41 protein-coding genes and 2 riboswitches are annotated in these 57,671 nt (G+C 61.4%); of the genes, 7 read left to right on the top strand and 34 right to left on the bottom strand.

Features of this window, described 5'->3' with window-relative positions; all coding sequences use genetic code 11:
* Positions 1-37: 37 nt before the first annotated feature.
* Entirely contained in the window at positions 38-3,232 is a 3,195-nt protein-coding gene (locus ACRCJM_RS00205) for a hypothetical protein (protein ID WP_431463355.1), read from the top strand.
* 130 nt (positions 3,233-3,362) lie between these two features.
* On the opposite strand, the gene tuf is transcribed toward ACRCJM_RS00205, so the two are convergent.
* The 5 genes from tuf to ACRCJM_RS00180 form a co-directional block, all read right to left on the bottom strand.
* The gene (gene tuf / locus ACRCJM_RS00200) at positions 3,363-4,553 is read right to left on the bottom strand and encodes an elongation factor Tu (RefSeq protein ID WP_237204773.1); all 1,191 of its coding nucleotides are present in this window, start codon (positions 4,551-4,553) and stop codon (positions 3,363-3,365) included.
* 194 nt (positions 4,554-4,747) lie between these two features.
* On the bottom strand, positions 4,748-6,862 hold the full coding sequence (gene fusA / locus ACRCJM_RS00195; RefSeq protein ID WP_431463354.1) for an elongation factor G: 2,115 nt from the start codon (positions 6,860-6,862) through the stop codon (positions 4,748-4,750).
* Positions 6,863-6,936: 74 nt separating this feature from the next.
* Positions 6,937-7,407: a 30S ribosomal protein S7 gene (rpsG, locus tag ACRCJM_RS00190; RefSeq protein WP_135012878.1), complete on the bottom strand. Its 471-nt coding sequence runs from the start codon at positions 7,405-7,407 to the stop codon at positions 6,937-6,939.
* Complete coding sequence (gene rpsL / locus ACRCJM_RS00185; RefSeq protein ID WP_083090707.1) at positions 7,407-7,781, bottom strand: 30S ribosomal protein S12; 375 nt, start codon at positions 7,779-7,781, stop codon at positions 7,407-7,409. The genes rpsG and rpsL overlap by 1 nt, the downstream gene beginning before the upstream one ends.
* A 451-nt stretch (positions 7,782-8,232) precedes the next feature.
* Entirely contained in the window at positions 8,233-10,323 is a 2,091-nt protein-coding gene (locus tag ACRCJM_RS00180) for a neutral/alkaline non-lysosomal ceramidase N-terminal domain-containing protein (RefSeq protein ID WP_431463353.1), read from the bottom strand.
* A 153-nt stretch (positions 10,324-10,476) separates the two neighbouring features.
* Between ACRCJM_RS00180 and ACRCJM_RS00175 the strand changes: the two genes are divergently transcribed.
* On the top strand, positions 10,477-11,382 hold the full coding sequence (locus ACRCJM_RS00175; protein ID WP_431463352.1) for a shikimate dehydrogenase: 906 nt from the start codon (positions 10,477-10,479) through the stop codon (positions 11,380-11,382).
* 133 nt (positions 11,383-11,515) lie between these two features.
* Here ACRCJM_RS00175 and ACRCJM_RS00170 read toward each other — a convergent pair whose 3' ends face one another.
* The 19 genes from ACRCJM_RS00170 to modA all read right to left on the bottom strand — a co-directional run bounded on the left by ACRCJM_RS00170 (position 11,516) and on the right by modA (position 40,728).
* Entirely contained in the window at positions 11,516-15,406 is a 3,891-nt protein-coding gene (locus ACRCJM_RS00170) for a DNA-directed RNA polymerase subunit beta' (protein WP_431463351.1), read from the bottom strand.
* A 56-nt stretch (positions 15,407-15,462) separates the two neighbouring features.
* Positions 15,463-18,963, bottom strand: coding sequence for a DNA-directed RNA polymerase subunit beta (locus ACRCJM_RS00165; RefSeq protein WP_237185973.1), 3,501 nt, complete (start codon positions 18,961-18,963; stop codon positions 15,463-15,465).
* A gap of 282 nt (positions 18,964-19,245) precedes the next feature.
* The gene (locus ACRCJM_RS00160; protein WP_272878449.1) at positions 19,246-20,763 is read right to left on the bottom strand and encodes an L-serine ammonia-lyase; all 1,518 of its coding nucleotides are present in this window, start codon (positions 20,761-20,763) and stop codon (positions 19,246-19,248) included.
* 127 nt (positions 20,764-20,890) lie between these two features.
* Positions 20,891-22,009: a glycine cleavage system aminomethyltransferase GcvT gene (gcvT, locus tag ACRCJM_RS00155; protein WP_431463350.1), complete on the bottom strand. Its 1,119-nt coding sequence runs from the start codon at positions 22,007-22,009 to the stop codon at positions 20,891-20,893.
* A 21-nt stretch (positions 22,010-22,030) separates the two neighbouring features.
* On the bottom strand, positions 22,031-24,874 hold the full coding sequence (gene gcvP / locus ACRCJM_RS00150; RefSeq protein WP_431463349.1) for an aminomethyl-transferring glycine dehydrogenase: 2,844 nt from the start codon (positions 24,872-24,874) through the stop codon (positions 22,031-22,033).
* 56 nt (positions 24,875-24,930) lie between these two features.
* Positions 24,931-25,043: riboswitch (glycine riboswitch) on the bottom strand.
* Positions 25,044-25,157: riboswitch (glycine riboswitch) on the bottom strand.
* A 184-nt stretch (positions 25,158-25,341) separates the two neighbouring features.
* Positions 25,342-25,770, bottom strand: coding sequence for a hypothetical protein (locus tag ACRCJM_RS00145; RefSeq protein ID WP_431463348.1), 429 nt, complete (start codon positions 25,768-25,770; stop codon positions 25,342-25,344).
* Positions 25,755-26,174, bottom strand: coding sequence for a hypothetical protein (locus ACRCJM_RS00140; protein WP_431463347.1), 420 nt, complete (start codon positions 26,172-26,174; stop codon positions 25,755-25,757). Before ACRCJM_RS00140 ends, ACRCJM_RS00145 begins: the two co-directional genes overlap by 16 nt.
* 162 nt (positions 26,175-26,336) lie before the next feature.
* Positions 26,337-27,557 carry an MFS transporter gene (locus ACRCJM_RS00135; protein WP_431463346.1) on the bottom strand — a complete coding sequence of 407 codons (1,221 nt, stop codon included), beginning with the start codon at positions 27,555-27,557 and terminating at the stop codon, positions 26,337-26,339.
* 156 nt (positions 27,558-27,713) lie between these two features.
* Positions 27,714-28,502 (bottom strand): respiratory nitrate reductase subunit gamma, encoded by a 789-nt coding sequence (gene narI, locus ACRCJM_RS00130; RefSeq protein WP_237185969.1) that lies wholly within the window; start codon positions 28,500-28,502, stop codon positions 27,714-27,716.
* Positions 28,499-29,287 carry a nitrate reductase molybdenum cofactor assembly chaperone gene (gene narJ / locus ACRCJM_RS00125; protein ID WP_237204765.1) on the bottom strand — a complete coding sequence of 263 codons (789 nt, stop codon included), beginning with the start codon at positions 29,285-29,287 and terminating at the stop codon, positions 28,499-28,501. Before narJ ends, narI begins: the two co-directional genes overlap by 4 nt.
* 2 nt (positions 29,288-29,289) lie before the next feature.
* Positions 29,290-30,924, bottom strand: a complete 1,635-nt coding sequence (gene narH, locus ACRCJM_RS00120) for a nitrate reductase subunit beta (RefSeq protein WP_237185967.1) — start codon at positions 30,922-30,924, stop codon at positions 29,290-29,292.
* Positions 30,924-34,646 (bottom strand): nitrate reductase subunit alpha, encoded by a 3,723-nt coding sequence (locus ACRCJM_RS00115; RefSeq protein ID WP_431463345.1) that lies wholly within the window; start codon positions 34,644-34,646, stop codon positions 30,924-30,926. The genes narH and ACRCJM_RS00115 overlap by 1 nt, the downstream gene beginning before the upstream one ends.
* A 119-nt stretch (positions 34,647-34,765) precedes the next feature.
* A complete protein-coding gene (locus tag ACRCJM_RS00110) occupies positions 34,766-35,986 on the bottom strand; it encodes a ThiF family adenylyltransferase (protein ID WP_431463344.1) in 1,221 nt (406 codons plus the stop codon).
* A gap of 169 nt (positions 35,987-36,155) precedes the next feature.
* Entirely contained in the window at positions 36,156-36,662 is a 507-nt protein-coding gene (locus ACRCJM_RS00105) for a molybdenum cofactor biosynthesis protein MoaE (RefSeq protein ID WP_431463343.1), read from the bottom strand.
* Positions 36,652-37,155, bottom strand: coding sequence for a MogA/MoaB family molybdenum cofactor biosynthesis protein (locus tag ACRCJM_RS00100; RefSeq protein ID WP_431463342.1), 504 nt, complete (start codon positions 37,153-37,155; stop codon positions 36,652-36,654). Before ACRCJM_RS00100 ends, ACRCJM_RS00105 begins: the two co-directional genes overlap by 11 nt.
* Positions 37,152-37,643 (bottom strand): cyclic pyranopterin monophosphate synthase MoaC, encoded by a 492-nt coding sequence (gene moaC, locus ACRCJM_RS00095; protein ID WP_237206198.1) that lies wholly within the window; start codon positions 37,641-37,643, stop codon positions 37,152-37,154. The genes ACRCJM_RS00100 and moaC overlap by 4 nt, the downstream gene beginning before the upstream one ends.
* 80 nt (positions 37,644-37,723) lie before the next feature.
* Complete coding sequence (locus ACRCJM_RS00090) at positions 37,724-39,085, bottom strand: molybdopterin molybdotransferase MoeA (RefSeq protein ID WP_431463341.1); 1,362 nt, start codon at positions 39,083-39,085, stop codon at positions 37,724-37,726.
* The gene (locus tag ACRCJM_RS00085; protein ID WP_431463340.1) at positions 39,082-39,951 is read right to left on the bottom strand and encodes an ABC transporter permease; all 870 of its coding nucleotides are present in this window, start codon (positions 39,949-39,951) and stop codon (positions 39,082-39,084) included. The genes ACRCJM_RS00090 and ACRCJM_RS00085 overlap by 4 nt, the downstream gene beginning before the upstream one ends.
* A 9-nt stretch (positions 39,952-39,960) precedes the next feature.
* Positions 39,961-40,728 carry a molybdate ABC transporter substrate-binding protein gene (gene modA, locus ACRCJM_RS00080; RefSeq protein WP_431463339.1) on the bottom strand — a complete coding sequence of 256 codons (768 nt, stop codon included), beginning with the start codon at positions 40,726-40,728 and terminating at the stop codon, positions 39,961-39,963.
* Between the two features lie 144 nt (positions 40,729-40,872).
* Here modA and moaA point away from each other — a divergent pair, with 144 nt between their 5' ends.
* The 5 genes from moaA to ACRCJM_RS00055 all read left to right on the top strand — a co-directional run bounded on the left by moaA (position 40,873) and on the right by ACRCJM_RS00055 (position 45,318).
* Positions 40,873-42,006, top strand: a complete 1,134-nt coding sequence (moaA, locus tag ACRCJM_RS00075; protein WP_431463338.1) for a GTP 3',8-cyclase MoaA — start codon at positions 40,873-40,875, stop codon at positions 42,004-42,006.
* Between the two features lie 17 nt (positions 42,007-42,023).
* A complete protein-coding gene (locus tag ACRCJM_RS00070) occupies positions 42,024-42,305 on the top strand; it encodes a MoaD/ThiS family protein (RefSeq protein ID WP_431463337.1) in 282 nt (93 codons plus the stop codon).
* A 12-nt stretch (positions 42,306-42,317) separates the two neighbouring features.
* Complete coding sequence (gene mobA, locus ACRCJM_RS00065) at positions 42,318-42,932, top strand: molybdenum cofactor guanylyltransferase (protein WP_431463336.1); 615 nt, start codon at positions 42,318-42,320, stop codon at positions 42,930-42,932.
* 11 nt (positions 42,933-42,943) lie between these two features.
* Positions 42,944-44,173, top strand: coding sequence for a molybdopterin molybdotransferase MoeA (locus ACRCJM_RS00060; protein ID WP_431463335.1), 1,230 nt, complete (start codon positions 42,944-42,946; stop codon positions 44,171-44,173).
* Between the two features lie 134 nt (positions 44,174-44,307).
* Entirely contained in the window at positions 44,308-45,318 is a 1,011-nt protein-coding gene (locus ACRCJM_RS00055; protein WP_431463334.1) for a LacI family DNA-binding transcriptional regulator, read from the top strand.
* Between the two features lies 1 nt (position 45,319).
* Here ACRCJM_RS00055 and ACRCJM_RS00050 read toward each other — a convergent pair whose 3' ends face one another.
* The 10 genes from ACRCJM_RS00050 to ACRCJM_RS00005 form a co-directional block, all read right to left on the bottom strand.
* A complete protein-coding gene (locus tag ACRCJM_RS00050; protein ID WP_431463333.1) occupies positions 45,320-47,428 on the bottom strand; it encodes a S8 family serine peptidase in 2,109 nt (702 codons plus the stop codon).
* 159 nt (positions 47,429-47,587) lie between these two features.
* Positions 47,588-48,232 carry an N-acetyltransferase family protein gene (locus tag ACRCJM_RS00045; protein WP_431463332.1) on the bottom strand — a complete coding sequence of 215 codons (645 nt, stop codon included), beginning with the start codon at positions 48,230-48,232 and terminating at the stop codon, positions 47,588-47,590.
* A 342-nt stretch (positions 48,233-48,574) separates the two neighbouring features.
* Positions 48,575-50,560 (bottom strand): sucrose-specific PTS transporter subunit IIBC, encoded by a 1,986-nt coding sequence (locus ACRCJM_RS00040; RefSeq protein WP_431463331.1) that lies wholly within the window; start codon positions 50,558-50,560, stop codon positions 48,575-48,577.
* A gap of 197 nt (positions 50,561-50,757) precedes the next feature.
* A complete protein-coding gene (locus ACRCJM_RS00035; RefSeq protein ID WP_237237195.1) occupies positions 50,758-51,324 on the bottom strand; it encodes a PTS sugar transporter subunit IIA in 567 nt (188 codons plus the stop codon).
* 164 nt (positions 51,325-51,488) lie between these two features.
* Positions 51,489-52,970, bottom strand: coding sequence for a glycoside hydrolase family 32 protein (locus ACRCJM_RS00030; RefSeq protein WP_431463330.1), 1,482 nt, complete (start codon positions 52,968-52,970; stop codon positions 51,489-51,491).
* A gap of 150 nt (positions 52,971-53,120) precedes the next feature.
* Positions 53,121-54,143 (bottom strand): endonuclease/exonuclease/phosphatase family protein, encoded by a 1,023-nt coding sequence (locus tag ACRCJM_RS00025; RefSeq protein ID WP_431463329.1) that lies wholly within the window; start codon positions 54,141-54,143, stop codon positions 53,121-53,123.
* Positions 54,144-54,275: 132 nt separating this feature from the next.
* A complete protein-coding gene (gene rplL, locus ACRCJM_RS00020) occupies positions 54,276-54,653 on the bottom strand; it encodes a 50S ribosomal protein L7/L12 (RefSeq protein ID WP_135012413.1) in 378 nt (125 codons plus the stop codon).
* Between the two features lie 120 nt (positions 54,654-54,773).
* Positions 54,774-55,283, bottom strand: coding sequence for a 50S ribosomal protein L10 (rplJ, locus tag ACRCJM_RS00015; RefSeq protein ID WP_237185947.1), 510 nt, complete (start codon positions 55,281-55,283; stop codon positions 54,774-54,776).
* 322 nt (positions 55,284-55,605) lie between these two features.
* Positions 55,606-56,673, bottom strand: coding sequence for an ABC transporter ATP-binding protein (locus ACRCJM_RS00010; RefSeq protein WP_431463328.1), 1,068 nt, complete (start codon positions 56,671-56,673; stop codon positions 55,606-55,608).
* A 153-nt stretch (positions 56,674-56,826) separates the two neighbouring features.
* The coding region (locus ACRCJM_RS00005) for a hypothetical protein (protein WP_431463327.1) at positions 56,827-57,671 on the bottom strand (845 nt) is incomplete at its 5' end.

The following is a 57,671-nucleotide window of genomic DNA, read 5'->3' as shown; positions in this document are numbered from 1 at the left end:
ACCGAGCAATAGTGCGCGCCCTCACTAGGATAAAACTATGAGCACACACCCAGATTTCCGGCCCCAATCTCACCGACGTTCTACTGAGAATATCCTGCTCAATATCGGTCTATACCTGGGCAGTCTTCTGATTATCAGCGCCGCCGGGCTGCTGGCCACCTCTCTAGCCACAGCGCCGCAACAGGCCTTTTTGCTGTCTGCTCTTGCAGCCCTCTTCTATACAGCGGGGCTGGGCACCTTTCGTTGGGTTCCCAAGCTGCGGCTGGCGTCCTACGCTTTTACTGGTACGGCCCTAGCTCTTATCCCCCTGTGCGGGTTCGCTTTCTACACCCTCATCTGGCCGGAATCAGGGCCCCTACTCTGGCTACTGGTTTCCTGCATCGGCACCCTTGCTGCCTGCGGCGCTCTAGCCCTAATGCAGGCCCGGGTGATGAGCTACCTGGCCCTAGCCTTTTTAGTCTCTGACATCCTGGCCATGTCAAAGAACCTGCAAGTCGCGCTGATCTGGTATTTCGTTGCTCTCCTCGTCCTTGCAACCGCGCTTACTCTCTGGCTGCGGGCCTTCCAGGACCGCATGCCTACTCAACTTGCCGCGGGTTTTCTCGATGCTTCTCGTATCTTCGTTCCGGCAACTGTAGGCGCCGCCCTTTTCTACACCAGCCTGGCGCCCTGGGAAATCAGCATCATTGCGGCATTGGCGACCCTTTATGCGGGAGCCCAGCTCAGGCAGCCACCCACCTGGCTCTACTACCTCCAGGCCCGTATCTATTCCTTGCTAGCGGTAGCTGCCCTAGCCCTGTGGCTTCACGAGCGCAGCGTCATCTCGTTCCCTTTCTCTATTCCTGTTGCCCTTTTCCTGGTGGCAAGTGCGCTCGTACTAGCTTGGGCCCGCCCTCCCCTACCCTGGCGGACGGACGTCGATGCTTGGGTTACATGGGCACTCGCCCAGCCTTTCCTTGCGTCTGCCCTCGCATGGCTCATAGACCAGATGCAGGCAGTTCCCACCTTTATTGATACCGCTCCCGCACCACCGCTGGTTTCTTTCACGCAGGAGAATCTTTCGAGCACTGTGCTCCTGGGCCTCCTCAGCCTCGCCACCTGCGCTTCCCTCGGCCTTTTGGCCTACCGCACCCGGCTCAGTCAGTATCTTCCCCTAGGTGCCTTAGCTCTGGCGTGGGTAGGATTTTTCGTTCTACCACCGGTTCCCCTAGCGGTTACCCTGATCCTGCTTGGGGCTTTCTGCCTGCCAGCAGCGAGCAGCATCGCTCAAGAAATCGACGGCAGCAAAGCTACCCGCTTGCGCCCCGTCCGCTGGACTCAGTTCGCCACGCTCACGCTCACTGCTGTCGCGGTTCTTGCTCTAGGGTTCGTAGCAGGTAGCCCCCGTTACCTTGGGCTAGTCCTTCTGACGGCAGGAGCGTCCACTAGCTATCTCCTAGCCGAACTTCTCCTACGTTCCCGGGTAACAAAACCTGCTGCGCCCCACAGGCGTCTTCCTGTCTCCCAGACCTTCCCCTTTTTTGCTCTCCTCACGGGCCTCCTCGGAACAACGGCAGCTATTACGATGCGCCCCTCAGTATCGTTGACCTTCATGGCTCATACCGAACCGATAGGGTACGGCATTCATAGCCTTGGGCTCGGGGTTTATACCGGGCTGACCCTCTGCGCTGCCCTTCTCACCCTGAGCAGAGCTCTGGCTACCCGCACAATACAGGGCAGGGCTGCGGATCCCCTCATTTCCCCCTACAGTAAGGACGGCCCAGCCCAGCTACGCTCCCCTGGCACCCTTGAACCGATAGGGCTTTTGACCACGTTCTATGTGGTTGTGCCCCTGGCTCTCATCATGCTGTGCACAGGTCCGCTACCGGCTGAGTACAATCTTCTCACCCTGGCAGTTGCAGCGGCAGGCGTCCTTGCTGTCCTCCCCCTGCTTAATCATTCAGCACGTTCTCATGCTCTGGTTACTTTGAGGATCTACTTGGTGGGCGCAGCTGTCGTCCTAATGAGTTTTTCTTCCTTCACCGGTCGTAGCCTGTTGTTGCTCCTCCTTAGCTTTACCGCCGCCCTTGCCCTGAGCTCCATACTCTTGCTCTTTCATAGAACGCCGTCTCAGAGCCCGGTGGAGTACATCCTGGGTCTTTGTTTGAGCTGGGGTTCTGCCGCAATGGCCCTATTCCTTATTGATACCGCTTGGAACCCCAGCACGGCTCTTGGCGCCCTCATACTCCTGGCGCTTGCTCTCACCTGGCTACGAGTACCACGCACCCAGGGCGTCCTTGCTGCCCAGTCAGCCCTTATCTCGATTGCTTTCATCACGGGCCTAGCTACCCTGCTATGGGGGCTCACCAGCCTCAGCAACGTCGCTGTTCTGACCTGGATTACGGTGAGCGTTCTAGTAACTACAACCCTGTTGGCAGCTCTAGCCCCGGCAGCACAAGCTGCCCGTCCTCCTGTTCCGGGTCGTGTGCCTCTGCGCGTACGCCCTGCTGACCCGCTAGGACGGTGGGGCTACCAGCACAATCGGGCCATGTCACTGACCGGTCTGATTATCGCTCACTTCACCGGGGTCTACCCCTACTTCTCCGATGAAAGCTTCCCGCTCTCGCTGGTTCTTATTCTGCTTTTCACCCTATCCTGGTTCCTGCTGGTCTCCCCTGCCACCCGGCCCGCAATCCTGCTTCTAGGGCTCAATAGCCTGCTCCTGAAGACCCTGCTCTATCACGATATGGATAACGGGGTGTTCTACTTCTTCCAGGCCCTCGCCCTCAGCTGTGCGCTTTTGGCCCTGGTAAGCCGCCCTGATGTGCTGCCGCTATGGATGCGTGCCCAGCCTGCTGGCGTCCCGCGTCAGAGCAATCGCCCTACCCGTCTTTTCTGGTTAGCCTTTAGCGTCCAGGTCTTCTATAGCCTGCTCATTCTCCCTTTCAACTATCCCTATCTAACCCCCTACGATACGATTTTGCTGCTTGCTGCCACCGGCACGCTTCTCGGGGCCTCCGCCATGGTAGGGAAAAAGTTGGCTCCTCCCCTCACGGCTCTACTGCTGACCTACCAGGTGCTCTACGTCTTAGACGGTTTAAATGCCTGGTCACTCCTCTTCCTGGGATTTGTTCTCATGGGGCTCGTTATCTGGCGGCTCCTTGCCCGGGCAGACGAACCGGCAATGCAGCCTCAAGCCCAGAAGCAGGGCAATCGTGAGACCCCGGTTATCCCCTGGGCTAAGCATCAATAGACACACTGCTCATCAGGGCCTCATCAAGAAACAAAAAGAGGCTGGCCCCGCAGATTGCTCTGCGGGGCCAGCCTCTATCGCCCTCCGCTAGCTAGTAGCTAGCAGGAGTTCAGATCGAAAAGTAAGGAACTTACTTGATGATCTTGGTAACGCGACCTGAACCAACGGTGCGGCCACCTTCGCGGATTGCGAAGCCGAGGCCCTCTTCCATTGCGATTTCCTGGATGAGCTCAACGGTCATCTCAGTGTTGTCGCCGGGCATAACCATTTCGGTGCCCTCGGGAAGGGTGATAACACCGGTAACGTCGGTGGTGCGGAAGTAGAACTGGGGGCGGTAGTTCGAGTAGAAGGGGTTGTGGCGGCCGCCTTCATCCTTGGAAAGGATGTAGACGTTAGCCTCGAACTGGGTGTGGGGGGTGATTGAGCCGGGCTCAACAACAACCTGGCCACGCTCTACGTCGTCGCGCTTCAGACCGCGAAGCAGCAGACCACAGTTCTCGCCTGCCCATGCCTCGTCGAGCTGCTTGTGGAACATCTCGATACCGGTAACGGTGGTCTTCTGGATGGGGCGGATACCAACGATCTCAACTTCGGAGTTGATCTTCAGGGTACCGCGCTCGGCGCGACCGGTAACAACGGTACCGCGACCGGTGATGGTGAAGACGTCTTCGATGGGCATGAGGAAGGGCTTGTCCTTCTCACGAACGGGGTCCGGAATGAAGTTGTCAACCTCGTCCATGAGCTCTTCAACCTTAGCAACCCACTCGGGGTCACCTTCGAGAGCCTTCAGAGCGGAAACGCGAACAACGGGAGCGTTGTCACCGTCGAACTCCTGTGAGGAGAGCAGTTCGCGAACTTCCATTTCAACGAGGTCGAGCAGTTCCTCGTCCTCAACCATGTCTGACTTGTTCAGAGCAACGAGCAGGGTGGGAACGCCAACCTGGCGAGCCAGCAGAACGTGCTCGCGGGTCTGAGCCATGGGGCCGTCGGTAGCAGCAACAACGAGGATTGCGCCGTCCATCTGAGCAGCACCGGTGATCATGTTCTTGACGTAGTCAGCGTGACCGGGGGCGTCAACGTGTGCGTAGTGACGCTTCTCGGTCTGGTACTCGATGTGAGCAATGTTGATGGTAATACCGCGCTGGCGCTCTTCAGGAGCGGAGTCGATCATACCGAAGTCGCGCTGCTCGTTCAGGTCAGGGTACTTGTCAGCCAGAACCTTGGAGATTGCAGCGGTCAGGGTGGTCTTACCGTGGTCAACGTGACCGATGGTACCGACGTTTACGTGAGGCTTGGAGCGCTCGAACTTAGCCTTAGCCAAGAGTATTCCTCCTATAGAGAAGATTTGAGAACCTGCACTCGGGTTTCACACCGGCGCACTCCGCCGTAAAAGGCGGTCTAGCTACCACAATAGCGGATAAGGCCGGTGGGGCGAAACCCGAAGACGGGTTCAATTACAAGGTTTTTTTGAAAAGCGGTGCGGCTCACACGGGGTGAGCCGCACCCGGGTGAGAATTACTCGCCGCGGCTCTTCTGGATGATTTCATCAGCGACGTTCTTGGGAACCTCAGCGTAGCTGTCGAACTCCATGGAGAAGACTGCACGACCCTGGGTCTTTGAACGGAGGTCACCGATGTAACCGAACATTTCTGACAGCGGTACAAGAGCGTGAACGATCTTGACGCCTGCTGCATCTTCCATGGACTGGATCTGACCACGACGTGAGTTCAGGTCACCGATAACGTCGCCCATGTAGTCCTCGGGGGTACGTACTTCAACAGCCATCAGGGGCTCCAGCAGAACGGGAGCAGCGCGACGTGCGCCTTCCTTGAAGACCATTGAACCAGCGATCTTGAACGCCATTTCTGACGAGTCAACATCGTGGTAAGCACCGTCGATCAGGGTTGCCTTGACACCAACAACGGGGTAGCCAGCGAGGATACCGAGCTGCATTGCGTCCTGGATACCGGCGTCAACGGAGGGGATGTATTCACGGGGAACACGACCACCGGTGACGACGTTGTCGAACTCGTAGAGCTCTTCAGCATCGAGGGCGATGGGTTCGAAGGAAACCTGAACCTTCGCGAACTGACCGGAACCACCGGTCTGCTTCTTGTGGGTGTAGTCGACCTTCTCGACCTTCTTGGTGATGGTTTCGCGGTAAGCAACCTGGGGCTTACCAACGTTAGCCTCAACCTTGAATTCGCGCTTCATACGGTCAACGATGATGTCGAGGTGGAGCTCGCCCATGCCGCCGATTTCGGTCTGGCCGGTTTCTTCGTTGAGTGAAACGGTGAAGGTGGGGTCTTCAGCAGACAGCTTCTGGATAGCGGTTGACATCTTCTCCTGGTCACCCTTGGTCTTGGGCTCGATAGCCACGAAGATCACGGGGGCGGGGAAGGTCATGGATTCCAGAACTACGGGGTTAGCAATGTCGCAGAGGGTGTCACCGGTGGTGGTGTCCTTCAGACCGATTGCTGCGTAGATGTGACCTGCCTGGATCTCTTCAACAGGGTTCTCCTTGTTGGAGTGCATCTGGAAGAGCTTACCGATACGTTCCTTCTTACTCTTAGTGGCGTTGAGGACCTGCTGGCCCTGTTCTGCCTTACCGGAGTAAACGCGGATGTAGGTCAGCTGACCGTAGAAGGGGTGAGCTGCAACCTTGAAGGCCAGAGCTGCGAAGGGCTCGTCAGCTGAGGGCTTGCGGGTTACTTCAACCTCTTCGTCTGAGGGCAGGTGGCCAATCATCGGGGGGACATCCAGCGGTGAGGGCAGGTAGTCGAGAACTGCGTCGAGCATGGGCTGTACGCCGCGGTTCTTGAATGCTGAGCCACAGAAGACGGGGTAGGCTTCGTTAGCAACGGTCAGGGCGCGGACGCCCGCCTTGATTTCCTCGATGGTCAGTTCGCCCTCTTCGAGGTACTTTTCCATGAGTTCTTCGGAAGCTTCAGCAACGTTTTCAACGAGCTCGGCACGGTACTGCTCTGCCTTTTCCTGCAGGTCAGCGGGGATTTCCTGGATTTCGTAGGAAGCGCCCATGGTAACGTCACCCTTGGCATCGCCGGGCCAGACGTAGGCCTGCATGGTGAGCAGGTCAACGACGCCGATGAAGTCGTTTTCAGCGCCGATGGGCAGCTGCATAACGAGGGGCTTAGCGCCGAGACGCTTGACGATGGTGTCTACGGTGAAGTAGAAGTCTGCACCCAGCTTGTCCATCTTGTTGACGAAGCAGATACGGGGAACTTCGTACTTGTCAGCCTGGCGCCAAACGGTTTCAGACTGAGGCTCAACGCCTTCCTTGCCGTCGAACACTGCAACAGCGCCGTCGAGGACGCGCAGTGAACGCTCAACTTCAACGGTGAAGTCAACGTGGCCGGGGGTGTCGATGATGTTGATCTGGTTGTTCTTCCAGAAGCAGGTGGTTGCCGCGGAGGTAATGGTAATACCGCGTTCCTGTTCCTGAGCCATCCAGTCCATGGTTGAAGCACCGTCGTGGGTCTCACCGATCTTGTGGTTGATACCGGTGTAGAAGAGGATGCGTTCGGTGGTGGTGGTCTTACCGGCGTCGATGTGCGCCATAATACCGATGTTGCGGACCTTATTCAGGTCGGTAAGCACGTCTAGTGCCACTTTGTTCTCCCTTGTGAGAAACTCCGAAAGCCTGCCGCTATGTACTTGTGCAATAACGGCAGGCTACGAAGAAATTACCAGCGGTAGTGTGCGAAGGCCTTGTTGGACTCGGCCATCTTGTGAGTGTCTTCGCGACGCTTCACAGCGGCACCGAGACCGTTGGATGCATCCAGGATCTCGTTCATGAGACGCTCGGTCATGGTCTTCTCGCGGCGGAGCTTTGAGAAGCCAACGAGCCAGCGCAGAGCCAGAGCGGTTGCGCGGCCTGCACGAACCTCGACGGGGACCTGGTAGGTCGCGCCGCCGACGCGGCGTGAGCGAACCTCGAGTGAAGGCTTGACGTTGTCCATTGCCTTCTTGAGGGTTACTACGGGGTCTGCGCCGGTCTTCTGAGCAACGCCTTCGAGTGCACCGTAGACGATACGCTCAGCGGTTGACTTCTTGCCGTCCAGCAGAACCTTGTTGATGAGCTGGGTAACCAGCGGTGAGCCGTAAACAGGATCGTTTACGAGGGGACGCTTAGGAGCGGGACCCTTACGAGGCATTACTTCTTCTCCTTCTTTGCGCCGTAGCGTGAACGAGCCTGACCGCGGCCCTTAACGCCCTGGGTATCCAGTGCGCCACGTACAATCTTGTAACGAACACCGGGGAGGTCCTTCACACGACCACCGCGAACGAGCACGATGGAGTGTTCCTGAAGGTTGTGGCCCTCACCGGGGATGTATGCGGTAACCTCGACGCCGCCGTTGAGCTTAACACGTGCGACCTTACGCAGTGCTGAGTTCGGCTTCTTCGGGGTGGTGGTGTATACACGGGTGCATACGCCACGCTTCATGGGGTTGCCCTTAAGTGCGGGCGCCTTGGTCTTTACGACCTTGGGTGCACGGCCCTTACGGACCAACTGCTGAATTGTAGGCACTTGTTCTCCGTTTGGTATCGGCGGCCCCGTTAGGGGCTACCGGTTTACTTGCCTTCTGTCACTTGGGATAAGTGCAAAAGAAAATCTTTATGACTTAGCAGGAGCCCAGACACAACAAAAAATGGCATTTAGGCCTCAAGATCGCTGTTCGGACTAGATGCCCGGGCGAACAAGGCCAAAGGACGGTGTCCATTCTGCCATTGGTTCTTATGTACTGCTCAGAACGTGTCTGTGCGGGCAGTAGATACTACTGCTAAGTACTCCAGGTACTACTCTAGCTGGTTAGAAAGGCTTAATCTACCCCCTGTGTGCTCTGGGGGCAGCTTTAAGCCCTTTAATCGGGGTGATGTCTGGCACTTAAGGCTTTTAAAAGAGTAAGGACGCCGGCGCTCCCCTCCCCTGCCAGGGGAAAGGGGGTGCCGGCGTCCGCATCCTGAAGGAACCTGCCCGCCTAGCTGACGGTGAAGTTCTGGGTTGCCCCGGTGAAGGGGGTGATAGTGCCGACCCCGTTCTTGGAATCCCCGTGGTAGAGAATCCGGTAGGTGCCGGGAACCGCATCGGCAGGAATCTTCCATTCGATGGTCACGCGGGACTGGGCCGCCAGGTGCCGCTTCCAGCGGAAGCGGGTAGCCGGGTCGTTATCGCCGGCGACGGTCACCCACTGGTTACCCTCTAGACGCTGAACTTCAAGGTAACTTGAATTGAGCTGCTGGTCATTGTTGGGGTGGGCACCCACAAAGAGAGCGCTGACGGTTGCGCCCCGGGCAGTGTTGGCGGGCTGGGTGAGCACCTTACCGTAGTAGTGGCCAGCGCCGGGCAGGTCGTACCATACCTTGCCCACAGCGCTCTTCATGGGGGTGCGTACGGAAGGCTTATCGCCCAGCGGCAGCTCCGTGCCATCACGGAGGGAAGTCGCCACGGTGTTGAGGGTCTGGCGGAAGGCCCCCATGGTGTTGATGCCAAAGACAGTAGCCCCACCCTCGTACTGCTGAGAAAGATATTCCTGCGGGGTGCTCACGTAGTGACTGTAGGCGTTGGTGTAGCCCTGCACGATAATCTGCGACTCGTCAACGCCCAGCAGGGCTGCCATATCCTGGCGGTACTGTACGCCCACGGTCCCGTTGTGTTCACCGGGCATACCCAGTAGGTAGTAGTTGCCAAAGCGCATCACCTGTACAGGTAGCTTCTGCTGCACCTTCTCGTGGACGGCAAGCAGGTTGGCCTTAGGGTACTGGCAGGAGGTTAGATCAGCGGACGAGCTGTAGGCCAGCCAGTTGAAGTCGCTCCAGACCTTGTTCGCGTTAGCCCCTTCATTGAAGCCTGCCGCACCGGGGCCGTCCTCCACGCTGCCGGCGGCGAAGGGGGCACCCAGCGAGGCGTTACAGGTAGAGCCCGCGTAGCCGGTGCCCGTCCACCGGGCGTCCACCTGCACCTTGGAGAAATCCACATAGGTGATGCGGGAGTCCAGGCCCTGCCCCACCGGGGTACCCGCGCTTGCCAGCTGGGTGCGGACGGCGTCCGCCTGCTTGGTTCCCTGAATCTCAAGGTTGGTGAACATGTCGTTGGTGGGGCCCATGCCCGGTTGCAGCATGGTGTTAGGCGAGACGTCACCGGTGTTGCTGTTGGCAAAGGCCGCGATGAAGGCATCGTCCTCGGAACCCGCGTTGAGGTTGACCCCGTGATCGACAGTTTCGAGCAGGTACTGGGCATAGCCCTTGTTATCTGAAGAGACCAGGGTGTTCTGGTTGGTCAGAGAAGTGGGGTGAATAGCGAACCAGTTCAGGACGGCGCGGGTCACCCCGTCGTGCTCAAAACGGAAGGTGGTGCTGGTGGGGTCTACCCCGTTAATAAGTTCGTCGGTAAGGTTGGCCGGGTCTTGTTCCAGAGCTACCGCCGAGCGGTTGACGCCCACACCGGTGAGCTGGCTGCTGGAGACCGTCACGTTACCGGGAGCCAGGTCGGCCAGTGCCTCGCGGATAGCCTGCATAGACCCGTTGACCTGGTTGTTGAAGGTGGGTTCGTTGAAGCCCAGGGTTGCCAGGTTGTAGAGCACGTCCTTGCTCACGCCGCCGGGGGTAGCGTGGCTGTGGGAGGCTGTAATCATAATGTTCGCTTCGGTGAACTCGGGGCCGAGCTCAGCCTGAATACGGTTCACCAGTTCAGCGCGGATGCTGTTCCAGGCGCTCAGAGCATCGAGTACCACAATCAGGTTGCGGGAGCCGCTAGCAGGGTCAATGACCACGAAGGCGCGGGCGTACTGGCGGGTATGAATACCCGAGCCCTTCTGGGCATCGGTACCGTAGCCCACGAAGGCTACCTCGGCGACCTCACCGGTGATATCGGCAACGCCCGCCCCTACCAGGTAGGGGTTATCAGCGGTGGGCTGGGTGGAACTCACCAGCTGGGCCAGATTCTGGGCGTTGACGCCCGCCGGTGTCAGCTCAACGTCGGCCTGGGACGGGATCAGATAGGCTCCAGCCGCTAACGATAGGGCAGCCCCAAAGACGCCGAGCTTGACCCCTACATGTCGTGATAGTTTCATTCAACCCTCAAAGTGTGCGAAAGGTGAGCAGCTGAGGCCGCTCAAGTGTGCTCAAATAACCCTACCGACCGGAGCCTCTTCCAGCTAGCTGGGTTTGCCCCGCGATTCGTGGTAGAACGGAAGAACTTTAACCCCACGAAAAGGACAGCACGAGTGAGCACCCCCAACGAGTCTTACCTGGTCGGCCTGCTAGGTAGCGGTATCACGGCCTCTCTTACTCCGCCCCTGCACGAGTTCGCAGCAGACCGGGCAGGTGTGCGCTATCTCTACCGCCCTATCGACCTTGATGCTCTGGGCCCCGGGGCGCGAGCAGCCGGTGTGCTGCCCGTTAGAGATCTGCTGCACTGGGGGTTTGACTTTGGCTTTAACGCTTTCAATATCACCTTCCCCTACAAGCAGGCTGTTCTGGAGTACCTCGATGAGGTGTCGGACGCCGCAGCCCGGCTGGGGGCTGTCAATACGGTGGTAGCGCGGGAGGGAAGGCTCATCGGGTACAACACCGATGTGAGTGGCTTTGCTTCTGCCCTAACCCAGGGGCTGGCCCCAGCCCCCGAGGACCTGGCAACCGTCACCCAGCTAGGTGTCGGCGGGGCGGGCTCTGCCACCGCAGATGCCCTGCTGAGTTTAGGAACTAGAACGCTCAATCTATTTGATGTCGATATTGAAAGATCTTCCGCCAAGGCCCAGCAGTTGGCCGCACTCTACCCGGGTGCAACCGTCCGCGCCGTCACCGAAGCCGAACTTACTGAAGCCCTTGCCGCCTCAACCGGCCTGGTCAACGCCACTCCCATCGGCATGCACCACCGCCCCGGCACTCCCCTACCCCTGGACTATCTGCACCCACAACTCTGGGTCTTCGACGTCATCTACCTACCCCAGAACACCCCGCTCATACAGAAAGCCCGTTCTATAGGGTGCAGGGTACTACCCGGCGGGATTATGGCAGTGGGACAGGCAGCCGATGCCTTTGAACTTATCACCGGGCTGAGCCCAGACAGGGCAGAACTCCTGACCCACTTCGAAAAGCTCCTGGCAGCACAGGGCAACCAGCTCACCTAAGATTTCCCCGCAAACAGGCGCCCGTCCGTCCGCCTATTTCTTCGCGCGGACTCAACATACACCTACAAGCAAGGCCCTCCCCCGCAGATACGCGGGGAAGGGCCTTACCTATACCGGGCTAACGGCGGACGGTTTACTTACCGAACTCGTAGTCATCCAGCGGAATAGCCTGGAACTCGGGGCTGATAGCACCCTCGTTGGTCTCGGCATAGCTGAAATCATTGTAGGGAGTTGCGGCCTGAGCAAACAGAGCCTCGCGAGCCTCGTCGGTGGGCTCAACCTCGATGTCGTTGTACATGGCAAGGCCAGTACCGGCGGGGATGAGCTTACCGATGATGACGTTTTCCTTGAGGCCGACCAGCGGGTCTTCCTTACCTTCCATCGCAGCCTGAGTAAGGACGCGAGTGGTTTCCTGGAAGGACGCGGCAGACAGCCAGGACTCGGTAGCCAGTGACGCCTTGGTAATACCCATCATCTCGGGGCGACCTGAGGCAGGACGCTTACCCTCAGCCAGAGCCGCACGGTTGGCGTTCTGGAAGGCGATGTTCTCAACCAGCTCACCGGGGAGCAGGTTGGTCTCACCGGAGTCGATGACGGTGATACGACGCAGCATCTGGCGAACGATAACCTCAACGTGCTTGTCGTGGATGCCTACACCCTGGGAGCGGTAAACGCCCTGGACCTCGTCCACCAGGTGCTTCTGAGCCTCACGGGGACCGCGGATACGCAGGATCTCCTTGGGGTCAACAGCACCGGAGACCAGCTGGGTACCGACGGTGATGTGGTCACCTTCAGCAACTTCCAGGCGGGCACGACGCAGCACGGGGTAGGCTACCGGGTCATCGCCGTTATCGGGGGTGACAACGACCTTGAGGGACTTGTCGGTGTCCTCGATGGTAACGCGACCGGTGACCTCTGAAATCGGGGCAACACCCTTGGGGGTGCGGGCCTCGAAGAGTTCCTGAATACGGGGCAGACCCTGGGTAATATCGTCAGCCGATGCGACACCACCGGTGTGGAAGGTACGCATGGTCAGCTGGGTACCGGGTTCACCAATGGACTGAGCCGCGATAATACCGACGGCCTCACCGATGTCGACCAGGTTGCCTGAGGCCATGGAACGGCCGTAGCAGAGGGCACAAACGCCAACTGCTGACTCACAGGTCAGTACGGAGCGGACGCGAACCTCTTCGATACCGGCCTTGAACAGGTCGTCAATGACGATATCTGAAACGTCGGCGCCAGCAGCAGCCAGAACGGTACCGTCTTCAGCCACAACGTCAACAGCAAGAGCGCGGCCGTGAATTGAGGACTCGACGTTCTCGTGCAGGGAAACCTTGCCAGAGGCGTCCTTCTCAATCAGGGGCAGGGTCAGACCGCGGCGGGTGCCACAGTCGTGCTCGCGCACGATGACGTCCTGAGAAACGTCAACCAGACGACGGGTCAGGTAACCGGAGTTTGCGGTACGCAGCGCGGTATCTGCCAGACCCTTACGAGCACCGTGGGTTGCGATGAAGTACTCCAGAACCGACAGGCCTTCACGGTAGGAAGACTTAATCGGGCGGGGCATAATCTCACCCTTGGTGTTGGACACCAGACCACGGATACCTGCAATCTGACGAACCTGCATCCAGTTACCGCGTGCACCGGAGGTGACCATGCGGTTAATGGTGGTGTTCTTCTCAGCCAGGTTTTCCTTCATGGCCTCGGCGACCTCGTCGGTTGCCTTGGTCCAAATGTCGATCAGTTCGGTACGGCGTTCGACGTCGTCGATCAGACCCATGGCGAACTGGGATTCGATGTTGGCTGCCTGCTCCTCGTAGCCTTCCATAATGGCGGGCTTGGTGGGGGGCGCTGCGATATCGGAAACCGCAACGGTCACACCTGAGCGTGAAGCGTAGTAGAAGCCGGTGTTCTTGAGCGCGTCAAGGGTCTTGGCTACCACGTGCATGGGGTACTTCTCAGCAAGGTCATTGATGAGGGCACCCAGGGACTTCTTGTCGGCAACGCCGGTGTACCAGGGGTAGTCGGCGGGCAGGGTCTCGTTGAAGATAACCTGACCGACGGTGGTTTCTACCAGGACGGGCTGACCGGGCTCGTAGCCTTCGGGGGCTTCCCAGCCCTCGTAGGGTACGAAGTCGTCCAGCACGATCTTGACCTTGGTGTAGAGCTCAATCTCGTGGCGGTCCATAGCCATAATGGCTTCTGCGTAGGACGAGAACAGGCGGCCTTCGTTCTTCTCACCGTCACGGGCGGTGGTCAGGTGGAAGAGACCGATGATCATGTCCTGGTCAGGGACCGCAACGGGGCGGCCGTCTGAGGGCTTCAGGATGTTGTTGGAGGACAGCATGAGGATGCGGGCCTCGGCCTGAGCCTCGGGTGACAGGGGCAGGTGGACTGCCATCTGGTCGCCGTCGAAGTCAGCGTTGAATGCTGAACAGACCAGGGGGTGCAGCTGGATAGCCTTACCTTCGACCAGCTGGGGTTCGAAGGCCTGAATACCCAGGCGGTGCAGGGTGGGTGCGCGGTTCAGCAGCACGGGGTGCTCGGTGATGATCTCTTCGAGAACGTCCCACACCTGGGGGCGGAAACGCTCAACCATACGCTTAGCAGACTTGATGTTCTGGGCGTGGTTGAGGTCAACCAGGCGCTTCATGACGAAGGGCTTGAAGAGCTCCAGAGCCATCTGCTTGGGCAGACCACACTGGTGCATCTGCAGGGTGGGGCCACCGACGATAACGGAACGACCCGAGTAGTCAACGCGCTTACCCAGCAGGTTCTGGCGGAAACGACCCTGCTTACCCTTGAGCATGTCAGAGAGGGACTTGAGGGGGCGGTTACCGGGACCGGTGACAGGGCGACCGCGACGGCCGTTGTCGAAGAGGGAGTCAACAGCTTCCTGCAGCATGCGCTTTTCGTTGTTGACGATGATCTCGGGGGCACCGAGTTCCAGCAGACGCTTGAGGCGGTTGTTGCGGTTGATGACGCGGCGGTAGAGGTCATTCAGGTCGGAGGTCGCGAAGCGGCCACCGTCGAGCTGCACCATGGGGCGCAGTTCCGGCGGGATGACGGGAACGTAGTCCAGTACCATACCGAGCGGGGAGTTGTCGGTGGTCAGGAAGGCGTTGACAACCTTCAGACGCTTGAGGGCGCGGGTCTTCTTCTGGCCCTTACCGGTCTGGATGATGTCCTTGAGTGCCTCTGCTTCGGCTTCCATGTCGAAGTTCTCAAGACGCTTCTTGATTGCTTCTGCGCCCATGGAGCCTTCGAAGTACATGCCGTACTTGTCGACCATGCCACGGTAGAGGGCCTCATCGCCTTCAAGGTCGGCGACCTTGAGGTTCTTGAAGCGGTCCCAGACGCGCTCGAGCTGCTCGATTTCGCGTTCTGCGTTCTTGCGGACGGACGCCATCTGGCGCTCGGCTGCGTCGCGCAGCTTGCGCTTTTCGGCGGCCTTGCCACCGTCAGCCTCGATCTTGGCGAGTTCCTCTTCGGTTTCGCGAGCGATCAGGTTGATGTCGGCTGCGAGCTGGTCCTGCAGGACCTTCTTGTCGCGGTCGTGGGCGGCCTGCAGGTTGGGCAGGTCCTCGTGGCGTGCTTCTTCGTCCACATGGGTAATCATGTAGGCGGCGAAGTAGATGATCTTTTCCAGGTCCTTGGGAGCCAGGTCAAGCAGGTAGCCCAAGCGTGAGGGCACGCCCTTGAAGTACCAGATGTGGGTCACGGGAGCCGCCAGCTCGATGTGGCCCATGCGCTCGCGGCGCACCTTGGCACGGGTTACCTCTACGCCACAGCGCTCACAGATGATGCCCTTGAAGCGCACGCGCTTGTACTTACCGCAGTAGCATTCCCAGTCGCGGGTAGGGCCGAAGATGCGCTCGTCGAAGAGGCCTTCCTTCTCGGGCTTCAGGGTTCGGTAGTTGATGGTTTCGGGCTTCTTAACCTCGCCGTAGGACCAATCCAGAATGTTCTGGGAGGTCGCTAGGCCAATACGCATCAAACCAAGTGAAGATTCGTTGGACATTTGGTCCTTATCTCTTTCCTAGTGTTTTGAAGTCTTGTTCGAACAGATGGGAGGGTTTAGACCTCTTCGACAGAGCTGGGCTCTGCGTGGGACAGGTCGATGCCCAGGTCATCTGCTGCTCGGAAGCCTTCGTCTTCTACATCGCGCATTTCGATGGTCTTACCGTCGGTTGAGAGAACCTCAACGTTCAGGCAGAGGGACTGCATTTCCTTGATCAAGACCTTGAAGGACTCGGGCACACCGGGTTCGGGGATGTTCTCGCCCTTAACGATGGCTTCGTAGACCTTCACGCGGCCGTGAACGTCGTCAGACTTGACGGTCAGGATTTCCTGCAGGGTGTAGGCGGCACCGTATGCTTCCAGTGCCCACACTTCCATTTCACCGAAGCGCTGGCCACCGAACTGGGCCTTACCGCCCAGGGGCTGCTGGGTGATCATGGAGTAGGGGCCGGTGGAGCGTGCGTGGATCTTGTCGTCGACAAGGTGGTGCAGCTTCAGGATGTACTGGTAGCCAACGGATACCGGCTCGGGGAAGGGCTCGCCGGAGCGGCCATCGAGCAGGCGGGCCTTACCTGAGCGGTTGATCAGGCGGTCGCCGTCGCGGTTGGGGTTAGCGTGGTCCAGCAGCTCGAACAGTTCCTCTTCACCGGCACCGTCGAACACGGGGGTTGCGACGTTGGTGGGGCCGGTTTCCTTTGGGAAGTTGTGGAGCTTATCGAGCCAGGCGGGGTTGCCCTCGATCTTCCAGCCCTGCTTGGCCAGCCAGCCGGTGTGAACTTCGAGTACCTGACCGATGTTCATACGACCGGGAACGCCCAGCGGGTTGAGGATGATGTCGACGGGGGTGCCGTCTTCCATGAAGGGCATGTCCTCGATGGGGAGGATCTTGGTAATAACACCCTTGTTACCGTGGCGGCCTGCCAGCTTATCGCCGACGGTGATCTTGCGCTTCTGGGCAACGTAGACGCGAACCAGCTGGTTGACGCCGCTGGGCAGGTCTTCGTCGTCGGTTTCGCGGTCGAAGATACGGACGCCGATAACGGTACCGGACTCGCCGTGGGGAACCTTGAGTGAGGTGTCACGGACTTCACGGGACTTCTCACCGAAGATGGCGCGCAGCAGGCGCTCTTCGGGGGTCAGTTCGGTTTCACCCTTGGGGGTGACCTTACCGACCAGGATGTCGCCGGCCTCAACCTCGGCACCGATGTGGATGATGCCGCGCTCGTCGAGGGCTGAGAGCACCTCTTCGGAGACGTTGGGGATGTCGCGGGTAATCTCTTCAGCACCCAGCTTGGTGTCGCGGGCGTCGATTTCGTGCTCTTCAATGTGGATTGAGGTGAGCACGTCATCGGAGATCATGCGCTGGGACAGGATGATACCGTCCTCGAAGTTGAAGCCTTCCCATGACATGTAAGCCACGAGCAGGTTCTTACCGAGTGCCAGCTCGCCCTTGTCAGTGGAGGGACCATCGGCAATCAGGCTACGCTCTTCAACGCGGTCGCCCACCTTGACCACAACGCGGTGGTTGTAGCAGTTACCGGGGTTGGAGCGCTGGAACTTGAGGATGGGGTAGGAGGTGGTGGTGCCATCGTCATTACGGACGACAACCAGGTCAGCGGAGACCTCAGAGACCACACCGGCCTTCTTAGCAACGACGGAGTCACCGGAGTCAAGAGCTGCGTAGCGCTCCATACCGGTACCAACGACGGGTGCCTCTGATTCGAGCAGGGGAACGGCCTGACGCTGCATGTTAGCACCCATCAGTGCTCGGTTAGCGTCGTCGTGTTCCAGGTAGGGAATCAGGGCGGTTGCCACAGACACCATCTGGCGGGGGGAGACGTCCATGAACTCAATCTCAGAGGCGTCTACCAGCACAGCTTCGCCAGAACCGTCGCCCGCACGGCAGAGGACCTGCTCTTCGGCGAAGGTCATGTCTGCGTTCAAGGGCGCGTTAGCCTGAGCGATGGTGTTGCCCTTTTCGTCATCGGCGGTGAGGTACTTGACCTCGTCGGTGACCTGACCGTTCTTGACGATACGGTAGGGGGTCTCGATGAAACCGAAGGGGTTGATGCGGGCGTAGGTTGCCAGCGAGCCAATCAGACCGATGTTGGGGCCTTCAGGGGTTTCGATGGGGCACATACGGCCGTAGTGGGAGGGGTGCACGTCTCGCACTTCCATGCCTGCGCGGTCACGGGAGAGACCACCGGGGCCCAGAGCTGAAAGACGACGCTTGTGGGTCAGACCTGCCAGCGGGTTGTTCTGGTCCATGAACTGGGAGAGCTGGGAGGTGCCGAAGAATTCCTTGATGGAGGCAACCACGGGGCGGATGTTGATTAGGGTCTGAGGGGTGATGGCCTCGACGTCCTGGGTGGTCATACGCTCGCGAACGACGCGCTCCATGCGGGACAGACCGGTGCGGATCTGGTTCTCGATCAGTTCGCCCACGGCGCGGATGCGGCGGTTGCCGAAGTGGTCGATGTCGTCAACGTCAACGCGGATGTCGACTTCCTGGCCGTCGCGGATGCCCTTGATGCTGGTGCCACCTGCGTGCAGGGTGACCAGGTAACGAATCATGGCTGCGATGTCGTCCTGGGACAGCACTGATGCTGAGGGGTCGTTGACGGGGGTATCGATACCGAGCTTGCGGTTGACCTTGTAGCGGCCGACCTTTGCCAGATCGTAGCGACGGGGGGTGAAGTACATGTTGTCCAGCAGGTTCTGGGCAGCATCAACCGTCGGGGGTTCGCCCGGGCGCAGCTTGCGGTAGATGTCAAGCAGGGCCTCTTCGCGGGTCTGGACGGTGTCCTTCTCAAGGGTGGCGCGAATGGAGTCAAATTCACCGAATTCAGCCAGAATCTTGGCTTCGCTCCAGCCCAGGGCCTTGAGCAGGGTGGTGACGGACTGCTTACGGCGGCGGTCCAGACGGACGCCTACCTGGTCACGCTTATCGATTTCGAGTTCGAACCAGGCACCGCGGGAGGGGATAATCTTCGCGGTGTAGATGTCCTTATCGGAGGTGCGGTCGGCGGTCTTTTCGAAGTAGGCACCGGGTGAGCGAACCAGCTGGGAAACAACGACACGCTCGGAGCCGTTGATTACGAAGGTGCCGGATTCGGTCATCAGGGGGAAGTCACCCATGAACACGGTCTGCTGCTTGATTTCGCCCGTGTTGTTGTTCATGAATTCGGCCTTGACGTACAGGGGAGCTGCGTAGGTCGCATCGCGATCCTTGCACTCTTCCATGGTGTACTTGGGGTCGGCGAATTCGGGATCGGAGAAGGACAGGGACATGGTGCCCTGGAAGTCTTCGATCGGGGAGATTTCTTCGAAGATGTCGGCAAGACCTGAGGTCTGGCTGACGGAGGTATCGCCGGTTTCTGCTGCTACAGCGGCTTTGGCTGCCCAGCGTTCGTTACCGACGAGCTGATCAAAGCTGTCGAGCTGGAGCGCGAGCAGGTTAGGTACCTGCAGGGGCTCAGCAATTTTTGCGAATGAGATTCGGCGCTGCGAACCTACGCCGTTAGCGGCTTCAGTGTTAGAGGTGCTCGAGGCGACCAAGATTGGATCCTTCCACAGACATGTCTGTTCGTACCCGCTCCCCCACCAGGGGCGGTACGCTCAAGGACCCGTTGAAGAGGCAAACCAGCCTGTCATAGCACCTGTGCCGTGCTGGGATAGTGGCTAGATTGATGTTCGGGGTACTGGGGCGTACTTAAAACCTGTTACAACCTGCCCACCGCTATATGAAGGCACAGAAGATTAGGGAAGCGCAAATATTCATGCTACAGCAAAACATTTGCGCTGTCTATACCCAATCTCTGCGACTTTTGCAAACTCCGGCTAGCACTCCACCACGTTGACGGCCAGACCGCCCATGGAGGTTTCCTTGTAGCGGTGCGACATATCTTCGCCGGTCTGGCGCATGGTTTCGATGACCTGGTCCAGGGAGACCCGGTGCTGGCCGTCCCCGCGCAGGGCCATCTTGGCGGCGGTAACGGCGTTGGAGGCCGCCATAGCGTTGCGCTCAATACAGGGAATCTGCACCAGGCCACCGACGGGGTCGCAGGTCAGGCCGAGGTTGTGCTCCATGGCAATTTCGGCGGCGTTTTCTACCTGCTCGTTGGTACCGCCCATGACCTGGGCAAGGCCGGCTGCCGCCATAGAGGAGGCAGTGCCCACCTCACCCTGGCAGCCCACCTCAGCACCAGAGATGGAGGCCCGTTTCTTGTAGAGGGCCCCGATGGAGGCGGCAGCCAGGAAGAAGTCAACCACGGCGTCATCAATGACCTTTTGGCCGCGGTGGCGCACCGAGGGCACGTAGTTGAGGGCGTAGTGCAGCACGGCCGGGATAATGCCGGACGCCCCGTTGGTGGGGGCGGTGACAATCCGCCCGCCAAAGGCATTTTCTTCATTGACCGCTAGGGCAATGAGGTTGACCCAGTCGATAGCAAACTCGGGGGATTTCTTAGGGTCTTCAGCCAGTAGGTCGCGGTGCCACTGGCCAGCACGGCAGCGCACCTTGAGGGGGCCGGGCAGGTAGCCCATGCGTTCCAGGGAGGAGCCAATACATTCCTTCATGACCTGCCGAATATGAAGGATTCCGGCGCGCACTTCGCTCTCGCTGCGTTCGGTCTTCTCGTTTTCCATCTTGAGCTGGGCGATGGAAAGGCCCGCACTGTTGGCCATGTCCAGCAGCTCTTCGCCCGATCCAAAGGGGTAGGGGGCTTTGGAGAGCCCGGTGGAGCCTGAAGATTCTTCGTGTTCTTCAACGATGAAGCCGCCACCGATAGAGAAGTAGGTGCGCTCCAGCAGCACGCTCTCCCCCGCGTAGGCGGTGACTTTGATGCCGTTGGTGTGGCGGGGCAGCACTGTGAGCGGACGCAGGGTGATATCGGCTTCCTTGTAGGTTAGGACGGGTCCGCTCACCTTGGTTGCCTCGGGGCCGGGGGCGCCGGACTCAAAGGCAGCTGAGGGGTAGCCTGCCAGGGGCAGGGTACCGTCCACCTGGTTGCGGTCCATGAGAGCCTCGGCGGCAGCAATATCGATGGTTTCGGGCACGAAACCAGCCAGCCCCTTAATGGCTGCGCTCATGGTGCCGTGCCCGGCGCCGGTAGCAGCCAGGGAGCCGTAGAGGTCGATGTGAACCCGGGTGACGTCCTTGAGCGTGCCAGCATCAATCAGTTCAGCGATGAACCGGTTGGTGGCTCGCATGGGACCCACGGTGTGGGAGCTAGAAGGGCCAATACCGATGGAGAACATCTCGAAGACGGAAATGTCGTAGTCCAGGGCTTCGGCTTTGGTTTGTGCTTCTGAGTGGGGTGGTTCAGAAAGATAATCGGGGGTGGCTGTTAGCTCCATAGGTGATGCTCCTTTGGGGTGTCAAGGGGTTCCTAGGTCATAAAGAACCCTGTGCTACCAACCGGCTTCCGACCGATCGTGGCGGGGTAACGGTAGCACAGGGTTCTAATCGAGATGCGCTCGTGGCCTACTTCTCGCGCTTGTAGAAGGGCAGCTCGACGATGTCGAAGGGAGCAACCTTACCACGGATATCGACGTTGACGGTCGCACCTGAGGTAGCGTGCTCGGTGGCCAGTAGAGCCATGGCAACGGGGTATCCCAGGGTGGGTGAGGGAATACCCGAGGTAATCTCACCGATCTCGGTGCCATTCTCGTCTACCAGCTTGGAGCCTGCCCGGCCCGGGCGCTTGCCCTGGGCCTTGAGGCCGACCAGGGAGCGAGCCGGGGCCTGCTCGGCAAGCTGAACCAGGGCGTCCTTACCCACGAAGTTGGCGGCCTTCTTGGTCAGAGCAATCTCGACCAGCTTGCCCATGCCCGACTCGAAGGGGGTAATGTCGCGGCCCAGTTCGTGGCCGTAGAGGGGCATGCCGGCTTCAAGGCGCAGGGAGTCGCGAGCCGCGAGACCTGCGGGAATAGCCCCGTGCTTCTCGCCACGCTCGGCTGCCAGAGCCCAGAGCTTGGCGGCGTCCTCGTTAGCGACATAGATTTCGAAGCCGTCCTCACCGGTGTAGCCGGTTCGAGCCAGTAGGGCCTCAATATCGCCGAAGCGGATGGGGGCAGCGGCGTAGTAGCCCATGGAGGTGATGGTCTCGGCGTCGGAGGGGTCCATATCGAGCAGGATAGCCTCTGAGGCAGGGCCCTGAACCGCAACCAGGGAGGTGGCGTCGGTTTCGTTGGTCAGGGTCACGTCAAAGCCCTCGGTGCGGGCGCTCATGGCCTCGTAGTCGGCTGCCACGTTAGCGGCGTTGGGAATGACCAGGAACTCTTCCTCGCCCAGGCGGTAGGTAATCAGGTCGTCGATGACGCCGCCGTCCTCAGCCAAAAGCAGGGAGTACTTGGCCTTACCCACCTTGAGAATCGACATGTTAGAGAGCAGGGCGTAGTCCAGGAAGGCACCGGCGTCGGGGCCGGTGACGCGGAATTCGCCCATGTGGGAGAGGTCGAAGAGACCGGCAGCTGAGCGCACAGCCTTGTGCTCTTCAACGTCGTTGGTGTACTTGAGGGGCATGTCCCAGCCGCCAAAGTCGGTGAAGGCGGCGCCCAGGTCTGCGTGGACCTGGTAGAGGGCAGTTTTCTGGGATGACATAGGGGTTAGACCTTTCTTGCCTTAGGCGCTGTGGACTTCGAGGTCGAAGGCTTCCATGGGCGGGCATTCGCAGACAAAGTTACGGTCGCCGCCTGCTCCGTCGATACGGCTCACGGGGGTGAAGTACTTGTTCAGACGCAGCTCGTGGACGGGGTAGGCTGCCTGGGAGCGGGGGTAGGGGCGGGTCCACTCGTCGGCGGTGACGACCTCGGCGGTGTGCGGGGCGTTGCGGAGGACGGATTCCTCGGCGCTAACCTTGCCGTCGATGACTTCCTGAATTTCAGCGTGGATGTTGGTCATTGCCTCGATGAAGCGGTCCAGCTCAGCCAGGGACTCTGACTCGGTGGGTTCGACCATGAGGGTGCCGGGCACGGGGAAGGCCAGGGTGGGGGCGTGGAAGCCGTAGTCCATGAGGCGCTTGCAGACGTCCTCGGCGGTGATGCCGGACGCTGCGGTCAGCTCGCGCAGATCCAGGATGCACTCGTGGGCTACCAGGCCGGTTTCACCCGCGTAGAGCACGGGGTAGAGAGAGCCCAGCTTCTTGGCAATGTAGTTGGCCGAGAGGATTGCGGTCTCTGAAGAGGCGCGCAGGCCCTCGGCACCGGTCATGGCGATGTACATCCAGGAGATGGGCAGCACGCCGGCTGAGCCGAACATGGCCTGGGAGATGGGCAGGGGTGCATCTGCCAGCTGGCCGTCGGCGTCCGCCTCAAAACCGTTGCCGGGCAGGTACTTCTCCAGGTGAGCGCCAACAGCGACGGGGCCGACGCCGGGGCCGCCACCACCGTGGGGAATGGCGAAAGTCTTGTGCAGGTTCAGGTGGGAGACGTCGCCACCGAACTTGCCGGGCTGGGCCAGGCCCATCTGGGCGTTGAGGTTGGCGCCGTCCACGTAGACCTGGCCACCGGCGTCATGCACCAGCTGGCAGACCTCAACGACCTGCTCCTCGAAGACACCGTGGGTGGAGGGGTAGGTAATCATGATGCCGGCGATGGTGTCGCCGTACTTTTCGATCTTGGCCTTGAGGTCTTCGACGTCGATGGAGCCGTCGGGAGCGGTCGCAACACCGGCAACGGCCAGACCCGCCAGGGCGGCAGAGGCAGCGTTGGTGCCGTGGGCGCTCATGGGAATCAGGACGACGGTGCGCTGGGTGTCGCCGTTGGCCTCGTGGTAGGCGCGGATAGCGCGCAGGCCCGCGTATTCGCCGGACGCACCGGAGTTGGGCTGCAGGGAGATGGCGTCGTAGCCGGTGATTTCAACCAGCCAGGCAGAGAGCTCGTCAATCAGGGCCTTCCAGCCGGCAGCCTGGTCGGCAGGCACGTTGGGGTGGATGGAGGCGAACTCGGGCCAGGAGATGGGTTCCATCTCGGCTGCTGCGTTGAGCTTCATGGTGCAGGAGCCCAGGGGGATCATGGTGCGGTCCAGGGCCAGGTCCTTGTCTGAGAGGGAGCGCAGGTAGCGCATCATGGAGGTCTCAGAGCGGTAGAGGTGGAAGACCGGGTGGGTCATGTAGTCGTCAGTACGCAACAGGGCCTCGGGTAGCTCGTAGGCGTCGGTCTCCCCCAGTTCCCCACCCAGGGCAGCAACCAGGGCTTCGAGTACCTGCTCGGTGTGGGATTCGCCCACCGAGATAGAGATACGGTCGGCGGAGAGGCGGCGGATGTTGATGCCAGCTTCCAGGGCCTTGGCGACCAACTCGTCGGCGCGTCCTTCAGCTTCAAAGGCGACGGTGTCGAAGAAGGTGTCGTGGACCAGCTTCAGGCCGGCTGCGGTACCGGCAGCAGCAATGCGGGAGGCCTTGTCGTGCAGGCTGTTGGCAATGGCGCGCAGGCCCTCAGGGCCGTGGTAGACCGCGTAGGCACCGGCAGCGATAGCCAGCAGGGCCTGGGCGGTACAGATGTTAGAGGTGGCCTTTTCGCGGCGGATGTGCTGCTCGCGGGTCTGCAGGGCCAGGCGGTAGGCGGGCTTGCCGAAAGCGTCCTTGGAGACACCGACCAGGCGGCCGGGCAGGTTGCGTTCCATGCCCTTAGAGACAGCCATGAAGGCAGCGTGGGGGCCGCCGTACCAGAAGGGCAGGCCAAAGCGCTGGGAGGAGCCAACAGCGATGTCGGCACCCTGGTGGCCGGGGGCGGTCAGCAGGGTCTGGGCCAGCAGGTCGGCGATGACGGTGACCAGGGCACCGCGGTCCTTGGCGGCCTTGATGAGCGGCTCGATGTCGCGAACTTCGCCGTCGTGGCCGGGGTTGGAGATAATGACGCCGTAGAGGTCACCTTCGGGCAGGCCGTCAGCAAAGTCGGTAATCACGAAGGGAATGCCCAGGGCTTCGGCGCGGCCGCGGACGACCGAGAGGGTCTGGGGCAGGGCACGGGCATCGAGAGCGAAGAAGCCGTTCTTAACCTTGCGGTTGGCGCGGTGCATCATGACAGCTGCCTCGGCAACAGCGGTTGCCTCATCGAGCAGGGAGGCGTTGGCGATGGGCAGGCCGGTCAGCTCCATGACGGTGTTCTGGAAGTTCAGCAGAGCTTCGAGACGGCCCTGGGAAATTTCGGGCTGGTAGGGGGTGTAGGAGGTGTACCAGCCCGGGTTTTCGAGGATGTTGCGGCGGATGACGGCCGGGGTGATGGCGTCGTAGTAGCCTGCACCAATCATCTGGTGCTTGACCTGGTTCTGGGCGGCGTAGGAGGCAATCTTGTTCTGGGCCTCAAGCTCGGACAGGGGGGCGGGCAGGTTGAGGTCGCCCTCTAGGCGAATATTGGAAGGGATGACCTCGTTGATGAGGGCGCCGAGGCTGTCGTAGCCCAGCACCGAGAGCATGGTTTCTTGGTCGTTTGAACGGGGGCCAAGGTGGCGGTCGATGAATGACATGAAACTCTCCAGGGGTAGAGGGTAAACCTGCCCACAGGGGTGCCCTGTGGTGGTGCCCTCCCCGCTCTGTTAAAACCTGAGAGTTTTGGTTCGCAGCTACCCATCACGCTTGGTAGCGGGCGCGAATTTTGCCCCTTCGGTGGGGGTTTGACGCCCCTCTCCAGAGTTGCCTAACTGAGCGGTACATTTGCCTGAGAGTTTCCCGGGGAGGGTTTGCTCCTTCGGCGCCGGTGCCCGTGGTCCCTCAACCTCGGGTGTGTACGGTCTCTCCCGCACCAGTCGTAACGGCGTTTTAGTTTTATCAACCTTTATTGTGCCATACCTTACACCCAAAGCACCAGATGAGCGAACCTGAACCGCCATCGAAATATAATAAAACCGTTATGCGACTTCCTTCCAAAGGGGCAAGAAGTCGCATAACGGTGTTCCGTTCTTAGCGGGTAGTAAATTAAATTAGAAAATCATGATTATACCGTTGCAAAATTGCTCAAGCTAGTCAGCTCTGTAGCAAATTCATTCCCGTTCGCAGTGAATGAAAGCGATGCACCTTTATCGCGGATAATCTGCATCCAAGTTTCAGTGGTCATTCCGCCAACCAAATCATACTTGTCACGCCCCTCGCTTACATCAGACGACTTATCAATAGCCCCTACCACCAGAGCGCCTTTTCCTTCAAGCATACTTGCCAAAACAACTGCTTTACTGCCCGAACATTCCATTCTATGAAACGTCAGAACTGCAGCTTCATGCGGAGCAGCAGGAACTACAGCGATTTCTTCGAGGCCTAAATTCAGAACTTCGGCACATATCGCCTCCCCTGCCTCAGAGCGTAAATAGCGACTTGCAGCTGCTCCAATTTTGCCACGCTGCCGGAGAGTATCTAAATAGGATGCCACTCTGACCACCACTTTTCGATTCCATGGACTTGAACTAGTTGCTGACTCTCTCCATAAGCTTTATCAGCATCTTGTAGCGAGTCTAACACACGCAAAGATGTAACTTTTCCATCTCTCGAAAAAGGCCTCAAGGGACTCCACTCATGCACATGGTAGTTAGCATGACTTGAACAAGCTCGCAAGACATACGGAGTTTTCTGACCATAACGAGGATGGCGAACAAGCAAACCTACACTAAATTTCCAGACAAGCCCCTGGCAGGAAACGTGGTTATCCAAAATTTCCAGGCCATGTTCATGATCAAGATACACACGAATCGGAGGCTTAGTAGGCTCGCAAGTCGAGCATGTCTCTTGGGGATGATAAAGCTGACCTGGCTTTAATCTCTTGTGCTTATCAGCCATATATTTCCTCATTATTAACTATTTTCAGATCAACCTTATAATTTTACACCAAAGATTACCTGGTTAGCTACATTGAACCCGCTACCCCGCCCCTACCCAAAGGCAGGATAGCGGGGCGCAGGCGTCCGGATATCTCCCTGAACAGAGAGAGCCAAACTGGGCTTAAGCGGCGCGGGCAGGCTTCTTATCTGAGGCCATCCAGAGGGAAACCGCAATGGAGATGACGCAGGTCGCGCCAAGGGCCAGAACGCCCCAGAAGTAGTTGCCGAAAGCGGTGTAGGCAGCGCCCATAATCAGGGGCGGGAAGTAGCCGCCCAGACCACCGGCTGCTGAGACCAGGCCCGATACGGTGCCGGTGTCCTGCGGGCGAACGACCTTGCCCAGCCAGCCGTAAATGGTGCCGGTACCGAAACCCACGAAGAGGGCCATGACCACGTGAATCAGGGTGTTCACAGCGGTGCTCTCGGGTTCGAAGGCGATGCAGACAGCCAGCACGGTCATAGCAACAAAAACGATGAGGGTGGTGAGCTTGCCGCCGAACTTATCGGCTGCGACGCCGCCGAAGGGGCGGGCCAGCACGGCGCAGGCTGCGAACATGGCGGCGAAGGTACCACCAGCAACGGCCTCATAGCCGTAGATGTTCTGCATGTAGGTTGACAGGAAGTTGGAGAAAGCCACGAAGGCGCCGAAGACCACAGCGTAGATGAAGCAGAGCTGCCAGGTCACCAGTTTCTTGGACACCGCCAGAATCTTGGGCAGAACAGGCTCGGGGGTGCGGGCCTTCATGACGGGTGAGTCGCGGATGAAGAGCCAGACAATGACGGCGTAGGTCAGGGCTGCACAGCTCATAATGACGTGGGTGGGAAAGTAGCCGAAGGCAGCCAGCATGCGGGGGTTGAAGAAGGCGGCGCAGGCGGTACCGACCATGCCCATGCCGAAAATACCGGTGGCGAGGCCCTTGCGGTGGGGCTCAAACCAGGCAGCAGCGAAGGGGATGCCCACCGCAAAGATGGAGCCACCGATACCCAGGAAGAAGGCTGCCAGCAGAAGCAGGGAGAAGTTACCCATCTGCCCCACCAGGCCGGTAACGAGCACCATGGACCCGGTAAGGGTCAGCATGATGGTGAACATAATGCGCCCACCGAAGCGGTCGGTCAGGGCACCCACCGGAATACGGGCCAGGGACCCAACGATCACCGGGGTAGCGATCAGCAGGGAGCGCTGCCCCTCGGTCAGGCCGTAGGTTTCGGTGTAGTACTTGGCCAGGGGGCCAATCATGGTCCAGCCCCAGAAGCCAATCATGGAGGCCAGGGCCGCCATAATGACGTACTTGAACTGGCCAGCAAGCTGCGGATCTTTCGCAGCAACAGCCGTAGTAGACATGGTGTTTTCCTTAGTATCAGTCTTTGAGTCAGATAGCCTGTCTCAGTGGGGCGGGGATACCCCTGCAGCCGACTGGCTGGGGCTGGCATGAATTGCGACGAGCCCCCAGGCGAGGAGCAAGAAGGTTAGTCGGCTAAGGGGTATCCCCGCGCCTCTTTAGTGGTGGTGGTGCTGGCGCTCGACCGTGCGGGCGTCCTTATTCACGGAGTCTGCGGTGCCTACCGGCGACCAGCCGCGGGCGTGGTTACGCTTGCCCCGTGAGCGGTAGACGATGTAGGGCCGGAAGATGTAGTGCAGGGGTGCGGTGAAGGCGTGCACCAGGCGGGTGAAGGGCCAGAGGCAGAAGAGAATCATGGCCACAATGACGTGGATGTGGAAGGAAGTAGTAGCGCTGGCCATGGCCTCGACGTTGGGCTGGAAGTAGAAGAGGGAGCGGAACCAGACCGAGACGGTTTCACGGTAGTTGTGGTGTCCCTCGATTTCCATGGCGTTGAAGAGGGTGGCAACTGAGCCAAGGACGATGGCGCTGGTCAGGGCTACATACATCATCTTGTCGTTCCAGGTGGTGGCGCGGAAGACGGTGGCCGAGGTGCGGCGGCGGTAAATCATGGCGAAGAGGCCGATCAGGGTAGCAACCGCCGCAATGGAGCCCAGCACCAGGGCGTTGATGTGGTAGAAGTGCTCGGAGATGCCAACCGCGTCAGTCCAGGACTTGGGGATCACCAGACCCACGATGTGGCCCACGAGCACGACCAGGATGCCGTAGTGGAACATGGGGGAGGCAATCCGCAGCAGCTTGGACTCGTACATCTGGGAGGAGCGGGTAGTCCAGCCGAATTGGTCGGTCTTGTAGCGCCAGAGAGTACCGCCGATAACGATGGCGAGGGTGATGTAGGGGAAGATGCCCCAGAGGAAGAAGTCGAGGGCGTTAACTGTGCCGGTCACAGGGTGGCTCCGTTCTTATGGTCGGCACCGATGGTGGCGCCGGGTGTCTGTTCGTGGGGCAGCAAAAGGGGTAGCAAGCGGGGGTCGCCGGGGGCCAGGGCCAGGCCGACAGCTTCTGCGGGCGGGCCTGCGGTGACCAGTTTTTGCACGTCCGCCTGAGTTTCTGGGGAAACTCCGGGCAAGGTCTGGCAGACCGCCTCAATCAGCTCATAGTAGGGCAGGTTGTCATCGCGCAGGGCCAGGCGAAGAAGTTCCAGGGAGGGCCGGTAGGCCTGAAGCGCTGCCCGCCCGGCCCGGGCGTCCACCAGGGCGGTGAATTCAAGAACCATGGGCAGGTAGTCCGGCAGTTCCCCGTGCAGGGTGGTGACCATGCCGGAGTCGCGGTACATCTGCTTGAAACGAGCCAGGGCCTCGCCGCGGCGGCGGGTGTCCCCCTCGGTCCAGTAGGACAGGTGGAAGGCGTGGCGACGCGACAGGTCGTATTCCTGCACATATTCAGCCTGCATGGCGTCGAGCTCGGTTGCCTCGTACCAGGTCTTAATGCGGGCTACACCGCGCATTAAGTAGTCATTACCGGTTTCTTGGGCAAGCGCGGTGAGTTCGGGCAGCAGGGCACGGGTTTCTTCGCTGGGGTAGCGCATGAGGACGCTGGTGAGCTGGTAGACCACGGCGTCGGTGGGGTGCCCGCTCCCCCAGTCCATGTCGAAGGGGTCGCCCGAGGGCGGGGTGGGTGGTTCCACCTCCGCCGCGTTGCGTTTGAGGAGTTTGGAGAAGAATCCTGCCACGGCTAGACCTTCTTGCTTCCGGAAGTATCGGGGAAGAGGGAGTCGGGGCGGGTTTTGCCGTCCCACATGAAGATATCGACCTTGCCGTCGGCGCGGGCGGCGTTAGCGTAGGAACCTGCGGAGACAGGCACGGGGCGATCGCCGGGGTCGGTGAAGGCTCCGTCGTAGAGCATGCCGGGGCCGCCGTCGGTGTCGAGGGAGCAGCCGATTTCTTCGAGGTTGTGGGCGTCCTCCAGGTGGGCCGGAGGAATGACGTAGCGTTCTTCGTACTTGGAGATAGCCATGAGGCGGTACATCTCGTACATTTCTGCGCCGGTCATGCCGACTTCGTGGGCGATCTCTTCGTTGCCGACGCCGCCGAGGGTGATGTCTCGCATGTAGGCGCGCATGGCGGCTAGCTTTTTGAGCACATTGACCACGATGGTGGTGTCACCTGCGGTGAAGAGCTCGGCAAGGTATTCGACGGGGATACGCAGGGAGTCGATGGCTCCGAAGAGGTTGGCCTGGGACTCTGCGTCGTGGCCCTGTTCCTTGAGCAGGTCGATGATGGGTGAGAGCGGCGGTACGTACCAGACCATGGGCATGGTGCGGTATTCGGGGTGTAGGGGAAGGGCGATCTTCCACTCCTTGGCCAGCTTGTAGACCGGTGACTTTTGGGCTGCGGTGATCCAGGAGTCGGGGATACCCTGCTTGGTTGCCTCACGGATGACCTCGGGGTCAAAGGGGTCAAGCATGATATCGAGCTGGGCCTGGTAGAGCTGCTTTTCATCGGGTACAGAGGCGGCTTCGGTCACGCGGTCGGCGTCGTAGAGGAAGATACCGATGTAGCGCATGCGGCCCACGCAGGTTTCGGCGCAGACGGTGGGAATACCGTGTTCGATGCGGGGGTAGCAGAAGGTACATTTTTCGGCTTTGCCGCTCTTGTGGTTGAAGTAGATCTTCTTGTAGGGGCAGCCGGTGATGCACTGGCGCCAGCCGCGGCACTGGTTCTGGTCGACCAGCACGATGCCGTCCTCTTCGCGCTTGTAGATAGCGCCGGAGGGGCAGGACGCCATGCAGGAGGGGTTGAGGCAGTGCTCGCAGATGCGGGGCAGGTAGAACATGAAGGTGCGTTCGAATTCGAACTTGATCTTCTCTTCTGACTGCTGGCGTACTTTTTCAACCAGGGGATCGAGGTGGCCGGATTCGTGAGCGCCGCCCAGGTTGTCATCCCAGTTGGGGCCCCACTCAATAGAGGTATCTTCACCGGTAATCAGGGATTTGGGACGCGCGGTGGGAAAGTCATCGCCCAGGGGCGCGCTGGTGAGGTTTTCGTAGTCGTAGGTCCAGGGTTCGTAGTAGTCCGAGAGTTCGGGCTGAACCGGGGAGGCAAAGAGGGTAAAGAGCTTCTTGAAGCGGTTACCGCTCTTGAGCTCTAGGCGTCCGCGCTTGTTCAGCACCCAGCCGCCCTTCCACTTTTCCTGGTCCTCGTAGCGGCGGGGATAGCCCTGGCCGGGGCGGGTTTCGACGTTGTTGAACCAGACGTATTCGGTTCCGGCTCGGTTGGTCCAGGCCTGCTTACAGGTGACGGAGCAGGTGTGGCAGCCCAGGCACTTGTCGAGGGCCATGATCATTGAAACTTGTGCCATGACGCGCATTAGTAGGTTACCTCCTGCTTGCGGCGGCGAATTCTTGAAACGATATCTCGCTGGTTACCGGTGGGTCCCAGGTAGTTGAAGGCGTAGGCCTGGTGGGCGTAGCCACCGATTAGGTGGGTGGGTTTGACCATGATGCGGGTGACGGAGTTGTGGATGCCGCCTCGCTTGCCCGAGACCTCTGATTTGGGGATGTTGACCAGGCGTTCCTGGGCGTGGTGCACGTAGACCACACCTTCGGGCATACGGTGGGAGACCACCGCGCGGCCCACGAAGACGCCGTTGGCGTTCTCACACTCGATCCAGTCGTGGTCCTTGACCCCGATTTTGGCGGCGTCCTGAGGGCTCATCCAGGCGTGGGTGCCACCGCGGGAGAGAGTCTGCATGTAGAGGTTGTCGTGGTAGGAGGAGTGGATAGCCCACTTGTTGTGCACCGTCACGTAGCGTACAGCCACCGACAGGTCACCGGTCTCACCAATTTCAGGTTCACCGAAGAGGTTGTGCATATCGAGCGGCGGACGGTAGACCGGCAGCTGCTCGCCCATCTCGCTCATCCAGTCGTGGTCGAGGAAGAAGTGCATACGACCGGTGAGGGTGTGGAAGGGCTTGAGCTGTTCGATGTTGAGGGTGAAGGGGGCGTAGCGGCGTCCGCCGGTCTCTGAGCCTGACCATTCGGGTGAGGTAAAGACGGGGCAGGGCCGGTCCTGGGTATCGCGGAACTTAATACGCTTTTCTTCGTTGCCCTCAGCCAGGTGGTGCATTGTCTTGCCCACGCGCTTCTCCAGGGCCTTGAAGCCCTTGAGGGCTACGGGGCCGTTGGAGGTGCCTGACAGAGCCAGGATGGTGTCGGCCAGCTTAATGTCGGTATCAAGGGCCGGCAGGCCGGCACCCTTACCGGTACCCATCACGCCGTGTTCTTCAGCCAGTTGAGCTAGCTGCTCGTTGACGTCCACGGTCACGAACTTGGTGGTGGTGCCCAGCTTGGAGAGCAGGGGGCCGACCGAGGTGTACATGTCGTAGATGGCCGGGTAGTCGCGCTCCACCACGGTAAAGATGGGCATGTTCTTACCGGGGATACCGGCGATGCCCTGGTTCTTCCAGTCCGGGGCGTGGCCGCCGGGCTGGGCCAGCTGACCGGGGGTGTCGTGCTGCAGGGGCACAGATACCAGGTCGCTGCGCTTGCCCAGGTGCTTGGCTGCCCACTTGGAGAACAGGAAGGCGAGTTCCTTGAAGACCTGGTGGTCGGTCTTGGTTTCCCAGGGCGGGTCGATGGCCGGGGAGAAGGCGTGGATGTAGGGGTGCATGTCGGTGGAGGAAATATCGTGCTTCTCGTACCAGGTGGCGGCAGGGAAGACGATGTCCGACAGCAGGGTTGAGGACGTCATGCGGTAGTCGGTCGTCACCAGCAGGTCCAGCTTGCCTTCGGGGGCGGTCTGGGCCCACTTGACCTCGGCGGGCTTGAAGTCTTCGGCGTCCTTGCCCATCACCGAGTTATGGGTGCCGAGCAGGTGCTTGAGGAAGTATTCCTCGCCCTTGGCGGACGATCCCAGCAGGTTGTTGCGCCACAGCACCAGGGTGCGGGGCCAGTTGACCGGGTTATCGACGTCCTCCACCGAGAAGTCCAGGTCGCCAGAGTTAAGGCGCTGGGCAACGTAGTCTGCCGGGGACTCTGCGGTGCCTGCGGCAACCGCTGCGGCACCGGCGTCCGCCAAATCCAGGGAGTTTTCGGGGAACTGGGGGTAGAAGGGCATCCAGCCCATGCGCACGGAGCGGGCTAGGACGTCCGCAGTGTGAACCCCGCGCAAATCCCCCTTGGCTAGGGGCGATTGCAGGGAGTCGGTGGTACGGCCGTCGGAGCGGAACTGGTCGGTGTGCATGTACCAGAAGGCGGTGCCTGCCTGGGTACGCGGCGGGCGAATCCAGTCCAGGGCGTTGGCCATGTGGGACCAGCCGGTGATGGGGCGAGCCTTTTCCTGGCCGACGTAGTGGGCCCAGCCGCCGCCGTTGCGGCCTTCAGCGCCGCACATCATGAGCAGGGCCAGAATCGCGCGGTAGGTGGTGTCGCCGTGGTACCACTGGCAGATACCGGCACCCATGATAATCATGGTGCGGCCACCCGAATCGATGGAGTTCTGGGCGAACTCGCGGGCGGTGCGAATCACGGCCTCGGCGGGTACGGAGGTAATGGCCTCCTGCCAGGCCGGGGTGTACTGGGTGTCGGCGTCCTCAAACCCGGTGGCCCACTGGCCGGGTAGGCCGGGGCGGCCAATGCCGTACTGAGCCAGCATGAGGTCAAAGACGGTAGTGACGGTCTTACCCTCAACGGTGATGGTGGGTACGCCACGGGTAATAATCTTGCCGCGGCCCGAGGGCTCGTCGAAGGCTGGCATCTGGATCTCGACGGCGCGCTCGGCGCCGGTCGGCAGATCAAGGATGGACAGGGCAGGCTTGACGCCCTGTAGGTCCAGGTTCCATTTGCCTTCGTCCTCAGCGTTGTAGCGGTAGCCCAGGGAGCCGTTGGGCACCACGACCTCGCCGGTTTCGCGGTTGAGCAGGGCGGTCTTGAAGGACGCATCGGGCACCTGCGCATGGTCGGTCAGGTTTGCGGCGGTGAGGAACTTAGCCGGAACCGTCACCCCGTCCTCGCGGGTCTCTAGGGTGACCAGGAAGGGGAAGTCGGTGTAGGTGCTCACGTAGTTCTCGAAGAACTCAACGCGGCGGTCGACAAAGTTCTCCTTGAGGATCACGTGCCCCATAGCCATAGCAAGGGCGGCGTCGGTGCCGGCCTGGGCGGGCAGCCATTCGTCGGCGAACTTGGTGTTATCGGCGTAGTCGGGCGAGACGGAGACAACCTTGGTGCCGCGGTAGCGCACCTCTGCCATCCAGTGGGCATCGGGGGTGCGGGTCACCGGGATGTTGGAACCCCACATCATCAGGTAGGTGGCGTCCCACCAGTCACCTGACTCGCGCACGTCCGTCTGGTCACCGAAGACCTGGGGCGAGGCAACCGGCAGGTCGGCGTACCAGTCGTAGAAGGAGGTCATCACGCCGCCGATGAGCTCAATGTAGCGAGCGCCTGAGGCATGGGAGACCATGGACTTAGCCGGAATAGGTGAGAAGCCGATGTTGCGGTCAGGGCCGTAGGTCTTGATGGTGTGAATCTGCGCGGCGACCACCATTTCGAGGGCTTCGGCCCAGGAGCCGCGCACCAGGCCGCCCTTACCGCGGGCGCTCAGGTAGCGGGAACGCTTTTCGGGGTCAGAGACGATCGAGGCCCAGGCTTCGACGGGGTCGCCCAGGCGGGCGCGGGCTTCGCGGTACATTTCAAGCAGCACGCCGCGGATGTAGGGGTACTTCACGCGGGTTGGTGAGTAGGTGTACCAGGAGAAAGCTGCACCGCGGGGGCAGCCGCGCGGTTCGTATTCGGGGCGGTCGGGGCCAACGGTGGGATAGTCGGTGGCCTGAGCCTCCCAGGTAATCACACCGTCTTTGACGAAGACCTGCCAGGAGCAGGAGCCGGTGCAGTTAACGCCGTGGGTGGAGCGGACGACCTTGTCATGGCTCCAGCGATTGCGGTAGAAAACATCGCCTGCGCGACCGCCTTTGAGGAAGGCTGCGCGGCCGTCGTCGGTTTCGTCCCACTTGGTGAAGAATTTGCCGAATTTGATGAGCTTGTCAGTGAGCGGCCCGTCGGGCCCAGGTGTGTGTGATGCCTGCTGTGTCATGGGCACCAGTCTACCCAATAATTCGCACAATAAATACCGAATAAAAATCTTCGCTAATTAAGCATCAGGTATGCACATATTCAGTGGTGGCAAGGCTTTAAAGCACCCGCTCAGATGCCCTACCCCTGGCTTGTCAGCCAGGAGTCAATGCCACCTTCCACGCTGTAGAGATCGCTGAAACCAGCATCGGTGAGCAGCTTCAGCGCCTTGAGCGAGCGCACCCCCGCCGCACAGTAGAGGGCATAGCGCCCCTGGTGGCTGGGCAGGATCGTGTCAATAGCCGACCCTAGATCCGGATCGGTGGATGCGGCCTCAATCAGCGACAGGGGTAGGTTGAAGCTACCCGGAACAGCCAGCGCTGCGTGCTCGTGGGGCTCTCGCACATCAATGAGGGGAACCCCCTCAAAGTAGGGTGAGCCAGCAATATCAGCCCAGGTAACTTCCATACCGTACTGGTCAGGTTCGGCGGTAGCGGGTTCCCAGTCGGTAGCAGGCGGACGCAGGGGTGCAGGGGCCTGCCCCTTCCCCGCTACCTGCCCACCGGCGTCCGCACCGGAACCCGCCGTGCGGGCACTCTGGCCAGAACCCGAACCAGAAGCGGCACGGGAGGTAGAGGCAAGCAGGGGGATGTATTCCCAGCGGCCGGTCAGACCGGTATAGTAGCCCACCTCGCCCATCAGCGGCTGCCCAATACCGGCCAGCAGCTTAATAACTTCCAGGGCCATTGCGGTTCCAACGACCCCAGCCAGGGCACCGATCACCCCTGCGGTAGCGCAGTTGGGTACCGAACCGGGGGCTGGTTCGAGCGGGTAAAGGTCCTCGTAGACCGGCCCGTGCCCCGCCCAGAAGACGCTCATCTGGGCGTCAAACCCGAGAATGGCACCCCACACATGGGGAATGCCCAGGGCGGCAGCAGCGCGAGAGGCGGTATAGCGGGTAGGGAAATTATCGGAACCATCAACCAGCACGTCCACCCCAGCTAGTAGCTCTGCCGCATTAGCGTCGGTCAGACGCTCCTTGACAGCTTCGACCCTAATCAGGGGGTTGAGTTCGCGCAGGGTTTGGGCGGCTGAGTCAGCCTTGGATGCCCCCACTCGGGCATAGGAGTGGACGACCTGACGGTGCAGGTTAGAGGTTTCTACCGCATCATCGTCGATGATGAGAATACGGCCGACGCCCGCCCCGGCCAGGTAGAGCAGGGCCGGGGACCCCAGGCCGCCTGCCCCGATCACCGCAACCATTGCCGCGCTCAGCTTTTCCTGCCCAGCCTGCCCCATCTCCGGCAGAATCATCTGCCGCCCGTAGAGCTGGTAGGCCAGCGACGTTAGTTCAGAGGTCATGGTAGGTCTTTCTCTAGAGTGGGGCTGAGGCCGGTGGGGCCTCGCGTATCGAGCCCGCTGGCTCGGGGCTGGCGTGAATTGGGGCGAGCGCCCCAGCGCGAGACCCAAGAGGGTCTGCGGGCGAGAACGCGAGGGCCACCTGCCATTTCGTACCTTCGATTCGAAAGCCTTAGCCGGTAGGCGTATCGATTCCCACCCACTGCACGCTGCCGTCGGTGAGTTCTTGTTCTTTCCAGATGGGCACTTCTGCTTTGATGCGGTCGGCTGCTAAGGAGCAGGCAGTGAAGGCTGTGCCGCGGTGGGCTGCCGCTGCCAGTACGGTGAGGGCAGATTCGCCGATGGGGATGGGGCCAACGCGGTGGGCTGCCCACAGGCGCACACCGGGGATCTCTTCTGCCACCGAGTGCAGGACGCGCTCCAGGTAGTCGGTTGCCTGGGGGTGGGCGGTATAGGCCAGGGTCGCTACAGGCTCCCCGTGGTCGTGGTCGCGCACGATGCCGTCGAAGACGACCAGGGCGCCCATGGCTCGGGTCATGGTCGCTTCTTTAGCTCCTGCTAGGAGCGGTTCGAGGGGGTCTTCGGTAATGGAGGCGTGAACGACTGTGGAGTCAACCGGTTCGAGCGGACGCCCGGCGTAGGGGTTGGCTCCTGTGGGGTCTGGGTGGTTAGTGGTCATGGTAGTCCTCTAGCTGGCGGCAGATGTGGGTGACGAGGGGTTCGAGCACGGTGCAGCCGTCCTTGACTCCTCCGGTGGAGCCGGGCAGGGTCATGATGAAGCTGGTGCCGATGACGCCGGCGATTCCGCGGGAGAGGACGGCGGCGGGGGTGTTTTTGAGGCCCTGATTCCAGAAGGCATGCATGATGCCGGGGACTTCTTTGGTGAGGTGGGGGCGCACGGCTTCGACGGTTGTGTCGTCTGAGTTGAGGCCGGTTCCACCGCTGGTCAGGATGAAGGTGGGCAGGTTACCGGCAGCGACTAGCCGGTCGATGTAGGCGGGGACGTCGGCGTCCGCTACGACGACCGCGTCAGGGGTGTCGAAGCCCTGGTCGCGCAGCCAGGTGACCGCTAGGGGGCCGGATTTATCTTCGTAGATACCGCGGGCGGCCCGGGTGGAGGCTACGATGACGAGGCCGGTACGGTTCTTGGGCAGGGTGTAGCTGCTGCTCACTGCTCTACCTTCCAGTCACCGGATTTACCGCCGGTTTTTTCCAGTACCCTGATCCCGGTCAGTACGGCCTGCTTATCAACGGCCTTAATCATGTCGTAGACCGTCAGCGCCGCCCCGGAGACAGCGGTGAGGGCTTCCATTTCCACCCCGGTGACGCCACGGGTTTTAACCAGAGCCTCGATGCGGATACGGTCGGGGTGCCGCTCAAAGTCGATGGTGATTTTGCCCAGGGGCAGGGGGTGGCAGAGAGGGATAATCTCGGGGGTTTTCTTGGCTGCCATAATACCGGCGACGCGGGCCACGGGCAGGGCGTCGCCCTTGGGCAGGTCGGCGTCAAAGATTTTTTCAATGACGTCTGCCCGGGTAACGATATAGCCCTCAGCCACGGCGGTGCGGGTGGTTTCGTTTTTCTCGGTGACATCGACCATGTGGGCGCTGCCGTCGGCGCGCACGTGGGTGAGCTGGTCTGCGGGGGTGGGGGCGGTCATGATTCTTGGCTAGCCTCTCAACACAAAATTAATCAGTATTTACTATACGTGATTTGCAGGCGGGGTAACTTTTGGTGCATCTACAGGGGAATATACCGCACCAGCTCACCGCCGCGATAGGTACGCCCGGGTTCCAGCTCCACCAGGGCATCGGCGCGGGCTGCCTGTAGTAGCAGGTGGGAGCCCGTAGCCGCGCTCGGAGCCAGCAGGGTCAGGACGCTCCCGTCCGGCTGGACCTGCCGGGTCAGCTGAGCCCGCCGGTACTGGGTTTTACCTTCCGGGGCAGCAAGGGGAGCTTCGAGCACCAGCCTGCCACGGGCGTCTTCCCGTTCTTCGCCCACTAGATGAGCCAGGGCTGGCCGCAGCAGCAAGTGGTAGCTGATGAGGGTGCTGACCGGGTTACCCGGCAGGCAGACCACCGGCAGTACCCTGCCAGCAGGAAGACCCAGCAGGGCCAGGCCCTGGGGGCCGCCGGGCTGCTGGGTGGCGTGACCAAACCAGTGCGCAAGCACCCGAACCGTGCTGCCAGCAGCAGTGCCCCGAGCAGCAGGGTCGGCAGCCAGGGCCGCCAGCCCCAGACGAACCACCTCATATTTACCGTGGCTGATACCTCCGCTGGTGACGATCACATCGGGCACCCGCTCTGCGAGCGCCCTGCCTAGGGCCGCAGTAAATTTTTCAACAGAATCACCGATGGGTAGGTGGTCGGTGGTGCAACCGTCCTGCTCGGCAAGGGCGGTGAGCACCGGCCCGTTGGCATCAAATATCTGCCCCGAGGCAGGGGCTGTGCCAGCAGAAGCTACCTCGTCGCCCCCGGTAATGATGAGCAGGTTCAGAGGGCGGTAGACCTCAACTTCCCCAATCCCCTGGGCAGCCAGGGCACCAAGCAGGGCCGGAGTCAGACGGCTACCGGCGTCGGCCAGGAGCTGACCGGCGGCAACGTCCTCCCCCACGCTGCGCACAAAAGTACCGGGAGAAGCCTGCGGTAGCTCAACCTGCCCGCCCTCGCCCACGAAACCGGCGGCGTCCGGCTGCCCTACCAGCGGGCGGCTGCGCTCAACCGGTACCACGGTGGTGTACCCAGCAGGCACGGGAGCGCCGGTCATAACGGGGTAGACCACATCATCAGCCACCGGCAGCCCGCTCACGGGCGCCCCGGCGGGAATATCGGGCCCTACCCGAAAGATACGAGTTTCCCCCTGTGCCGCACTACTGGTCAGGGCGTAGCCGTCCATCTGGGAGTTGGCAAAGGAGGGCTGTGGAATCAAGGCGTAGAGAGGTTCTGCGAGCTGGCGGCCGGCGGCCTGCTGCAGGGGTAACCGCTGACTGGTGGGGGTGACGGTAGCAGCTACCAGTTCACGCACACAGGCAGCATAGGCGCCGGGCGCGATGCTCTCCCCCGCGGGGAGCAGCCGGTCAAGGGTCTCTTGGGCTTGTGTCATGCTCGGCGGTTTCCTTTCAGTCGGCCCAGCCAGAGGGCAAAGGCCCCGGCGGCCAGCAGGCCCAGGTAGAGGGCGATCAGCATGAGCGCCGCCCCCAGGGCAGCATCCATGCGGTTAGAGCTTAAAGCCAGGTCAATAGCCAGCGGAAGAGTGCGGGTCACACCCTCAACATTCCCGGCAAAGGTAACGGTGGCACCGTACTCCCCCAGAGCGCGAGCAAAGGTCAGGACGGCTGCCGTCAGCAGGCCGGGAGCAGCCAGGGGTAAGAGCACACGGGCAGTAACCTCGGTGGGGCTCGCCCCCTCAAGCCGGGCAATCTCGGCGTATTCAGGGGGCAGCGCTCGCAGGGTGGTGACCAGGGTGGCTACAAAGAAGGGCAGGGCCACAAAGGTTTGGGCCAGAACCACGGCCAGCGGGGTGTAGGCCACCGAGAGGCCTGCCGTTTCAAGCCAGGAGCCGAGCAGCCCTCGCCTGCCCCAGAAAAAGAGCAGGGCCAGACCAGAGACCACCGGGGAGAAGATGATGGGGGTGTAGATCAACCCGTAGAGGGTCCAGCTCAGGCGGCGAGCGCGAGACTGCTCGAGAACCGTGGCCAGCACTAGGGCTGTAGGGGTGCCTAGCAGGGCTGATACAGCGGTAGCAGCTAGAGCGGTGAGCACCGAGAGCCGGACGGCAGCCAGGGCAGCTGGTTCTGTCAGCAGCTGGGGCAGACTCCCCCAGGGCGTCCGGACCAGGAGGGAAAGCAGGGGACCCGCGATGAGTGCCAGGGTGAGCAGGGTGGGAAGCACGGCGTGCACGGGGACGGATGTAAAGGAGCTGGCCCGCCCTCGTGGCGGCTGGGTGGGTACGGGGCCGGGTGTGCTCATAGTTCTAGTTTAGGCAGGTTCGAAGCCATAGTCGGCCAGAATCTGAGCTGCCGCCTCAGAGGTGGCCAGCCAGTTCGCAAAGTTCTGGGCGCTTTCCTTACCTTGACCGCTGCTGGTGAGGGCTAGGGGGTAGGCGTTGCGTTCGACCTGGGGCAGGGTGATGACGGTGATATCGTCGGTGGCAGAGATAGCAGTGGCGTCGGTGGAGTAGATGAAGCCGGCATCCACCTGGCCGGTGGCTACCTTGGTGGAAACTGCCGAGACGTTAGCTTCTTCGGTGGAGGTGGCTAGCTCTACATCCTGGCGGCTAAGTTCCTGGTGGGCCAGGCGTCCGCAGGGCACCTGCTCGGCGCAGATAGCGGTCAGGACGCCGGGTGCAGCCAGGTCATCAAGGCTATCAATGGCGGCAGGGTTACCTGGAGCAGTTGCCAGCACCAGGGCGTTGGTGGCAATAGTCTCAGGGGTCGAATCGGCGAGCTCTTCAACCTTTTCAAGAGCCTGGTTCATGGTGGTGCTATCGGCTGTAATGAGCAGGTCGGGGGTAGCGCCTTCGACCATCTGCGTAACCAGCTGGGATGACCCTGCGTAGGTGGCAGTGATAGAGACCTGCGGGTTTTCTTGGCGATAGGCTGCTATGAGCTCATCACCCACAGCCCCCAAGGAGGCCGCAGCAAAGAGCTGAACCTCAGCGTCCTGCCCCTGCGGGGAGGTTGCTGCTCCCCCGCAGGCAGTAAGACCCAATAGAAGGGGGACGAGAAGGGTGCTTAGGCGGCGCATGGGGTCTCCAACGACGGGGTAACAGTGGCTAGCAGAGGGTCTTTGTCTATAGATTAGTGTAGAGCCAGGTGGTGTTCTTCGCCCGGTTTAGCTAGGCTAAATATTACATCTGAAATACCGATTAAGATTTGTGAAAGTGCGGGTATGCCCCAGTCCTCAGCCCCCAACCCCCCGGTGCCCCTGGGTTCTTCTATCCCGGTTGTGACCGGCGGTGCCAGTGCAGCTGCACACCCGGGCGTGCCCACCACCGGACCCCTTGCCGACCGCTGGGGTCGAACCGCTACCGATCTGCGCATCTCTCTGATGGACAAGTGCAACCTGCGCTGTGTCTACTGCATGCCCGCTGAAGGCCTCAACTGGCTTCCCGGAACACAGCTTCTGACCCTCGATGAGGTCACCCGGCTGGTGCGGGTGGGCGTACGAGAACTAGGTATAGAGGAAGTACGCTTTACCGGTGGCGAGCCCCTAGTACGAGCTGACCTCACCGACATCATTGCTGCCGTCCGCGCCGAACACCCCCACCTGCCCATCGCCCTGACCACCAACGGCATCGGACTCGATAAAAAGGTAGATGCCCTGGTTCAGGCCGGGCTCAACCGGGTCAATGTCTCCCTCGATACCATCTGCCCCGAAACGTTCGCTCAGCTCACCCGCAGGGATAAGCTAGCCTCGGTACTCGCAGGAATTGAAGCCGCAGCGGCAGCCGGGCTCACCCCCCTCAAAATCAATGCGGTCCTCATGGCCGGCGTCAATGATGAGCAGGGCCATGAACTCCTCACCTGGGCTTTAGAGGGCGGCTACCAGCTCCGCTTCATCGAACAAATGCCCCTGGACGCCGACCACAACTGGACCCGCGAAGGCACCATCACCGCCGAGCAGATTCGTCAGCGTCTGGCTGACCACTACGACCTGCTGCCCCACGGGCGTCCGCGCGGGGCCTCCCCCGCAGCCCTCTGGGACGTCTATCCACTGGGTCACGCCGGCACAGCAGAGCCCCTGGGCCAGGTAGGCATTATCGCCTCGGTCACCGAGCCCTTCTGCTCAGCATGCACTCGCACCCGCATCACCGCCGACGGCAAGGTGCGCTCCTGCCTCTTCTCCCTGACCGAAACCGACCTCATGGGCGCCCTGCGCGGCGGGGCCAGCGATGCTGAACTGGCCCAGATTTGGCGCGGAGCCATGTGGGCCAAGCCCAAGGCTCACGGCAAGGATACCGTCGGTTTCGACGCCCCCGACTTCACCCAACCTACTCGATCCATGAGCGCCATCGGCGGCTAAGATTCAAGGACTACCCCATGCAGATTAACTTCTTCGCTGCGGCCCGGGCAGCAGCGGGCATATCCAGCCTGACAGTGGAACTCGGCCAACTCCCCACCCCCACTCTTGCAGGTCTCCAGGCCTACCTGGCGCGCGAATTCACCGGGACCACCCCCTCGGGCCAGACCCTAGCCGATATTCTGCCGCGCTGCACCTTCCTCGTCGACGGGGTTGCCGCCAGCGGCGAGCAGCTCGATGACTCGGCGCTCCTGAAGCAGGCTGAGCGCCTGGATGTGCTCCCGCCCTTTGCCGGTGGCTAGGAGGATAACCCGGTGAACACCCCCAGCTACTCGGCCCTGATCCTGGCGGGCGGACGCTCCTCCCGCCTCGGCGGGGTACCCAAGGCCCTGCTCTCCAACGGTGAGCACACCCTGCTCGACGGAGTTCTCGCCGCCTGCACGGGTGCGGAGCGCCGCGTGGTCGTCGGCCCGGCAGAGCTCACCTTGCCCGCAGGCGTCCTACAGACCCGGGAAGAACCGGTCTTTAGCGGGCCAGCAGCCGGTATTTCTGCCGGGCTTGCTGCCTTAGCCACAGCCCAGCCTGACTTTTCGGCATTCTCCCACCACTGGGTACTGGTGCTTTCCTGCGACCTGCCCCGAGCCCGGGCCGCTGTGCCCCTACTTTTGCAGGCGGCAGCGTCCGCACCGGATGAGGTCACCGGCTATTGGGCTGTGGCGGAGGGTATCACTCAGCCCCTGCTGGGCATCTATCGGGCCGCGGCCCTGGCTCCTGCCTTTGCCGGAGATACCGCCAACGCCTCCGTCCGCCGTTTTCTCAGCCCCCTTGAGCCCGCAGGACTAGAGCTACCTGCCGACCTGACCGCCGATGTTGATACCTGGGAGGCTGCCCGCGCCGCAGGCTACACCCAGGCACCGCCCCAGCCCTAAGGAGGACCACCGTGCACCACACCAGCTGGCAACAGGCCAGGCAGCTCCTGCACCAGGCAGGGGCGACCCTTGACCGAACCGATGAAGAGGTGCCCCTCGCTGATGCGGTGGGCAGAACCCTGGCCCGCGACGCCCATGCCCTTCTGCCCGTTCCCCACTACGATTCCTCGGCTATGGACGGCTACGCCACCGCCGGTGCCCCGCCCTGGCAGGTACTGACCCACCCGCCAGCTGCCGACGGCGAGAACGTCCACCGCAAAGCCCTCCCTCTCGCTCCCGGCCAGGCAACCCCCATTCTGACCGGCGGGCTGCTTCCCCTCGGTGCCGAAGCTGTCATCCGCCAGGAACATGCCCTGCGAGAAGACAACACGCTCGGCCCCGACCCCCGCTTTTTTAGTGGCCGGGGCTACCCCGCTCCGGGGGCCGACATCCGCCGCGCCGGTGAAGAGACCCCCGCAGGCAGCAACGTGCTTGCCGCGGGCACCCGTATCACCGCCCGGCACCTCGGCGCCCTCGCCACCCTCGGCCTCGATACCCTAACCGTAACCGCCCGCCCCACCGTGGCTATCGCCTACACCGGCAACGAAATTATTACCGCGGGTCTCCCCGGCCCCGGCCAGGTGCGTGACGCCTACTCCCTGGCCTTCCCCCGCATCATCGAAGATCTCGGGGCGGCAGTCACCAGTACCTGCCGACTACCCGATAGCAAAGCCAAACTCACCGACTGGCTCACCGCAACCCGCGCCGACCTACTCCTCATCACCGGAGGCTCCTCAACCTCCACCGCAGACTGGGTACGCCGCGCCCTCCACGACCTTCAGGCCAGCTACCTCTTCGAATCGGTAGCCATCCGCCCCGGCCACCCGGCCCTAGCCGCCCACCTACCGGCCAGCAGCAACCCGGCAGCACCGCTCGTCCTGGGCCTGCCCGGCAACCCGCTGGCGGCCTACACCGCCCTCTACTCCTATCTCGTCCCCTGGCTCACCGGCACCACCGCAGCCCCCCTAGCCGAGCTGCCCACCGGCGTCCTCACCCATGAGGTACCCGGCTACCGCAAACACGACCTGCGCCTGCTACCTGCCAGCCTCAGCCCCTCACCCCACGGGACAGCCCTCACTCCCCTGCCCAAAACCCAGTCCCACATGCTCACCTCTTTCGCCACAGCGGACGCCCTGGCCCTCATCCCGCCGGCTGGTGCGGCAGCAGGCAGCACCGTCAGCTACCTACCCCTGCCCCGCTAGCCCCGTTGCCCTACCCCTCTCTCAGCGCAGGCGCAAACCGCCCCCGTCACACAGCTCAACACTTCTCTGCGCCTGTTAGACAGGACCTATAATTGAGAACAAACCGAGCCCAACTCAACAGACCGGAGCCCCGCGTGCCCAAACCAAAACTCGGCGATGTCGCTGCGCTCGCAGGCGTCTCCCCCACCACAGTCTCCCGTGTGCTCAACAACCGGGGCTACCTCTCCGAAACCACCCGCGTCAAAGTCTTCGACGCCATGCAGCAGCTCGGCTACCGGCCCAACGCCATCGCCCGATCCCTCCAGGGGCAAAAAAGCCAACTCATCGGCCTAGTCTTCCCCTCCGTTGCCAACCCCTTCTACGGGGAAATGGCCTACCGCATCGAATCCCACCTGGCCGACATCGGTTACAAGACGATTCTCTGCAACAGCAACGACCACCCCGAATCAGAGCAGCGCTACCTCGATATGCTCATAGCCAACCAGGTTGACGGCGTCATCACCGGTGCCCACTCCCAGGTTGTTGCCAACTTTCCCCATCTGGGTGCGCCCCTGATCACCATCGACCGGCAGCACACCGGCCGGGGCCCCAACATCAGCTGCGACAACTTCGACGGAGCCTACCGGGCCACCCGCCTACTCCTTGACGGCGGGGCCACCAATATCCTGCACATCACCTCAACCATCTCCCTCGATAACGCCCGCCAACGCGGCTACCAGCTAGCGGTCACCGAAGCCGGCTACCCCCCGCATATCCTCGAACTGGGCTTCACCACCCCGCAGGCCACCAAACGCGAGCGCATCTTCACCTACCTCGACGAGCACCCGCAGGTTGATGCTGTCTTCGCCTCAAACGATGTCTACGCTGCCATGGTGCTGGGCTATGCCCGCTCTAGCGGCCGGCAGGTGCCCAATGACTTGCAGGTCATCGGCTTTGACGGCACCGAAACCAGCCGGGCCCTCCTGCCCGAGCTAACCACCGTCGTGCAGCCGATCGACGCAATGGCCCAGCGGGCCGTTGCCCAGCTCATGCACGCCATGAATGGCGAAGAAAAAGAGCTCACCGGCAGCGATGTGCTACCGGTGAGCCTTCATGAAGGGTCAAGCACCCGCTCCCTGCTCTGGGAAGAGAGCGCGGTGGCATAAGCTAGCGCACCCGGTGCAGCCCCTCGGACGCGCTCCAGGTCAGGTGAGCACCGGACGAGAACCGCAGGTGCATGCGTCCGTCTGCCCCCAGGTGTTCATCGGTAACCGGGTAGCCCAGACGGGTGACGTAGCCATTTGCTAGCCAGTAGTGGTAGAAAGCCCCAGTACCCGACACGCTGCGGGTACCGTGCACCGGGTGCCAGTAGATGGCAGTCAGGCTGCCGCCCTTGCGGAAGAACTGCACTACCCCACCGCCGCTCAAAGCGATTTCTGATGTGGACGGGAAGCCCAGGCGGTCCGGCCCGCCCATGCTGTACCATTTACCGGCGATTGCTCCTCCACCCACCATGGTGTGGGTTCCTGTCTCTGCACTCCACAGTACGGCGTAGCGGGAACCTGTCACGGGGTTCCAAAAATTCTGGGCGGCTCCGTAAGAATAGGCGTACTCGCTACTGGTGGGGTAGCCCAGGTGGCCCAGTTCCCAGCGGTTCTGGCGGTAGTGCTCGCCAATACCGGTACCCCATTTCACCGCGTGGGTGCCGTAGGTGGCCGTCCAGTACAGGGCGTAACCGCGGTCAAAGTTCTGAATAGCGCCGCCCCCGACCGAGCCAAACTCGTTCTGGGTGGGCTTACCAAAAACAGCTTCACCACCGTTGGCCTGGTAGTAAGAACCGATTCCGCCCATCACCCGGTAGGCAGGTGGGGGCGGGGTTACGGTTGCTACAGCCTGACCGGTGTTCACCAGGCGGTAGCCACTGGCGGGGCTACCGGTAGATTTTAGGGTGTTTCGGATCTGCTCGATGGTGAGGTTAGGGTTGGCCTGCTTCATCAGGGCGATAGTGCCCGCTACCACCGGGACTGCCTGGGAAGTGCCGTAGAGCCCGCCAAAGCTGGCGGTTGTAGCGGTGGTGCGCCCCGCGTTAGAGGTTGAGTTCACCTGCTGCCAGGCGGTACCGCCCGGGGCAAGGATATCGAGGGTCGAGCCCCAGTTGGAGTAGGCGGTCAGGGCGTTATCACCGCCGGTAGCTCCCACGACGATAGCGAAGTAGCAGTTAGAGGGTGTCCAGGCGTTTGCGTTAGCACCCGCGTTCCCGGCGGCAACAGCTACCGGAACGCCCCGGGAGTAGGCTCCCTTAATAGCGGCGTCGAGGGCAGCCGGGCAGGTATCAGACGGCCAGGCCAAGGACGCGTTGACGACGGTTGCCGGGGTCGCATTCCGGGGTGCGCCGGGCACGTTCCCGCCAGAGGCCCAGGCGATCCCGTCGGCTATGTCTGAAGCGTAGCCCCAGCCGTTGATGCCCAGCACTCGTACCGGCTGGATCTTAGCCCGCGGGGCTACGCCAGCTAGCCCACTTCCCTGGGCCGCCGCAGCGGCGATACCGGCTACGTGGGTGCCGTGCCAGTTGGAGGGGGTAGAGCCCGAGAAGGTGCCGATATCGGTGGGGTCGGCGTCGCGTCCGCCCCCGTCGCGGGCATAGGCGTCATCAGAAATAAAGTCATAACCCGCCACCAGGTTAGGGGCTAGGTCGGGGTGATAGGTGATACCGGTATCAACCACAGCGATGGTGGTTCCGGCTCCGTCCGCCCGGTGCCAGGCCGGGGCCACGTTCGCGGCCCTAAAGTTCCAGAGGGTGCCGTAGAGGGGTTCGCTGGTGGCCGTGCTGTGCAGGCTTTGCACAGCCCGCACCAGCTGGTCAGGTTCAGCAGCAAGGACGCCCGGGTCAGCTTCCAGCGCCTCAATAGCGCTCTGCTGCTCGGCCTCACTCAGGGGGTGGTCGGCTTCAATCACGCCTGTGGTGGCGTCCTCACCCACAGACTCTTTGACAACCCCTGCCGTCTTAAGGGCCTCGGTATCTTCAAGGGCGCGGTCAACGATAGTCTGGCGCTCTTCGGTCGTGGTACCCTCGGCAAAGGTCACTATCAGGCGGTCGGTTTCTTTGACCAGGGCGCCGCTATCGCCTGTCTGCCCGGCCTGGTAGGTTCCCGTAGCATCGGGGGTTTCGGTTGCTCTTGCATAGGTAGTGCCACTAGCAAGCAGGGTCACCGCGGTGACAGCAGCAAGCTGCGCCTTGGCGACTTTTCGGGTATGTGGCAGCGTGAAAAGGGGCATGGGGGTGCTCTTTCTCCGTGTTGCGTATGTAGTGCCTGCCCGGTGCTACCGGTGGTAGCGGTAGCACCCCGACTGCCACCTATGGGGGATAAGCAGACAGCCCGGCAAACAACAGTATTCTTGCACGCTCACGCGCCCCTGAACAGAGAAAAAAGAATATTACTTGCTTCTATGGTGGTCGTGAAGCGACACCTGAGTCACCGGCGCCGGGTGCAACATACCCAGGGCGGGCTTGCCACCCTTGAAGCGGAAGAACTCAACAAACCCGTGACGGGCATAGAGGGAGGCTGACCGGTAGGTAGAGGCCTCCAGGTAGGCGGGCACCTCGCCCAGGCGCTCGCGGCGGTAATCCAGCAGGTGGGAGCCGATACCGTGCCCGCGGGCGTCCTCGTGCACCCCAATGGTGTAGAGGTACCAGTGGTCGAACTTGGGGCGGGCCGCCAGCAGGCGCAGCTCGGTGACGGTGGCACGAGCCAGACCTTTCCCCAGCACCCGGTAGTAGTCGGGCAGGGCCTTAATGTCGGCCAGCAGGTTACCCTTCTGGGCTTCGGGCGAGAGCCAGAGGGCAGCGCCGAGCACCTTGCCGCTCTCGGTCACGGCAATGTCAATGGTGCCCTTGGGGGCGTAGGTGGTACGTAGCTGGAACTCAAAGAGCCCGCGGACGGTCTCGGTGCGGCCGTCCCCGCCCATGGCCTTGTTCATGACCGGGTCGTGCTCAAAAGCGTTGGTCAGCGCCTCGATGACGCCGGGGTAGTCAGCTTCGGTCGCTTCGCGCACGGTAAAGTCGTAGGTCTGCTCGGGCATGGAATCCTCCTGGGTACGGTGTTACCTTTCAAGATTACCCGGTCACGAAAGCTCTAGAGGGAGGTTTCCTTGCGCATCTTACGGGGGGTGCCCCTGCATCGAAGCTCGTTGGCTCGGGGCTGGCGTGATGAAGTGCTCGGGTGCGAGCGAGCGAGCACACAAGAGAGCACGGAATCAGCCGAGTTTACGAGGCTGGACGAGCCCCCGGGCGAGGAGCAAGAGGGTCACGAGCCAAGATGCGGGGGCACCCCCCATACTGGTATAGCGCAAACAAACCCGCCCCGCGCCCGTCCTTATCATCAGGACGGGTGCAGGGCGGGTTCTTTGCTCCGGTGAAAGCGCTTAGACGGCGGCAGTCTTAGCGGCTACGCTCACCAGCTGGTCGCGACCAGCTGCCACGGTTGAGCCTGCGGCGGCAGCCAGAGCGGTTGAGTCAACAGTCTTCTTGGCGTTGGTAATGACCAGCGGGGTGGTCAGGGGGTAGCCTGCGGCCTTGATGGCGGCCATGTCGAACTCGACGAGGACGTCGCCGCGCTTGACCTCCTGGCCCTTTTCGACCTTGGGGGTGAAGTACTTGCCATCCAGTTCGACGGTGTCGAAGCCGATGTGCATGAGGACTTCTACGCCCTTGTCGGTGCGCATGCCAATGGCGTGGCCGGTGGGGAAGGCCACGGTGACCTTACCGTCGGCGGGTGCGTAGAGCTTGCCTTCGGTGGGTTCTACGGCGGCGCCGGGACCCAGGGCACCGGAAGCGAAGGTGGGGTCTGATACCGCAGAGAGCTCAACAGCGGTGCCGTTGAGGTGGGCGGTCAGTTCGTAGCCTTCGGTAGCAGCTGCGGGAGCGGACGCCGCGGGAGCAGCTACAGACGCAGCAGCAGTTGCGGGAGCGGCAGCTTCAACCTCTTCTTCGGCGACCTGGCCGGCGAAGACGCGCTTACCGTAGATGAAGGAAGCGCCGGTGGAGAGGACGGCCGATGTGAGGACTGCGATGATGAAGCCCATCCAACCCATGCCTTGGGCAGGGTCGATGGAGGGCAGACCCAGGAAGCCAGCAGCACCCAGACCCGATGCCTTGACACCGAAGAGAGCAATCAGGGTTGATGCAACAGCTGATGCGCCCATTGCGATGTAGAAGGGCCAGCGCAGGCGGATGTTAACACCGAAGATGGCCGGTTCGGTAATACCGAGGAAGGCTGAAGGAGCGGTAGCACCCGCCAGTGCCTTCATCTTCTTGTCCTTGGTGGTCAGGTAGACGCCGAGGGCGGCACCACCCTGGGCGACGTTAGCCATGGAGGCGATAGCGAAGATGAAGGAACCGCCTGCTGCCAGTAGCTGCAGTTCGATGGGCGGGAAGGACTGGTGCAGGCCGGTGATGACGATCGGTGAGTAGACCAGACCGAAGAGGAAGCCGCCCACGGGGCCAGCTGCGGTGTAGAGCCAGTTGATACCTTCACCGAGCAGGGTGCCCAGCTTGAACATGGGCGGGCCGACCAGCATGAAGGTGGCAAAGCCAGTGATCAAGAGGGTCAGGGTGGGGGTGAACATGAAGTCAATGGTGCCCTTGAGAATCTTGTGGAAGAACTTCTCAACGTTGGCCAGGATGAAGGCGACCAAGATGACGGGCAGGACGGTGCCCTGATAGCCAGCCTGCTGCACCTGAATACCGAAGACGTCCCAGTAGGTCATGGTGCCGTCTTCGAGGGCGGCAGCCACGTTGTAGCCGTTGACCAGGGAGGGGAAGACCATGGCAGCGCCCATGGTCATACCCAGGTAGGGGTTACCGCCGAAGACCTTGGTGGCGGTGAAGCCGACCAGGACGGGCAGGAAGGCGAAGGCAGCTGCGGAGAGCAGGTTAACAATGCCTGCGAAGCCTTCCCATGCGGGGTAAAGCTCAATCAGTGACTTGGTGGGGTCAAAAATCTTGGGTGCGGTCAGCACGTTGTTGAGTGCCATGAGCAGACCGGTACCGACCAGCACGGGGATGATCGGCAGGAAGATCTCTGAGACGATCTTGATGAAGCGGGTGAAGAGGTTACCCTGGCTCGCAGCGACGTTCTTGAGTTCGTCCTTGGAGACCTGCTTCATACCTGAAGCGGCCATGTGCTTGTAGACCTCGTCAACGTCGCCGGGGCCCACGATGATCTGGAACTGGCCGGAGTTGTTGAAGGTACCCTTGAGGTCCTCGTCGTTGTCCAGGGCGTCCTGGTTGATGACGTTCATATCTTTGAGCACCAGTCGCAGGCGGGTGGCGCAGTGGGCGCCTGCTGCGATGTTGTCCGTGCCGCCGACGGCGGTGAGGACTCGCTCAGCCACGGATTTATGGTCCATGTCTTCTCCTTGGTGTATGGGCCAGGCTCCCCCCTATATCTGTGGTTCAGCCTCGGCGCGAGTGTGTACGTTTGCCCGAAAACAAACATGCCAATCGTTTGACATACTAGCACCAAAAAAGGGGCCAAAACAGCCCCTTACAAAAGGTCGGTGGCCACCTGTGTTAGGTGGCCACCGACCCTATCTCAAGCTTTGTTTTAGCCCTTGCGAGCTGCGGTAATGAAGTCAGCACCGGCCGCTACGTCGCTCCCTGCGTTGGCAACTGTCAGGTCGGCAACGGAGCTCTTGGCATTGGTGATAACCAGCGGGGTGGTCACGGGGTAGCCTGCAGCCTTAACCTGCTCCAGGTCGAACTCCACCAGCACCTGGCCGCGGGTGACGGTATCACCCTTCTTGACCTTGGGTTCGAAGAACTTGCCGTCCAGTTCCACGGTATCGAAGCCCACGTGAATCAGGATTTCCAGACCGTCTGCGGTGCGAATGCCGAAGGCATGGCCGGTGGGGAAGGCAACGGTTACTTCACCGTCTGCGGGAGCTACAACCACGCCCGCGGTCGGCTCAATGGCGGCGCCAGGGCCCAGGGCGCCGGAGGCGAACATCTGGTCGCTCACGCCGGCAAGCTCAACAACGGTACCGTTCATGTGGGCGGTCAGAGCGGACGCGCCAACGGCGGACGGTGCTGCCGCGGGAGTAGCTGCGGGAGCGGAAGTCTGCGCTGCAGTGTCGTCGCTACCGCCGAAGAGCTTTTTGAAGAAGCCTGCCATGGTTGTCACCTCATAGTGGTTGGGAGTGGTGGGGCCGCTGTGTGCGGCGTCTCTACCAGCCTACCACCGTCGATAACCTGTGAGACAGGCCTTACTGTTTCCTGCCGGTGCCAGGTCACGGAAAATTTTTCGCCCTGTGCGCTAAGGCACCGGCGCCATTTACCCTAGTCTTCTACAAGCCGGGCAGCTTCGAGGCTCAGCACGGCCGCTTCGTCTGCTACCAGGCGGACGGTGCGCTTAGCTCCGGTGAAGTAGGTTCGGGATGAGAAAACGGCGGCTCCCCCATCGAGGAAGAGTTCAGTTCCAGAGGCATCGACCAGCAGGTCGAAGGTGCGGGTAGCGCTGTGCTCTAGGGTGCGATGGCGCTCTGCCCCGCCCACGGCGTAGCGGCTGCCGGTGCGATCCAGGTGGGCACCGTCCTCGCTCAGGGTCAGCACCAGGGCCTGCCCCGCGGCGTCCTCCACGATAATCTGCACGGGCTTGGCTACCGCTACCTCACCGCGCAGGCGCCAGACGCGGGCGTCCGCCAGTTCCGCAATCTCGCCATGAGCTGCGGGTTTAACCGGGGCGGGTGCCAGGGCGCTATCAAGCTGATCCACGGGGTTCTGGTAGATACGGCCAGCACGCAGGGTGAGGCGGCGGGGGTAGGTCTGCATGTGCACCCAGTGGTTGTCCCAGGAGGGGTGGTCGTCCTGGTCGGCGTTGCCGAACCAGCCCTGGAGCACCGCGTGGGAGCCGTCCTGCCCCACCCCGTGGAAGCACTGGGGGGCGTAAAACTCGGTACCGGCGTCCAACTCGGTGAAGGGGGTAGTGACCTCAAAGTGGGTGCCGGTGAGGGTGCCCACGATGTAGCCGGTCTGGAAGATGTTGTTGTACTTCTCCCCGTCAGCTTCCATACCCTGGGGGCTGAAAATCAGCACGTCCTTGAGCTCGCCGGTTTCTTCGTCGCGCAGCTGAATCAGGCCGGGGCACTCGTACATGTAGCCCAAGTTGGCCAGGGCGGGGTCTGAGAAGGTGAGCTCACCGTCGAAGGTCCAGGTGCGGCGGTCGGGTGAGGAGTAGAGCACCACGGCCCCGGTTTCGTCCTCGCGCTGGGCGCCAATGACGGCGTAGAAGGTGCCGTCGCGCTCCACTACGTGGGGGTCGCGGTAGTGGGCGGTGTAGCCCTCTTCGGGGCCGTTGATAAAGACCTCTTGCTTGGTGAAGGTCTTGCCCTGGTCAGGGGAGGTAAAGAGCACCTGGTAGGCTTCACGGTTGCCGTCGGCGTCCTTCACGTTGCCGGTGTAGAAGAACTCAAAGGTGCCGTCCTCACCCACGAAGCCGGAGCCGGAGTAGCAGCCGTTCTTGTCAAACCAGTCGGTGGGGGCAATGGCGGTGCCGCGGTCCTGCCAGTGGGTCAGGTCGTCGCTGGTGGCGTAGCGCCAGAAGACGGCACGGGTGGGGTGTACCGGTGAGTACTGGTAGAAGGCGTGGTAAGTACCCTCATGGTAGATCAGCCCGTTGGGGTCATTAAGGCGGCCAACAGGGGGCGCCAGGTGCAGGGCCGGGTAGTCGGGGTCGGTGCGGACCTGCTCATGGTAGGTGGCATAGGCTTGCTCGGCAGCGGCGAGTAGTTCGGCGGCGTCCGGACGTCCGGGCTTAGTCACGCGGGGCTCCTTGGGTGGGGTGCGGTGGGGGCTCTGTCAATCGTTTGTCATATCCAGCTTACCCCTCTGCCCTCCTTCTAGCTCCGGGGTACCAGCGTGCAGGGCAGACCGGCAAATATTCCAGATTGTGCTATGTGCTAGCCCACGTGCCTACCCGCAGAGTCCTACGAGGGCGTTCACTGCCAGGTGGTCAGATTCACCCACCTGCTGGTAGGTCACTTCTTCACCGCGAGCAGGTGGACCCTGCATCACCATGATGTGGTCGATGGGTGCTTTCATTCCTAGCACTCCGCCGACTGGCCAGGTACCCTCGATCCGGTGGGTGGCCAGGGCAGCATCCGCACCCAGGTGTGAGCGTGCCCCCGCGTAGCTGGCGAGGCTACCGTGGAGCAGGGTCGCATTGAAGTCACCGGCGATCAGGTCGAGGCTCCCCTCATCGCGGGCCAGCCGGTCAATCGTAGCGAGGTCGTCACGCCACTGCTGCATGTAGGCAGGGACGGGCGGGGCGGTATGCACCGCCAGCAGCTGGGGCTGCCCGCTGGCCTGGTTTTCAGGAGTCAGCAGAAGGGCCCCGAAGGTCATGGGCACTTCCTGCGCGGTATAAGTGCCCAGCCGGTCGCTCACCAGGGTCAGTGTCGGGGCGATGTGGGCCTTGCCGCTGGTGGAGGCGAACAGCTGGTAGCCCGGAACGCCGCCAGCAAGGGCGGGTGTATCGGGTGAGACTTCAGGGAGCACCAGGAAATCCGGCTCATCGGCCAGCAACCGAGCCAGGGACTGGTCGGTCAGGGTATCGAGGGCGTTGTAGGTAGTGACCCGGTAGGCCTGCATATTAACGCACCCAATGGCAGGCACCCCGCGCGCATGGTAGCGCGCAGCCCCGTAGGGGTCGGTGACAGCCAGCAGACTAGAGACAGCACAGGCTACCGCCGTCAGCCCGGCAAGGGCGCGGGTGGCTCCGCTGGTTGCACGTCGTAGCGCAACCAGTAGGGCCACAATCAGGACGCCCGCCCCGGCAACCGCAAGCAAGGTGGGGAAGGCAACGGCCTGGGCAATGACCAGGCGGGTAGTCAGCCAGGCTATGACCGGGTGGCCCGGCCACACCAGGATAGCCAGCCAGGCCAGAGCACCTGCCAGCAACAGACACCAGAATGCACGAATCAGAGTCTTACCCATGACCCCAGCCTAGCTAAAACCAGCAGGCAGGGGAAGAGGTGAGGGTGGCGTCCGTCCTTAAACAAAAAGCCGCAAGGGCGGCAACCCGTAACGGGTGCCGCCCCTGCGCCAAAGATAAGAAAAGTAAGAAACTTACTTGAGGGTGACGGTTGCGCCAGCGCCTTCGAGAGCTTCCTTAGCCTTCTCTGCGTCTTCCTTGGAAACGCCTTCGAGAACGGGCTTGGGAGCGCCGTCAACGAGGTCCTTAGCTTCCTTCAGACCCAGTGAGGTGAGGGCGCGAACTTCCTTAATAACGCCGATCTTCTTGTCGCCAGCTGATTCGAGGATAACGTCGAATTCTGACTGCTCTTCAGCAGCACCAGCGTCGCCGCCAGCAACACCAGCAACAGCAACGGGAGCGGCTGCGGTTACGTCGAATTCTTCTTCGAATGCCTTAACGAATTCGGAAACCTCAACGAGTGACAGTTCCTTGAATGCTTCAATGAGTTCTTCGATTGAAAGCTTAGCCATGAGATTGGCTCCTTCTTTGATTCAGTTGCAAGCCTCAGTATTTCAGCCTGCGAGCTTGAAAATTGTGGGGTGGCCCAGGTAAGTAGGCCGAAGTCTGTGCGGTGGGCAGAGACGAGGCGATTACTCGGCCTCGGGTGCTGCGCCTTCCTGCTCTTCGAGCTTGATACGCAGAGCGTCAACGGTGCGAGCAACCTTTGCGATTGCGCCCTTTGCGCCGCCTGCGACCTTTGCAAGAAGTACCTCGCGTGATTCGAGGCTTGCAAACTTGTTGATGCCAGCTTCGTCGAGAGCTTCGCCCTCGAAGTAACCGCTCTTAACGATCAGCTGGGGGTTAGCCTTGGCAAAGTCACGCAGACCCTTCGCAGCATCAATGAAGTCGCCCTTGATGAATGCGATTGCGCTGGGGCCGTGGAGCTGACCATCGAATGCGTCGATGCCAACTTCCTTAGCCGCGATAGCGGTCAGAGTGTTCTTTACCACGGCGTACTCGGTCTCAGCACCCAGTGCACGACGAAGTTCCTTCATCTGTGCAACGGTGAGACCACGGTACTCGGTGAGAATTACGCCGTTTGAGGATTCAAGGAGTTCCTTGATCTCAGAGACGGCAGCAATCTTATCCTGTGTTGCCATGGTGTTCCTTCCAGTTCTTATCCCGCCAGGCCAACAAAAAATGCCCCGACGCGCAGGCATCGAGGCATAATACAAGCCCAGCAAAAACTGGTTTGTATTCTGTTATCGGCACCTACGCAGGTGGGCTGGTTAGCCCTTATCGTACCTGTAAAAGGCACAGACCGGCGGTCTTTGGTTACTTCATCTAACCACGGTTAGCGGGGCCCTGGCAAGTTAAAACCGGGTTTAAGGGTGCTTAATCACTTAAACCGCCGCTTCTATCCACCTTTGTACCACATACAGACCAGATGAGGCAGGTTTTTTGGTCAGCACGTGGTACAAACTAGCTTTGCCCTGAGAAACAGTGCAGAGCACCTTGTCGGAGTTTCAGGTAGAGCCCCTGCTCCGCGCCTACCGGGGTTTCTGGCAGCACAGCCGTGAGCGGGCTACCGGCGGGAATGGTCACGGCACCGTCCGGGTGCGGTAGCTCTACCGCCCGAGTGGTTTCAAGGCTAAAACGGCTCCCTGCCGTATGGGCGAGCACGCCCAGCACCCGTACGGACAGGGTATCCGGGGTGTCGGCGTCCGTCCGCTCAAAACCGTGGGCAGAGATACCGGCCGCTACAGACTGCCCCGCAACATCCACACGCAGCTCGTTGTAGAGCGGGTGCAGCAGTCGGGCGACCTGCGCGGACGCCGGGGCAGCCAGTACCTGCCCCGGGGCGGCAACCTGGGCTAGGCGTCCGCCCTCTAGCACCGCAAGCTGCTGGCCCATCGCGAGGGCTTCGTCGGGGTTGTGGGTGACGTAGATGCCCGTGAACCCTAGCTGGCGGTGCAGGGTCAGCAGGTCGGCGCGGATAGCTTCGCTCAGATGCTCATCGACGCTAGAAAGCGGCTCGTCAAAGAGAGCCAGCGTGGGTTTACGCACCAGGGCCCGGGCGATACCGGCCCGCTGGGCCTGGCCACCCGATAGTTGCGCCGGCCTCTTGCGCAGGTGCTCCCCCAGTCCCAGGGTATCGACGAGGGAAAGGTAGTGGTCTCGGTCTAGCTGCTCCTGGGTACGCAGGCGCTGGGCGAAGAGGATGTTCTCTTCCAGGCTCAGGTGGGGGTAGAGCACGGGTTTTTGGAAGACGAAGCCCACCGGCGCTCCCCCTGCCTGCCGGGTCTTACCTGACCCTTTGAAGCGTCTGCCTCCCCCGACGCCCACCGGCCGGTCGCCGAAGAGGACGCTACCGGCGTCCGCCTGTTCCAGCCCGGCAATAATGCGTAGCAGGGTGGACTTGCCCGACCCTGACTCCCCCACCAGGGAGAGCAGGCTGCCACCGGGCACGGTCAGGTCAATTCCGCTAAGAACGGCGGACGCACCAAACCGCTTAGTCAGGCCGGTGATGGTAAGGGCGGGGCTGGTCATGACCTCTATTATGCCCGACGGCTGCACGGTAAGCCCTAACCGTAGCCTCCCCACCACAGCGCACCCCTGATTTGACCGAGAGTGCGCCTTATCGCCGAGCGTGCCGCAGATAGGTGCACGCTCGGCGATAAGGCGCACGCTCGTTAGGGCAGATCAATCAATTCGGGAGTCGGGATAACGCAATTGGCCTGTCTCTATGAGGGCTCGGCAGGATGCCGGGAGTGTTGTGCCGGTGAGTCCCGGTGCTAAACCTACTTCGTCTGAGCGGGTCCACAGGGTCGGCTCAAGGTTTTTTCCCCATTTCAGGACGCCATGTACCCCGCCCTCAACGTGGGCGACGTAGCCGAGCAGGTGGGGCGTGCCGTCCTCCTCATAGCGGTCGACAACCTGGCGGGGCCGCATGGTGTGTACCAGTGAGTAGGGAGGTTTTTCAGGCGGATACGTCTCGCCTGTAGCGGGGGCGTAGGCGAACCAACCATATTCGCTGGTGTCTTGGACGCTGAACCAGTGGGGCAGGTGACGTTCGAAGTTATGGTCGGTGATGGTCAGCTCTTCGCGCAGAAGCTGTGGGAGGTCCCAGGTGATAACCTGCCCTTCTTCGATGGTCTCAGGGGCTTTGGCCGGGGCCTGAGCCAGGTACTCGATCAGGGTTTTCACGTGCGGGTGTAGCCAGTGGCCGGGGTCTTGTTCGTCCCAGCGGATTTCTCCGGTGCGGGTTAGAAGCCCCTGCGAGATGAGTTTGCCGGCGCGGTCTTCGAAGCGGGAATACGCTTCAAACTGATACATCGGCTCGCCGTCCCCGCGTTCTTCCGCAGGCCCCAGAACGGAGATATTGATGCGCGTTTCGCTCTCGAAGGGGCCACCGGCGTAGTTGTAGATGGTGTAGTCGGTGGGAAAGTCCCCCTCGTACAGGGTTTCTAGGCGGTAGAGAAAGACGGTTTGGCTCACCGGTTCTTGCAGGGCTAGCAGCCCGGGGTAGAGCGACTTTTCGTCGCGGT

The sequence above is a fragment of the Rothia sp. L_38 genome, from assembly GCF_050689125.1.
Lineage (GTDB): Bacteria > Actinomycetota > Actinomycetes > Actinomycetales > Micrococcaceae > Rothia.
Note: the sequence above shows the minus strand (reverse complement) of the source record. Positions and strands in the feature narration are given on the sequence as shown.

What these genes read in the sequence shown, in the direction of transcription:
- ACRCJM_RS00205 (WP_431463355.1), top strand. Translation starts at nt 38, where the DNA reads ATGAGCACACACCCAGATTTCCGGCCCCAATCTCACCGACGTTCTACT.
- rpsG (WP_135012878.1), bottom strand. Translation starts at nt 7,407, where the DNA reads ATGCCTCGTAAGGGTCCCGCTCCTAAGCGTCCCCTCGTAAACGATCCT.
- ACRCJM_RS00180 (WP_431463353.1), bottom strand. Translation starts at nt 10,323, where the DNA reads ATGAAACTATCACGACATGTAGGGGTCAAGCTCGGCGTCTTTGGGGCT.
- ACRCJM_RS00170 (WP_431463351.1), bottom strand. Translation starts at nt 15,406, where the DNA reads ATGTCCAACGAATCTTCACTTGGTTTGATGCGTATTGGCCTAGCGACC.
- ACRCJM_RS00160 (WP_272878449.1), bottom strand. Translation starts at nt 20,763, where the DNA reads ATGGAGCTAACAGCCACCCCCGATTATCTTTCTGAACCACCCCACTCA.
- gcvT (WP_431463350.1), bottom strand. Translation starts at nt 22,009, where the DNA reads ATGTCATCCCAGAAAACTGCCCTCTACCAGGTCCACGCAGACCTGGGC.
- gcvP (WP_431463349.1), bottom strand. Translation starts at nt 24,874, where the DNA reads ATGTCATTCATCGACCGCCACCTTGGCCCCCGTTCAAACGACCAAGAA.
- ACRCJM_RS00140 (WP_431463347.1), bottom strand. Translation starts at nt 26,174, where the DNA reads ATGGCTGATAAGCACAAGAGATTAAAGCCAGGTCAGCTTTATCATCCC.
- ACRCJM_RS00135 (WP_431463346.1), bottom strand. Translation starts at nt 27,557, where the DNA reads ATGTCTACTACGGCTGTTGCTGCGAAAGATCCGCAGCTTGCTGGCCAG.
- narH (WP_237185967.1), bottom strand. Translation starts at nt 30,924, where the DNA reads ATGCGCGTCATGGCACAAGTTTCAATGATCATGGCCCTCGACAAGTGC.
- ACRCJM_RS00115 (WP_431463345.1), bottom strand. Translation starts at nt 34,646, where the DNA reads ATGACACAGCAGGCATCACACACACCTGGGCCCGACGGGCCGCTCACT.
- ACRCJM_RS00110 (WP_431463344.1), bottom strand. Translation starts at nt 35,986, where the DNA reads ATGACCTCTGAACTAACGTCGCTGGCCTACCAGCTCTACGGGCGGCAG.
- ACRCJM_RS00105 (WP_431463343.1), bottom strand. Translation starts at nt 36,662, where the DNA reads ATGACCACTAACCACCCAGACCCCACAGGAGCCAACCCCTACGCCGGG.
- moaC (WP_237206198.1), bottom strand. Translation starts at nt 37,643, where the DNA reads ATGACCGCCCCCACCCCCGCAGACCAGCTCACCCACGTGCGCGCCGAC.
- ACRCJM_RS00090 (WP_431463341.1), bottom strand. Translation starts at nt 39,085, where the DNA reads ATGACACAAGCCCAAGAGACCCTTGACCGGCTGCTCCCCGCGGGGGAG.
- ACRCJM_RS00085 (WP_431463340.1), bottom strand. Translation starts at nt 39,951, where the DNA reads ATGAGCACACCCGGCCCCGTACCCACCCAGCCGCCACGAGGGCGGGCC.
- modA (WP_431463339.1), bottom strand. Translation starts at nt 40,728, where the DNA reads ATGCGCCGCCTAAGCACCCTTCTCGTCCCCCTTCTATTGGGTCTTACT.
- moaA (WP_431463338.1), top strand. Translation starts at nt 40,873, where the DNA reads ATGCCCCAGTCCTCAGCCCCCAACCCCCCGGTGCCCCTGGGTTCTTCT.
- ACRCJM_RS00070 (WP_431463337.1), top strand. Translation starts at nt 42,024, where the DNA reads ATGCAGATTAACTTCTTCGCTGCGGCCCGGGCAGCAGCGGGCATATCC.
- ACRCJM_RS00050 (WP_431463333.1), bottom strand. Translation starts at nt 47,428, where the DNA reads ATGCCCCTTTTCACGCTGCCACATACCCGAAAAGTCGCCAAGGCGCAG.
- ACRCJM_RS00045 (WP_431463332.1), bottom strand. Translation starts at nt 48,232, where the DNA reads ATGCCCGAGCAGACCTACGACTTTACCGTGCGCGAAGCGACCGAAGCT.
- ACRCJM_RS00040 (WP_431463331.1), bottom strand. Translation starts at nt 50,560, where the DNA reads ATGGACCATAAATCCGTGGCTGAGCGAGTCCTCACCGCCGTCGGCGGC.
- ACRCJM_RS00035 (WP_237237195.1), bottom strand. Translation starts at nt 51,324, where the DNA reads ATGGCAGGCTTCTTCAAAAAGCTCTTCGGCGGTAGCGACGACACTGCA.
- ACRCJM_RS00025 (WP_431463329.1), bottom strand. Translation starts at nt 54,143, where the DNA reads ATGGGTAAGACTCTGATTCGTGCATTCTGGTGTCTGTTGCTGGCAGGT.
- rplL (WP_135012413.1), bottom strand. Translation starts at nt 54,653, where the DNA reads ATGGCTAAGCTTTCAATCGAAGAACTCATTGAAGCATTCAAGGAACTG.
- rplJ (WP_237185947.1), bottom strand. Translation starts at nt 55,283, where the DNA reads ATGGCAACACAGGATAAGATTGCTGCCGTCTCTGAGATCAAGGAACTC.
- ACRCJM_RS00010 (WP_431463328.1), bottom strand. Translation starts at nt 56,673, where the DNA reads ATGACCAGCCCCGCCCTTACCATCACCGGCCTGACTAAGCGGTTTGGT.